At 65.5% G+C, this 57,127-nt stretch carries 53 protein-coding genes (2 of these 53 cut by a window edge); 20 read left to right on the top strand and 33 right to left on the bottom strand.

All coding sequences use genetic code 11. The features are described from left to right. On the bottom strand, window positions 1-2,725 hold the 5' portion of the coding sequence (locus LWC34_RS33785) for an RICIN domain-containing protein (protein ID WP_233729324.1). The gene continues 746 nt to the left of window position 1, outside the view; only the first 2,725 of its 3,471 coding nucleotides appear in the window; it begins with the start codon at window positions 2,723-2,725; its stop codon lies off the left edge, out of view. Between the two features lie 203 nt (window positions 2,726-2,928). Beyond that, window positions 2,929-4,206, bottom strand: coding sequence for a signal recognition particle-docking protein FtsY (gene ftsY / locus LWC34_RS33790; protein ID WP_233729325.1), 1,278 nt, complete (start codon window positions 4,204-4,206; stop codon window positions 2,929-2,931). A gap of 115 nt (window positions 4,207-4,321) precedes the next feature. Here ftsY and LWC34_RS33795 point away from each other — a divergent pair, with 115 nt between their 5' ends. The 3 genes from LWC34_RS33795 to LWC34_RS33805 all read left to right on the top strand — a co-directional run bounded on the left by LWC34_RS33795 (window position 4,322) and on the right by LWC34_RS33805 (window position 7,740). Next, the gene (locus LWC34_RS33795) at window positions 4,322-5,473 is read left to right on the top strand and encodes an anhydro-N-acetylmuramic acid kinase (protein WP_233729326.1); all 1,152 of its coding nucleotides are present in this window, start codon (window positions 4,322-4,324) and stop codon (window positions 5,471-5,473) included. Continuing rightward, window positions 5,460-7,034 (top strand): sodium:solute symporter, encoded by a 1,575-nt coding sequence (locus tag LWC34_RS33800; protein ID WP_233729327.1) that lies wholly within the window; start codon window positions 5,460-5,462, stop codon window positions 7,032-7,034. Before LWC34_RS33795 ends, LWC34_RS33800 begins: the two co-directional genes overlap by 14 nt. A gap of 67 nt (window positions 7,035-7,101) precedes the next feature. Continuing rightward, window positions 7,102-7,740, top strand: coding sequence for a TetR/AcrR family transcriptional regulator (locus LWC34_RS33805; protein WP_233729328.1), 639 nt, complete (start codon window positions 7,102-7,104; stop codon window positions 7,738-7,740). On the opposite strand, the gene LWC34_RS33810 is transcribed toward LWC34_RS33805, so the two are convergent. Beyond that, entirely contained in the window at window positions 7,724-8,416 is a 693-nt protein-coding gene (locus tag LWC34_RS33810; RefSeq protein ID WP_233729329.1) for a YceI family protein, read from the bottom strand. The genes LWC34_RS33805 and LWC34_RS33810 overlap by 17 nt on opposite strands. Window positions 8,417-8,555: 139 nt before the next feature. Between LWC34_RS33810 and LWC34_RS33815 the strand changes: the two genes are divergently transcribed. Next, entirely contained in the window at window positions 8,556-9,725 is a 1,170-nt protein-coding gene (locus LWC34_RS33815) for a YncE family protein (RefSeq protein WP_233729330.1), read from the top strand. A 52-nt stretch (window positions 9,726-9,777) separates the two neighbouring features. Continuing rightward, window positions 9,778-10,911: an RsbRD N-terminal domain-containing protein gene (locus tag LWC34_RS33820; RefSeq protein ID WP_233729331.1), complete on the top strand. Its 1,134-nt coding sequence runs from the start codon at window positions 9,778-9,780 to the stop codon at window positions 10,909-10,911. On the opposite strand, the gene LWC34_RS33825 is transcribed toward LWC34_RS33820, so the two are convergent. The 3 genes from LWC34_RS33825 to LWC34_RS33835 all read right to left on the bottom strand — a co-directional run bounded on the left by LWC34_RS33825 (window position 10,879) and on the right by LWC34_RS33835 (window position 13,882). Then, window positions 10,879-11,790 carry a GNAT family N-acetyltransferase gene (locus LWC34_RS33825; protein ID WP_233729332.1) on the bottom strand — a complete coding sequence of 304 codons (912 nt, stop codon included), beginning with the start codon at window positions 11,788-11,790 and terminating at the stop codon, window positions 10,879-10,881. The two genes, LWC34_RS33820 and LWC34_RS33825, sit on opposite strands and share 33 nt — an antisense overlap. Window positions 11,791-11,872: 82 nt before the next feature. Continuing rightward, the gene (locus LWC34_RS33830) at window positions 11,873-12,985 is read right to left on the bottom strand and encodes an alpha/beta hydrolase family protein (RefSeq protein WP_233729333.1); all 1,113 of its coding nucleotides are present in this window, start codon (window positions 12,983-12,985) and stop codon (window positions 11,873-11,875) included. 243 nt (window positions 12,986-13,228) lie between these two features. Beyond that, complete coding sequence (locus LWC34_RS33835) at window positions 13,229-13,882, bottom strand: hypothetical protein (RefSeq protein WP_233729334.1); 654 nt, start codon at window positions 13,880-13,882, stop codon at window positions 13,229-13,231. Window positions 13,883-14,007: 125 nt separating this feature from the next. On the opposite strand from LWC34_RS33835, the gene LWC34_RS33840 reads away from it, so the two are divergent. Continuing rightward, window positions 14,008-14,985 (top strand): aldo/keto reductase, encoded by a 978-nt coding sequence (locus LWC34_RS33840; protein WP_233729335.1) that lies wholly within the window; start codon window positions 14,008-14,010, stop codon window positions 14,983-14,985. Here LWC34_RS33840 and LWC34_RS33845 read toward each other — a convergent pair whose 3' ends face one another. Beyond that, window positions 14,986-15,981, bottom strand: a complete 996-nt coding sequence (locus tag LWC34_RS33845; RefSeq protein ID WP_233729336.1) for a patatin-like phospholipase family protein — start codon at window positions 15,979-15,981, stop codon at window positions 14,986-14,988. Window positions 15,982-16,035: 54 nt separating this feature from the next. Beyond that, complete coding sequence (locus tag LWC34_RS33850) at window positions 16,036-17,058, bottom strand: methyltransferase (protein ID WP_233729337.1); 1,023 nt, start codon at window positions 17,056-17,058, stop codon at window positions 16,036-16,038. A 75-nt stretch (window positions 17,059-17,133) separates the two neighbouring features. On the opposite strand from LWC34_RS33850, the gene LWC34_RS33855 reads away from it, so the two are divergent. Both LWC34_RS33855 and LWC34_RS33860 read left to right on the top strand, forming a co-directional pair. Further along, window positions 17,134-17,745, top strand: a complete 612-nt coding sequence (locus LWC34_RS33855; RefSeq protein ID WP_233729338.1) for a TetR/AcrR family transcriptional regulator — start codon at window positions 17,134-17,136, stop codon at window positions 17,743-17,745. Then, window positions 17,742-18,875 carry a serine hydrolase domain-containing protein gene (locus tag LWC34_RS33860; RefSeq protein WP_233729339.1) on the top strand — a complete coding sequence of 378 codons (1,134 nt, stop codon included), beginning with the start codon at window positions 17,742-17,744 and terminating at the stop codon, window positions 18,873-18,875. Before LWC34_RS33855 ends, LWC34_RS33860 begins: the two co-directional genes overlap by 4 nt. Here the strand turns inward: LWC34_RS33860 and LWC34_RS33865 are convergent. The 4 genes from LWC34_RS33865 to LWC34_RS33880 form a co-directional block, all read right to left on the bottom strand. After that, window positions 18,856-21,579, bottom strand: coding sequence for an AfsR/SARP family transcriptional regulator (locus LWC34_RS33865; RefSeq protein WP_233729340.1), 2,724 nt, complete (start codon window positions 21,577-21,579; stop codon window positions 18,856-18,858). The two genes, LWC34_RS33860 and LWC34_RS33865, sit on opposite strands and share 20 nt — an antisense overlap. A gap of 318 nt (window positions 21,580-21,897) precedes the next feature. Further along, window positions 21,898-25,479, bottom strand: a complete 3,582-nt coding sequence (smc, locus tag LWC34_RS33870; protein ID WP_233729341.1) for a chromosome segregation protein SMC — start codon at window positions 25,477-25,479, stop codon at window positions 21,898-21,900. Window positions 25,480-25,610: 131 nt separating this feature from the next. After that, window positions 25,611-26,267: an anti-sigma factor family protein gene (locus LWC34_RS33875; protein WP_233729342.1), complete on the bottom strand. Its 657-nt coding sequence runs from the start codon at window positions 26,265-26,267 to the stop codon at window positions 25,611-25,613. Continuing rightward, a complete protein-coding gene (locus LWC34_RS33880) occupies window positions 26,264-26,782 on the bottom strand; it encodes a sigma-70 family RNA polymerase sigma factor (protein WP_233729343.1) in 519 nt (172 codons plus the stop codon). Before LWC34_RS33880 ends, LWC34_RS33875 begins: the two co-directional genes overlap by 4 nt. 106 nt (window positions 26,783-26,888) lie before the next feature. Here LWC34_RS33880 and LWC34_RS57265 point away from each other — a divergent pair, with 106 nt between their 5' ends. Beyond that, the gene (locus tag LWC34_RS57265; RefSeq protein WP_284051783.1) at window positions 26,889-27,023 is read left to right on the top strand and encodes a hypothetical protein; all 135 of its coding nucleotides are present in this window, start codon (window positions 26,889-26,891) and stop codon (window positions 27,021-27,023) included. Window positions 27,024-27,099: 76 nt separating this feature from the next. On the opposite strand, the gene LWC34_RS33885 is transcribed toward LWC34_RS57265, so the two are convergent. Then, window positions 27,100-28,368 (bottom strand): IS110 family RNA-guided transposase, encoded by a 1,269-nt coding sequence (locus LWC34_RS33885; protein ID WP_233723845.1) that lies wholly within the window; start codon window positions 28,366-28,368, stop codon window positions 27,100-27,102. A 218-nt stretch (window positions 28,369-28,586) separates the two neighbouring features. Then, window positions 28,587-28,880, bottom strand: a complete 294-nt coding sequence (locus LWC34_RS33890; RefSeq protein ID WP_233729344.1) for an acylphosphatase — start codon at window positions 28,878-28,880, stop codon at window positions 28,587-28,589. 132 nt (window positions 28,881-29,012) lie between these two features. Here LWC34_RS33890 and LWC34_RS33895 point away from each other — a divergent pair, with 132 nt between their 5' ends. Then, window positions 29,013-29,531 (top strand): hypothetical protein, encoded by a 519-nt coding sequence (locus LWC34_RS33895; RefSeq protein ID WP_233729345.1) that lies wholly within the window; start codon window positions 29,013-29,015, stop codon window positions 29,529-29,531. A gap of 100 nt (window positions 29,532-29,631) precedes the next feature. Next, entirely contained in the window at window positions 29,632-30,387 is a 756-nt protein-coding gene (locus tag LWC34_RS33900; protein ID WP_233729346.1) for a CAP domain-containing protein, read from the top strand. A 196-nt stretch (window positions 30,388-30,583) separates the two neighbouring features. On the opposite strand, the gene LWC34_RS33905 is transcribed toward LWC34_RS33900, so the two are convergent. Beyond that, window positions 30,584-30,967, bottom strand: a complete 384-nt coding sequence (locus tag LWC34_RS33905) for a hypothetical protein (protein WP_308200180.1) — start codon at window positions 30,965-30,967, stop codon at window positions 30,584-30,586. Between the two features lie 208 nt (window positions 30,968-31,175). Between LWC34_RS33905 and LWC34_RS33910 the strand changes: the two genes are divergently transcribed. After that, window positions 31,176-31,943 (top strand): alpha/beta fold hydrolase, encoded by a 768-nt coding sequence (locus LWC34_RS33910; protein ID WP_233729347.1) that lies wholly within the window; start codon window positions 31,176-31,178, stop codon window positions 31,941-31,943. 43 nt (window positions 31,944-31,986) lie between these two features. Here LWC34_RS33910 and LWC34_RS33915 read toward each other — a convergent pair whose 3' ends face one another. The 7 genes from LWC34_RS33915 to LWC34_RS33945 all read right to left on the bottom strand — a co-directional run bounded on the left by LWC34_RS33915 (window position 31,987) and on the right by LWC34_RS33945 (window position 40,600). Continuing rightward, on the bottom strand, window positions 31,987-32,673 hold the full coding sequence (locus tag LWC34_RS33915) for a response regulator (protein ID WP_233729348.1): 687 nt from the start codon (window positions 32,671-32,673) through the stop codon (window positions 31,987-31,989). Further along, window positions 32,670-35,216, bottom strand: a complete 2,547-nt coding sequence (locus LWC34_RS33920; protein WP_233729349.1) for a DUF4118 domain-containing protein — start codon at window positions 35,214-35,216, stop codon at window positions 32,670-32,672. The genes LWC34_RS33915 and LWC34_RS33920 overlap by 4 nt, the downstream gene beginning before the upstream one ends. Window positions 35,217-35,242: 26 nt before the next feature. Continuing rightward, on the bottom strand, window positions 35,243-35,836 hold the full coding sequence (locus LWC34_RS33925; protein WP_235730438.1) for a potassium-transporting ATPase subunit C: 594 nt from the start codon (window positions 35,834-35,836) through the stop codon (window positions 35,243-35,245). A 5-nt stretch (window positions 35,837-35,841) separates the two neighbouring features. Then, entirely contained in the window at window positions 35,842-37,920 is a 2,079-nt protein-coding gene (gene kdpB, locus LWC34_RS33930; RefSeq protein WP_233729351.1) for a potassium-transporting ATPase subunit KdpB, read from the bottom strand. Next, window positions 37,917-39,575 carry a potassium-transporting ATPase subunit KdpA gene (kdpA, locus tag LWC34_RS33935; RefSeq protein ID WP_233729352.1) on the bottom strand — a complete coding sequence of 553 codons (1,659 nt, stop codon included), beginning with the start codon at window positions 39,573-39,575 and terminating at the stop codon, window positions 37,917-37,919. Before kdpA ends, kdpB begins: the two co-directional genes overlap by 4 nt. After that, a complete protein-coding gene (gene kdpF / locus LWC34_RS33940; protein ID WP_209640507.1) occupies window positions 39,575-39,676 on the bottom strand; it encodes a K(+)-transporting ATPase subunit F in 102 nt (33 codons plus the stop codon). Before kdpF ends, kdpA begins: the two co-directional genes overlap by 1 nt. A gap of 366 nt (window positions 39,677-40,042) precedes the next feature. After that, complete coding sequence (locus LWC34_RS33945) at window positions 40,043-40,600, bottom strand: TetR/AcrR family transcriptional regulator (RefSeq protein ID WP_233729353.1); 558 nt, start codon at window positions 40,598-40,600, stop codon at window positions 40,043-40,045. A gap of 84 nt (window positions 40,601-40,684) precedes the next feature. Here LWC34_RS33945 and LWC34_RS33950 point away from each other — a divergent pair, with 84 nt between their 5' ends. From LWC34_RS33950 to LWC34_RS33965, 4 genes are all read left to right on the top strand, one after another. After that, window positions 40,685-41,413, top strand: a complete 729-nt coding sequence (locus LWC34_RS33950; RefSeq protein ID WP_233729354.1) for an NmrA/HSCARG family protein — start codon at window positions 40,685-40,687, stop codon at window positions 41,411-41,413. Further along, window positions 41,413-42,267, top strand: coding sequence for an alcohol dehydrogenase catalytic domain-containing protein (locus LWC34_RS33955; protein WP_233729355.1), 855 nt, complete (start codon window positions 41,413-41,415; stop codon window positions 42,265-42,267). Before LWC34_RS33950 ends, LWC34_RS33955 begins: the two co-directional genes overlap by 1 nt. 86 nt (window positions 42,268-42,353) lie before the next feature. After that, the gene (gene asnB, locus LWC34_RS33960) at window positions 42,354-44,132 is read left to right on the top strand and encodes an asparagine synthase (glutamine-hydrolyzing) (protein WP_233729356.1); all 1,779 of its coding nucleotides are present in this window, start codon (window positions 42,354-42,356) and stop codon (window positions 44,130-44,132) included. Window positions 44,133-44,146: 14 nt separating this feature from the next. Then, entirely contained in the window at window positions 44,147-44,572 is a 426-nt protein-coding gene (locus LWC34_RS33965; protein WP_233729357.1) for a MarR family winged helix-turn-helix transcriptional regulator, read from the top strand. A 32-nt stretch (window positions 44,573-44,604) separates the two neighbouring features. Here LWC34_RS33965 and mutM read toward each other — a convergent pair whose 3' ends face one another. The 6 genes from mutM to LWC34_RS33995 all read right to left on the bottom strand — a co-directional run bounded on the left by mutM (window position 44,605) and on the right by LWC34_RS33995 (window position 48,351). Continuing rightward, on the bottom strand, window positions 44,605-45,459 hold the full coding sequence (mutM, locus tag LWC34_RS33970) for a bifunctional DNA-formamidopyrimidine glycosylase/DNA-(apurinic or apyrimidinic site) lyase (protein WP_233729358.1): 855 nt from the start codon (window positions 45,457-45,459) through the stop codon (window positions 44,605-44,607). Further along, on the bottom strand, window positions 45,452-46,201 hold the full coding sequence (gene rnc / locus LWC34_RS33975) for a ribonuclease III (RefSeq protein ID WP_372496681.1): 750 nt from the start codon (window positions 46,199-46,201) through the stop codon (window positions 45,452-45,454). The genes mutM and rnc overlap by 8 nt, the downstream gene beginning before the upstream one ends. A 26-nt stretch (window positions 46,202-46,227) precedes the next feature. Then, entirely contained in the window at window positions 46,228-46,410 is a 183-nt protein-coding gene (gene rpmF / locus LWC34_RS33980) for a 50S ribosomal protein L32 (protein ID WP_054294974.1), read from the bottom strand. A gap of 2 nt (window positions 46,411-46,412) precedes the next feature. Beyond that, window positions 46,413-47,003 (bottom strand): YceD family protein, encoded by a 591-nt coding sequence (locus LWC34_RS33985; protein WP_233729360.1) that lies wholly within the window; start codon window positions 47,001-47,003, stop codon window positions 46,413-46,415. Window positions 47,004-47,090: 87 nt separating this feature from the next. Next, on the bottom strand, window positions 47,091-47,855 hold the full coding sequence (locus LWC34_RS33990; protein WP_233729361.1) for a flotillin family protein: 765 nt from the start codon (window positions 47,853-47,855) through the stop codon (window positions 47,091-47,093). 88 nt (window positions 47,856-47,943) lie between these two features. Next, on the bottom strand, window positions 47,944-48,351 hold the full coding sequence (locus LWC34_RS33995; protein WP_233729362.1) for a guanyl-specific ribonuclease: 408 nt from the start codon (window positions 48,349-48,351) through the stop codon (window positions 47,944-47,946). 55 nt (window positions 48,352-48,406) lie between these two features. Between LWC34_RS33995 and LWC34_RS34000 the strand changes: the two genes are divergently transcribed. Beyond that, on the top strand, window positions 48,407-48,847 hold the full coding sequence (locus LWC34_RS34000; RefSeq protein ID WP_233730930.1) for a GNAT family N-acetyltransferase: 441 nt from the start codon (window positions 48,407-48,409) through the stop codon (window positions 48,845-48,847). Between the two features lie 600 nt (window positions 48,848-49,447). Here the strand turns inward: LWC34_RS34000 and coaD are convergent. From coaD to LWC34_RS34015, 3 genes are read right to left on the bottom strand one after another with little or no spacing between them, the layout of a single operon-like run. Continuing rightward, entirely contained in the window at window positions 49,448-49,942 is a 495-nt protein-coding gene (gene coaD / locus LWC34_RS34005) for a pantetheine-phosphate adenylyltransferase (RefSeq protein ID WP_233729363.1), read from the bottom strand. Between the two features lie 52 nt (window positions 49,943-49,994). Continuing rightward, the gene (gene rsmD, locus LWC34_RS34010; protein ID WP_233729364.1) at window positions 49,995-50,537 is read right to left on the bottom strand and encodes a 16S rRNA (guanine(966)-N(2))-methyltransferase RsmD; all 543 of its coding nucleotides are present in this window, start codon (window positions 50,535-50,537) and stop codon (window positions 49,995-49,997) included. Between the two features lie 12 nt (window positions 50,538-50,549). Then, on the bottom strand, window positions 50,550-51,272 hold the full coding sequence (locus LWC34_RS34015; protein ID WP_233729365.1) for an SDR family NAD(P)-dependent oxidoreductase: 723 nt from the start codon (window positions 51,270-51,272) through the stop codon (window positions 50,550-50,552). A 152-nt stretch (window positions 51,273-51,424) separates the two neighbouring features. On the opposite strand from LWC34_RS34015, the gene LWC34_RS34020 reads away from it, so the two are divergent. Together LWC34_RS34020 and LWC34_RS34025 are read left to right on the top strand one after the other, a co-directional pair. After that, window positions 51,425-53,515: a HelD family protein gene (locus LWC34_RS34020; RefSeq protein WP_233729366.1), complete on the top strand. Its 2,091-nt coding sequence runs from the start codon at window positions 51,425-51,427 to the stop codon at window positions 53,513-53,515. A gap of 182 nt (window positions 53,516-53,697) precedes the next feature. Continuing rightward, window positions 53,698-54,831, top strand: a complete 1,134-nt coding sequence (locus LWC34_RS34025; protein WP_233729367.1) for a Fic family protein — start codon at window positions 53,698-53,700, stop codon at window positions 54,829-54,831. Here LWC34_RS34025 and LWC34_RS34030 read toward each other — a convergent pair. After that, window positions 54,828-55,124, bottom strand: coding sequence for a DUF2087 domain-containing protein (locus LWC34_RS34030; RefSeq protein ID WP_233729368.1), 297 nt, complete (start codon window positions 55,122-55,124; stop codon window positions 54,828-54,830). The two genes, LWC34_RS34025 and LWC34_RS34030, sit on opposite strands and share 4 nt — an antisense overlap. Window positions 55,125-55,348: 224 nt before the next feature. On the opposite strand from LWC34_RS34030, the gene LWC34_RS34035 reads away from it, so the two are divergent. Then, entirely contained in the window at window positions 55,349-56,371 is a 1,023-nt protein-coding gene (locus tag LWC34_RS34035; protein WP_233729369.1) for a DUF4872 domain-containing protein, read from the top strand. 64 nt (window positions 56,372-56,435) lie between these two features. On the opposite strand, the gene LWC34_RS34040 is transcribed toward LWC34_RS34035, so the two are convergent. Beyond that, on the bottom strand, window positions 56,436-57,127 hold the 3' portion of the coding sequence (locus LWC34_RS34040) for an arginase family protein (protein WP_233729370.1). It continues 94 nt past the right edge of the window; only the last 692 of its 786 coding nucleotides appear in the window; the start codon falls outside the window, past its right edge; the stop codon is at window positions 56,436-56,438.

Genomic DNA, 57,127 nt, shown 5'->3' on the forward strand with positions numbered 1-57,127 from the left:
CGATCTCGTCCTTGCCCTCAGCGTCGCCATTGACGTTCGTCGTCACGAAGGTCGCCTTGGAGCGATCGAAAGCAGTGCTCTCCCACTGCGAAACCGGCGCCGCGAACGAAGAACCGTTCGACACATGCAGGAAAAGCTTGGTTTGCAGTGTTCCCGGCGCACCACGGAAACCGGCGATGTCATCATCGCCATCGCCGTCGAAGTCACCCGCGACCGGGGAAAGGTGGTTGATGTCCAACGCACCCTCCCATTGCTGCACGGGTGCCGCGAACACCCCGCCACCGGACCGGTGCAGCCACAGTTTCGTCTGCGCTCCCGGAAGCCCTTGGAACACAGCCAGATCGTCATCGCCGTCGGCATCGAAGTCGCCTGCGGTGATTCTCAAATGGGACAACCGGTAGTCTCCGGTCCACGCGGGTTCGCTTTCGGCGTCGAAACGGTTGCTGTCCGAGCGCAACAGGTACAGCCGGACCTTACGATCCGGGTCTTCCCGAAGCACCGCGATATCGCCACGGCCGTCACCGTCGAAGTCGCCATTCGCACTCTTGATCCGGTACAGCGGGAAACCGCCGCTGACATCCGTGTCCCAGCCAACATAACCGGACGAGAAACCAGTACCCGTCGACAGGAAGTTCCACGCCGCCGTCCGGCCATTGCCTTGGTCGAACAACATGGCGAAGTCGGCACGCCTGTCCCCGTTGGTATCCCCACGGATCGCCGCGCCGGGAACGGTACGAATCTGCGCAGTCAACGTCCAAGCTGGACTCAACGGACTGATGTTGCCCGCCTTGTCCACAGCCCGGACATACAGCGGCCGACTGGAATTGTCGTCCCACACAGTGATCGGGACCGTGGCTGAACCGGGCGCGTCGGCCGCGACCCACATGGTCGTTTTGTCCTGCTGGAAACCGTATCGGAAACCCGCGATGTCCGTATCCGTGCCGCTGAACTTCACGGTGCCGAGTTCACCGACGGACCGAACCGGTGTGTTGTCAGGGAAATCGGTGGACGTGATGGTCGGCGGAACCGGACGAGTCCGGTCGACCGTGAAGTAACAACTCGGCGAGTCCGGTCCAGCAATAAGAGCATCCATGATCCGGGCGCGATAATTGAACACCTTCGTCGGCTGATTGTCCGGCAGAACCCCAGCGGCCACAGGCGACCACGAGAACGCGCCACCAGACCTGAACAGCGGAGTGTCCGAAGCGTGCACGACGGTGTTGCCGTCGAGAATCTCCAGCCGCGCCTTGACATTGTCACCGTCCGGATCGGACGCGATCGAAGAGAACGTCGGCGAGGCCGTGTTCAACGCCACCGGCGCCGCGGCCGTGCCACACGGCGTCGGCGGGACGGTCGTGAAGTTCGTCGGCACGCTTGGCTTGTTGTTGAACTCGACCACAAGCCGGGCGGTGTTGAAGTAGAACTTCTTCCACTGCGCGTTCGAGCCCTCGTTGGGCGCACGCAGGCCGAACGTCAAAGTGCCGGTCTTGGCGTTGGCCGTGTTCTGCACCAACGTCTTCAACGCCGCCGAGCTGAACTCCATCGGCAGGTCCGGCTGGGTCGTGGTGCAGCCGCCGCCTTCGTTGGCGTTGCCGGACCGGCTGTCCAGTTTGGTCAGCCACCACTTCTTGTCGGTGCCGGACTCCGTGGTGGTGTTCCAGGTGATCTTGGTGCCCGCTTCGATCCCCTTGGTGTGGTACAGGTCCACCGGGGTCGCGGCGCACGCGCCCGAGTGGTCGAGGGTGATCGCGAACCACGTGTTCAGCACCTGCGCACCGGCGATCGGGGACGTGTTGACCTGGAAGAACGACCGGTGCAGGCCATGCGGCGACTTGAACGTCTGCAGGCCGACCCGTGCCGTGTCCCGGTCCAAGTCCCAGTACTCGGTGTTCGGCGAGTAGGAGTCCACGGAGACCCAGCGGTTCTGCGTCCCGCTGTACGACGGGTCGATGTACAGCGGGAAATTGGTGTGCGGCGACGTGAGCATCCCGGCATCGGGTACGACAGTCAGCTCGCCATTGCCAACCCGCAGGTCCATCGGGCGATGGTCGATCTCCGGCGCCACAGCGGACCGGGCGGCGGCTGGCGTCTCCCACATGGTCGGTGGACCCGACTCGAAGATGATGTTCCCGCTGTCGTCCACGGCTGTGGTCTTGCCGTTGTCGCCTGCTTTGACCGGCAGACCGGAGGCCTTGAACTTGATTTCCCGCAGTGCCGGGTTCGCCGCGGCCTCGGCGTTGTGCACGACCAAAACCTGCGAGAAACCGTCCACATCGGCCTTCACTTGCAGGTCAACACCCGGCAGCACCGCACGATAAGTAGCCGTGTCCCCGGCAAGCTCAGGTGAAGGCAACTCACCGGGCCACGAGAGCGCAAGCGTTTTCCCGTCTCGTTCCAAGGACGCCATTGGGCTGTTTCCGCCGCCGGACAGCCGGATCTTCATCGGCGCGACCTTGGGCCGCACCGAACCGTCGGGGTCGCGTACCAAAGTCGTGTCGACCGGCGCCCAGCCTTCCGGCGTACGAGCCCGGAACGGCCGGACGAACTGCTCAAGGGTCTTTGTCCCAGACGGGTTCTGGAACACCCTGGTGTTCTCGGAACCCAGCTCGGTCAATTCGACCGGCTGGTCAGGCACCTCGGACTGCGCCGAGGCCGGTGGCGCGACAGAGCCAAGAGCGCATGCCAGGGCGCACGCCAGCAGGCGTGCGGATCTTCGCGATGTCAAGCGATGTCCCCTTCAGACACGAAGGCGGGGACTCGCAGCGGCACCCCCCACGGAACCGTTGTAGCCCAGGCCAATCTTCCCCGCGCGCGAATCCTCGCAAATCTCCGGCACGAAGAACATGGCCGTTGCAACGACCGGCAGCCCTCGTGAGTGGTTAGCAGGGTTAGAACACGCCTAACCACTCACGAGTCCCACGCTGGGAGTTAGCCCAGGAGGGCGTCGACAAACGCGCCTGGCTCGAAGGGCGCGAGGTCGTCGGCGCCTTCACCGAGGCCGACCAGCTTCACCGGGACGCCGAGTTCACGCTGGACCTGGAAGACAATGCCGCCCTTGGCCGTGCCATCGAGCTTGGTGAGCACGATCCCGGTCACGTCCACGACCTCGGAGAACACCCGCGCCTGGGTCAGCCCGTTCTGGCCGGTGGTCGCGTCAAGGACAAGCAGCACCTCGTCGATCTTGGCCTGCTTCTCCACCACACGCTTGACCTTGCCGAGCTCGTCCATCAGGCCGGTCTTGGTGTGCAGACGCCCCGCGGTGTCCACGAGGACCGCGTCCACGCCAGCGTCGGTGCCACGCTTGACGGCATCGAAAGCCACAGCAGCGGGGTCGGCGCCTTCCTTGCCACGAACGACCTCAGCCCCAACCCGACTGGCCCACGTGGCGAGCTGCTCAGCGGCGGCCGCACGGAACGTGTCAGCAGCACCCAGCAGAACGGAACGGCCATCGGCGACTAGAACCCGGGCAAGCTTGCCGGTCGTGGTCGTCTTGCCGGTGCCGTTGACGCCCACGACCAGTACAACCGCAGGCTTGGACTCGTGTGGAAGCGCACGTACCGAGCGGTCCATCTCGGGGTGCAAGGCCTCGACGAGCACCGAACGTAGGACCGCGCGAGCCTCGTCGGCCGTACGGACGCCACGAGACGTCATTTCGCCGCGAAGCTTCGAGATGATCTCGGCGGTTGTGGCGGCGCCGAGGTCCGCGAGCAACAACGTGTCCTCGATGTCGGTCCACGAGTCCTCGTCCAGGTCACCCGCGCCCAGCAGGCCGAGCAGGCTCTGCCCGAAGGTCGACCGGGACCGCGCCAGCTTGCCGCGCAGCCGCTCAAGACGGCCCGAAGTCGGCTCGATCTTGTCGATTTCCTGCGGCTTCTCCTCGACTTCGAGGGAATCCGGCAGTGCGATGTCGACTATGTCCCGTTTCTCGGAATCCCGGGGCACTGAGGCGTCGTCGCCAACGCCCGGCTGGCCGTCGACCTCGGTGCGGTCCTCAACCGGGTGCACCGGGGGCTCGACAGTGGTCGTACCGCCCGATGACAGGCTGATCCCGCTACCCGCCTGATACTTCGCCCGGTCCTCGACCGACTTGCGCTCCGTGTCGGTCAAGTTCACCCGGCGGCGCTTGGCCAGCACCAGTCCGGTGACCACGGCGACGGCGATCAGGACCAGGACAACCGCGAGGATCACGATGAGTTCGGTGGACACCCCGCCATCCTCGCATCCATAGCTTCGACAAGCTTCAACGTTATTTAACTCGATTAGGTCAAGAGTTAACGACGAGTCTTGCCATATCCCGTTGTGTGGAATACACCACAGGTCTATGGACGCCAGCAGGGTCGTCGGCCTCATCTCTGGCACGTCGGTGGACGCCATCGACGCGGCCTTGGCCGACATGCGGCTGTCCGCGGACACTATCGAGCTGACCCCGGTAGGGCATCTCGAAGTCGCCTACCCAGCGGACCTGCGCGACGATCTGCTCAACGCCACTTCCTGCAATTCAGAGCGGATGTGCAGACTCGACACGCGAATAGGACAATCCTTCGCCAATGCAGCCGCGACTGCCATCCGCGAACTCGGCGCCGCCGACGTGATCGCGTCACTGGGACAAACCGTCTACCACTGGGTGGAGGACGGTATTTGCCGCGGAACGCTCCAACTGGGACAACCCGCGTGGATCGCCGAAAAGACCGGCCTGCCGGTGATCTCGGACCTACGCGCCCGTGACGTCGCCGCGGGCGGGCACGGCGCCCCGCTCGCCGGACTGTTCGACCGCCTCTGGCTGCAGAACGAAGTCGCGCTGAACATTGGTGGAATCGCCAACATCACGCTGCCCAACATCACATTGTCAGGAGCGATCGCGTATGACACCGGTCCTGGCAACGCGTTGCTCGACGCAGCCGCGGAAGTGCTGACAGGCCAACGATTCGACGAGGACGGCGCGCTCGCCAAGGCAGGCACGGTCCGCCAAGACCTGCTCGATGTCCTGCTGGCCGACGAGTACTACCGACTGCCCGCGCCGAAGTCGACCGGCAAGGAACACTTCAACATCGGCTATCTGAAAGCCGCACTGGCCAAGGTTGACGAGGTCACCGGACCGGACCTGATGGCCACGCTGGTCGAACTGACTGCCGTCACAATCGCCGACGCGTGTGCCGGGCATCGCGTAGTCGCCTCCGGCGGCGGGGTCCGCAACCCCGCGTTGATGGCCGCGCTGGCTCGCCGCTTGGACATCGTGACAAGTGATGGACTGGGGATTGCGAGTGACGCCAAGGAGGCCTATCTCACCGCCGTGCTCGGTTTCCTGACCTGGCACGGGATCCCTGCCGATCCGCGGACCGGCGCGGCAGGACCGCGACTGCTCGGCAGCATCACGCCGGGCCGCGATCCACTGCGCATGCCGGCGCCCGCGACAACCACCGTGAGGCGTTTGCGTGTCGTAGCACCACTGGGAGGGTCTCATGCGCGTCCTTGATCTGCTCATCATCGCGATCTTCTTAGTCGGCATGCCGTTGATCGGGGTGCTGATCGGCGGCAGGCAGAAATCGTCGGACGACTACTTCGTCGGTGAGTCCAAGATCCGGTGGTGGGTTGTCTGCCTGTCGGTGGTCTCCGCGGAGACGTCCACGCTGACGGTGTTGAGTGTGCCGACGGTTGCCTACCTCGCGGCACCCGGCGCGGGTGGGATGACTTTCCTGTCGCTGGCTCTTGGTTACGTGATCGGCCGCATTGTCGTGTCGTACGTGCTGCTGCCCAAGTACATCGCCGGTGATCTGGTGACGGCGTACGCCTTCCTCGGCAAGCGGTTCGGCGGCGGGATCCAGAGCACGGCGTCAATGACGTTCCTGTTCACGCGGCTGCTAGCGGACGGACTGCGCCTGTTCGCCACCGCCATCCCGATCAAGGTGGTGCTGGCCAGCCTCGGCCTGCCGGACGTGAACTACTGGTGGATCGTTGCCGCACTGGGCATCGCGATGGTCGTCTACAGCTACTTCGGCGGTGTGCGCGCGGTGGTCTGGGTCGACGCGATCCAGATGCTCTGGTACGTCCTCGGCGCGGCCGCGGTGATCATCGTGCTGGCAGGCAAGCTGCCAGACGGGTGGCTCGGCCGGGCAGCGGACGCGAACAAGTTCCAGATGTTCGACTTCTCCTCGGCGGTGTTGAGCAACCAGTACGCGTTGATCACCGCGGTGGTCGGTGGCGCGGTCCTGTCGATGTCGTCGCACGGTGCCGACCAGTTGATCGTGCAACGGCTGATGGCGACACGAGACGTCAAGGCAAGCCAGAAAGCGCTGATCGGCAGCGGAATCGTGGTGTTCCTGCAGTTCGCGCTGTTCCTGTTCATCGGAGTGATGCTGTGGGCGTTCTACAACGGCGCTTCGCCGACACAGGGGCTCGGGCTGAACAACAACGACGAACTGTTCGCCAGTTTCATCGTGAACGAACTGCCGACCGGTCTGTCCGGATTCGTCCTCGCCGGAATCCTCGCTGCCGCACTGAGTTCGTCGCTCGGCGCACTGGCGTCATCGACGGTGACGGATGTGTACCAGAAAGTAGTGCGGCGCAAGCTGACCGACGCCGAGCTGTTCCGTCAGGGTCGCATTTGGACAGTGATATGGGCTGCGGTGCTCGTGGTGGTCGCCGGGCTGTTCGCGACGTTCTTCCGGCGCGGCGAGCCGATCGTCGAGCAGGGTCTGTCCATCGCGGGATTCACCTCCGGCGCGCTGCTCGGCGCGTTCCTGCTCGGCCTGATCTTCCGTAAGGCAAGGCAATTGGACGCGATCGTGGCATTCGTGACCACGGTTGTCGTAGTGGCTCTTGTCATTCTCGGGCTGAAGTTCACCAAGGCAACGGGTGAGTTCCTCGCGATCGACTTCGGCAAGCCGACCGCGACCTCGGTCAGCCTGGCGTATCCGTGGTACCCGGTGCTCGGCGTGGTGATCACGCTGATTGTCGGCGGGCTGATGTCGTTGCGGCACCGGACACCCGCTACTCCGCCGGACACCGAACAACCAGCCGCGGTCAAAGCCGCGTAAAGGCGCAGCCCCTCCCAAGGGTGAAGGAGTCTATTGTGGGAGCACCTTTGGGAGGGGACGGCATCTCATGACCGGCACGCGTGCACCACGCAGGCACTACGGCGGCAGGTCCGATGCGCAACGGCGAGCCGAGCGCCACGAACGCCTGATGGAAGCCGGACTCGAACTGTTCGGATCCGACGGCTACGCGGCGACGTCGATCGAACGGCTCTGCGCGACGGCAAGCGTGTCCACCAGGAACTTCTACGAAGAGTTCCCAGGCAGGGAGGCACTGCTGGTCGCATTGCACGATCGAATCACCCAACGGGCAATGGAGAACGCCCTCAAAGCACTGGCCGGCTGCGAGGAAGATCCCCTGCGCGAACGCGTGGGGAAGATGGTGCGGGCGTACATCAACACCACCTCAAGCGATCCGAAGTGGACAAGACTGGCGTACGTCGAAGTAGTCGGCGTGTCGCCGAACGTCGAACAACATCGGCTGCAATGGCGGGAACGCATCATCGAGTTCCTGGTCAGCGAGGCCAATCGGGCCGTACACAGAGGTGAGGCCGCGGCCCGCGACTTCCACCTGACCGCGGTCGCGTTCATCGGCGCGGTCAACGAACTCGTGTACTACTGGTCGATGCACAACCGCAGCAGGCCATTGGACCAACTGTGCGACGAGGTCACCCGGTTGGCGGTGGCGGCGATCACGGCGCCTTCCTGAGGTTCAGCAATACCTCGATCACACCGTTGTCCTCGATGTCGATCCCCGGAATTCCGGGATCCGGGATGCGGTAGTCCGCGAACATCACCGGAATGCTCGTCTGCACCTGAATACTGTCGTTGCCGCGCACCACACTCAGGTCTGCCCGCACAGCTTTGCTGACACCGCGCAAGGTGAGCTGGCCGGTGGCTTTGACAGTCACCTTCTGCCCGGCGGCTGGTACGGCGCCGAAATCGACCGGCCCCTGCAGCGCGAAGGTCGACGTCGGGAACTGGGACACCGACATGATCTGGTCACGGAAGTTCGCATCCCTGCCGCTCTTGTCGGTCGCCACGGACCCCATGTCCACCGTGACCGTGCCGCTGGTGATCTGGGTACCGCCGAGCGCGACCGTGCCAGTCACCTTGCCCGTCCGGCCGACCGCTGTGGTGTCCTGGCCGAACAAGATCTCCTTCACCCGGTACCCCGCCTGCGAACCCTCCGACACAGCCCACGTCCCGTCGACCGGGACGGCCGCGCCGCCACCACCCTGCTGGCCCTCTCCCAGTGCCAGTTCCTGGGCAGGAGGCTCGGAGAGCACGTTGATGTAGAACCACGGGCCACCGACGAACGCCAGCAGTCCCAGCGCGATCGCGCCGATCAGCCACGCTTTCCAGTGCCGTTTGAATCTGCCCATGCCGGTACTACGCCGCCGCCTTCGATTGGGTTCATTGGCCGCCGCGGACAGTCGACGGCCGATCCGTTGGCGTGCCCGGCCTTGGCGCGGGGTCACGCCGGAAAACAGACTTGTTACCCCTCGTACGAGAGGAGTTCCGATGCGCTCAAAGCGGCTGACGGCTGCCGCCGTGGGTGTTCTCCTCGCCCTCACCGGCGTCGTTCCAGCGCAGGCCCAGCAGCTCAGGGACGTCGTGCTGATCGGCAACGCGCAGGCGGGCACCGTCAGCTTCCTCGACGGCCACACATTCCAGGTGATCGGCACCCTCGATGCCATCCCCGACCTCGAACAGCGGCTCGCCGCGATGAACCCGGTCGAACGGATCGGGTACGAGACGGTGAACCGCATCCAGGGATACAAGAAGTTCGTCGACGACATCGCGCTTTCCCCCGACGGCAAGACGTTGTACGTCTCGCGCGGCAACCTCGCCGACGTGGTCGCCTACGACGTGGCGAGCAGGCGCCAGCTTTGGCGTACCAAGGTGGAAGGCTTCAAGGCCGACCACGCGGCGATCTCGCCGGACGGCACCCAGTTCATCGTCTCCGCGCTGAGTGTCGAGAAGGCGCACGTCTACGACACGAGGACCGGCGCGATCGTCAAAACCTTCGCTACCGGCGCCTATCCGCACGGCAACGACTACGCGCCGGACAACAAGACGCTGTACAACTCCAGTATCGGCAACGTGTCGCTGAGCAAGGCCTTCAACTGGGCCAAAGGCAAGCGCCAGCTGACCGCGGTCGACCCGGCGACCTGGACGGTCAAGCGCACGTACCAGTTCGAGTACGGCATCCGGCCCGCGCTGTTCATGCCGGACAACAAGACGATGTACGCGCAGCTCTCTTATCTCAACGGTCTGGTCGAGTACGACCTGCAGGCCGGGCGGATCGTACGGACCGTCCAGTTGCCGTTCAGCGAGAAGGCCGCGGCGATGGACGTCAACGACTACCCGCAGAACTCCGCGCACCACGGGATGGCGTATTCCGGTGACCGGATATGCGCCGCGGGCACGATCGACGACTACACCGTCCTGCTCGACCGGCCGGGCCTGGGCGCGAAGGGATACGTGCACTATCCGACCGACAGCCTGCCGTACTGGACGCTGACGAGTGTCGACGGAAAGCACTGTCTGGTGTCACTGAGTAAGCGCAACGCCATCTCAGTCATCGATTACGCAACGGCGAAAGAGGTCGCGTCGATCCCTGTCGGGCACTTCCCGCAGCGTGAGCGGCTCGGCGTGCTCAGCGAGGCAGCGGTCGCGTCATTTGGCTGATCAGTCCTCCTCGCAATACCTTCACCGATGAAGGTTTTGCGAGGAGGCAAAGATGCCTGCTGGTCGGACGAGACTTCGTCGGCTGCTGGAACAGATGCGTGCCGAGCCCGACACCGTCGAAGGCGTGACCTCGGCGGCGAGGGCCAAGTCGGCGTTGGTTGCCGCGCTGCCACAACAGGACGTCCAGCGACATATCGCTGCCTTGATGGCCGCGGTGTCCTCGGCGTACATCGACGGTGTCGAGCTCGGCGACAGCATCCACGTGGCCGACCGGCTCGCTGAGGACCGCGCGCTGCAGGGCATCCCGCTGGCCTCGCTGCTGGAGGGATTCCAGGCGGGCAGGCATTACGTGATGACCCAGATCTTCGAGCGGACGGCGAAGTCGGACATCGAGCCGGCTGAGGTCTTCGCGTGTCTGATCGAGCTGGACGCGCTGGCCAACGAGATGCAGAACCGGCTTGTCCAGGTTTATCGGGAGACGGAACTGAGCCTGACCCGCACGACGCACGCAGTCCGGCTGCAGGCGTTGCGTAGCTTGCTCCACCACGGACCGACGGGCAATGTCGCCGCGGTCGGCCTTGATCCGCGTAAGAGGTACCACTGCATCATCGCGGACGTCAGCGCGCCCCGTGAGGCACGCGCGTTCGAGGCGTCGCTGACGACCGCGGATGGCTTGTGCGGCATGGTCGATGGGTATCTGTGCGCGGTCAGCGGGCGGTTGCCGGAGCGGCAGTTCGAGATCCTGCTCGTGGCCGCACCCGCTGTGCCCGCCGCGGATCTGGCCGGCGCGTACCGCCTGTGTCAGACGGCTCTGGCCTCAGCGCGCCGGCGTCGGCTCCGCGGCTTGCAGCACCTGACGTCGCTTGCGTTGCCGCTCAGCGTGGACACCCACCCGGCGTTGGGGCGGATGCTCGCGACGGAACATCTCGTCGGTCTTGACCCGGAAGACGAGTTCCATCAGCTGCTCGCCAAGACGGCGTTGACTTATCTAGAACATGGCGGCCGTACCGATCTCGTGGCAGGCGCGCTGCACGTGCACCCGAACACGGTCAAGCACCGACTTCGCCGGATGGCGGAGCTGACATCGTTCGACCCGACGCCGAACGGCAACGGCTCGCTCGCGCACTCGTTGCGGTGGTGGTGGGCATTGCAGTCATGGCTTACGCCGATAGGAGACAAGCACTAGGTCAACGTTGAACCCGAGCCCGGCGAACATCGCCCCTGACGCGTGGTTTTCCACACTGACCACGGCAGTGGCCTGTGATCGGGCGCCGTTCTGGGCATCCAGCTCGCCCAGCAGGCCCTTGACCACGCGCCTGCCGACGCCGACACATCGCATGTCGGGTTCCACGGCCACGTAGTCGACCAGGTGCTCGACTTCCATCGTGTAGCCGGATGCGAACCCGGCCAGCTTGCCGTCGGCCTGCCGGAGCGCGACCACGACGTGTTTGTCTAGGTCCAGCAGCTGCTGCGAGGTACTCGCGGTGTTCGGGAATGCCCGGTCGAACAGGTCAGCGAACTGGGCGTTCATGCTGCCATCCGACGGCAGCCGTTCCACGTGCTCGCGGTCCTGCGTCATCATGGCCCGCAGGTCGGCCCCTTGCAAAGTGAATATCCGGGTCGGTGTCTCACGTTCGAAGCCGTGCCGTTTGGCGAACTCCGCGAGCTCACGGTTCTCGGTGTGGGCGTAGAGATTCAGGTCGCCGATGCCCTGCAGGTGTGGCAGCCGCAAAGCGGCTTCGTAGAGCATGTCGGCGGTCTTCTGCCAGGCCGGCGGAGTCGCTGGGTGGCCGGTTGGCAGGTCGATGTGCGGCCCGTACAGCCATGCCCTGCCCACTTCGGGGTTGACGTCGGTGCTGAGCACGCCACAGATCGCCCCGCTCGACCTGACGGCCAGCAGGGCACCTTCATGCCACTCGGGTTGGACGGCAGCCAGCTCGTCGGCGATTTCAGCCTCGGTATCGCCGTAGAAGCCAATGCCGTGCGCGGGGTCGGCCTGCAGGCGCGTGATGAGCTCCAGCACGGCCGGCAGATCGGCCCGCGTAGCCGGACGGATCTTAGTCATGACCGAAATCCTGAACGCTCGAACGACTGTGCGCATCTGGTTTAACGCGGATCAGCGAACACCCGTTCAAGCGCCCGGCATTTTACCTGATGAACCTGACATCCGGGTGTTGCGGCAACGGCTGCTGCCGACCCTTGAGGTGCCGGTCGAAGAAGGCGGTGACGTAGACCCGCTGGGCGTCGATCGCCCGCGCCGGATCCACGGTGCCGAGGAAGCCGCTGTGATCGCCGCCGAGCCTTGGCAGCAGCCACTGCGCGTCGGTGAACGTGTAATGCCTGCCCTCGGGCATGTTCAGATCGAGCAACGGGCCGGTGGAGGCCTGCCAGAACTTCTGCCAGTCCGGTTCGGACAGATGGGTGCGCGGCTTGCCGTACAGCGGCGGCAGATTCGGCGCCGAGCCCGCGCCCATGAACATGAACGGCCGGTCAACGCCCTGCTCAGGCCGGTTGTAGCCGAACGAGAACCAGCCGTCCATGTTGATGCCAGCGTCAACCCTGCGATCCACCTGCATCACCCGCGCCGCGGTGATCCCGCCGCCGGAGTGGCCGAACATGCCAACCTTGGCCAGGTCAAGCATTGTGAGGTTGTGGAGGTTGTCCAGCACGAACCGGACGTCGTTCTCCCGTGCGTCCATCATCCGCTGCTTGGCCTTCTCGATCTCGGCCGGATCCTCACCGGGGAGGGCGAAAGCCTTGTCGGTCTTGACTTCCCCGCCAGGGAACGCGATCGCGGTCTCGTAGGTGTGGTCGACCGTGACGACGGCGTACCCACGGCTGGCCAGCTCCTCGGCCAGGATCGTGCCCATCGTGCGGGAATTCCCGACTCCTGGGGAGTACAGCACCACCGGGAACCGTCCCGGCAAGGCCGGGGCATTGACATAGGAATGCGTCCGGATGCTGCCCCAGTCCGTCCGTACGCCGATGGGTGGCTCGGTCTCGTAGTGCTTGGCCAGCGCGGGAGCGACATACGGCGCTTTCCGGCCCAGCGGCAAGGCCGGATACCACACACTGGCCATCACTTGCCGGGTTTCGTTGGGAAACCAGGGATCGGCGCGACCGTGCTGCACCAGATGCAACTCGGTCACACCAACCTGGTTGCGCCCAGCGGGTTTGGGCAGTTCCAGGGTCGCCGCCTGTGCAGGAACATTGCCACCCAACACAAGCAGAGCCGCCACAGCAAGAATGATCTTTCGCATGTGGACAGCCTGCCGAAAAACCAACCCGCCCACATCAGGCCACAGGCTGTCAACCCACAGGATGACCCAACGCCGTGTCCACCGTTCCAGCACACCGTGTCCACCACTCCGGAACACCGTGTCCACCGTTGCGACACACCGAGATGCACATTCCGGCACACTGAAATGCGCGGCAGGTGCCGCTGTGGATATTTCAGTGTGCCGGAACGGTGGACACGGTGTGTCGCAACGGTGGACACGACGTCAGGCGGATGCCTTGATCTCGGGATCCGGTGTGCCTTCGAGACGTTCCACGGCCTGGATGCGGCCCCACGCCCGCACACGCCGTGCCAGTTCGAAGATCGCCATGTCCCGGTCGGACCGGGTCCGGCCGAGCGCGACAACCGCGTACAACGCGAGATCTTCCAGGGATCCCAGTAACAGCAACAGTTCCCGGTCACGCTCGTCGCCGGTCAGGCCGATCAGCACGATCCCGGTCGCGACTGCGTCCCGCCGGGTGCCGTACTCGGCCAGCCACCGGCCGACTTCCCTGACCCGGTCCCGGTCAAGGCAGGCAAGCCGCTCGCTGAGCGGATCAGCGATCGGCAACGTGTCATGGTCGGCTATCAGGTCGTGAAGTCGTTGTATCGCAACGAGATCTGGCGGGTCTTCGATGATTCCACGGATGGCGTCGGCGATCTTGATCGCTGCCGCGGTTCCGTCGTTCACCGCGAAATGGTGCGTCCGGACACCATCGCTCACCGATCCGGACATCATTGGCGGCGGAGATTCCTCGTCTGGTAGCGGGTATCCGCCATCCGGCCACGGGCCAGGTCCGTGCGCGGCCGCCAAAGCCAGCGCGTGTGCGAAGAAAGTATGCCCGTTGTCGACTGCTCCTGGCAGTCGCCACTGGCTCATCGGGTGGGGCGGAAGCCGCCCTTCGCGTCGATCACGGCTCAAGAATGCCTCAAACGACCGCGGCAGCGCAAGAACCGGCGCGTAGAATCGAAAACGAACTGGGGTCGACACAAACGGGGATGTGGATGATCGACAAGCGCCCGCTCGGCCGGAGCGGCATCGAGGTCAGCGCGCTCGGATTCGGCTGCTGGGCAATCGGCGGGCCGTGGAGCCTGCCCGACGGCAGCCCGCTCGGCTGGGGCGAAGTGGACGACGAAGAGTCCATCGCGGCGATCCGCCGAGCCGTCGAACTCGGCGTGACTTTCTTTGACACAGCGGACATCTACGGCACCGGCCGCAGTGAACGAGTCCTCGGCCGCGCGCTCGCAGGCAAGCGCGACGAGGTCGTACTCGCGTCCAAATGGGGCAATGTCCTCGACGAGCAGAACAAATGGCTCGTCGGCGAGGACGATTCGGTCGGCTACATGCGGTCCGCATTGGACGCTTCGCTCAAGCGACTCGGCACTGACTACCTGGACCTGTACCAGCTCCACCTTGGACCGTCTGACGAGCAGGCAATCCTCCTGCGCGACGCGTGCGAGGACCTGGTCAAGGAAGGCAAAATCCGCGGATACGCCTGGAGCACAGACACGCCAGCCCAAGCAGAACTGTTCGCACAGGGCGCGTCGTGCGCGGCCGTGCAACACGAGCTGAGCGTGCTCCACCAAGCACCGGAGATGATCGCGGTCGCCGAGAAATACGGAGTCGCGAGCATCAACCGGACACCACTGGCAATGGGACTTCTCGGTGGCCGGGACAACGCGGCAACGAAACACACGGGAACGGATCTGCGTGCCACACCACCGTCATGGCTACGGTTCTATGTGGACGGTAGGCCATCGCCAGAGTGGTTCGAGCGCGTGAACGCGATCCGCGAAACCCTCACCGCCGACGGACGCACGCTTGGCCAAGGCGCCCTTGGCTGGATCTGGGCGCGCAGCAAGCAAACCGTGCCAATTCCCGGTTTCCGGACGGTCAAGCAAGCCGAGGAGAACGCGGGCGCTTTGCAGCACGGCCCGTTGTCGGCGGACCAGATGACCGAGATCGACCGGCTGCTGTCCTGATCACTGGTAGGCGGTCAACCTAGGCAGGACGTACACGTCCTTGTCCTCCAACGCGAGGTGCAACGCCCGGTAGGCCGATCGCGCGCCTTGCAGCAGCACACCGAAGTTGGACTCGTGCCGTTTCACCTCGGGCGTCCCTGGCATGGGCGCCACGTCGAGCACGGCCGGGTCCGCTTCGGGATGCAACCGGCTGGCCGCGAGGTAGGGCTTGTCCTCGTCGATGAACTGGCCCAACGCCTCCATGTATCCCGATCCGAGCCCGGGTGCGAGCCGGTTGAGGTATCGCGCGACCACCCTGTTGGTCAAGGAGTTCTGACGATGGATGGCCGTCATCGGCCTGGTACTCAACGACAAGATGTGCGTACACCCATCCTCGCGCGCCATCCGGAACGGATGTCGTAGCAGCACAGACCCATCCACCGCGCGCCTGCCCCGGAACGGCGTGGTTCCCTTGGTGGCCAAAGGTAACCACGCGGTCGCCCGTAACGTCTCCTTGAGGTCCGCGGGTGAATGGAATTCCGACACATCGACCGTCTTCATCGCGTCGACATCGGTGACCATGATGTGCAGGCGCTGCGGTGATGTGATCACCTTCTGATACGCCAACGGTTTCCTGCCGATGAAGACATCCTCGAAGAGATAGTCGAGGTTCATCGGCGCACGTCCCCGCAACACCCTCCCGAAGTCGACGAACTCCCGCCCAGTCGAATCGTCGTAGTAGATGGACAGCGAGACCCACGTATCCCGCAGAATGAAGTAGGTGCCGTTCATGGCGCCGGACGAACTCGTGTACACCTCGTCGAACGCGTCGGAATAGCCGAGTTCCTCAAGCGCGACAAGCATCGCGCCGGAGACTATGCCGCGCAGGCCACCGCCCTCGATGGCGAGACCGACTTTGTACGGATCCTCCCGCTTGCCCGGCAGTGAGCGGTTTGCCCGCCTGGCGTGGAGAATCTCCCGAAGCGGATGCCCAGCACTCCAGATCCGATCAGCCACCTACCAAGAGTAAGCACATCGAGCGCGGCTCTGCGACCAGCAAATGGCCCAGCGTCAGCCGTTGGGTGTGGCCACAAGCACGCTGAACCCGATCTCCGGCGGCAGTGCGATGGTCTCGATCAGCTCGAATCCATTGTCGGCGAACAGCTTCGCGAACTCGGCACGCGTACGTTCCCGGCCGCCGAGGTTGACGAGCATGTTCATGTCGCTGAGGTACAGACCGGGCGAAGTGCCCGGTTCGACCAGGTCGGGCAGGACCGGCTCGATGACCACGAGCACGCCGTCCGCTGGAACGGCTGCACGGCAGTGCTGCAGAATTCGCCCGGCTTGTTCGTCGTTCCAGTCGTGGATCACGCTTTTGAGCACGTAACAGTCGACTCCGGCGGGTGCGGTCTCGAAGAAGTCGCCGACGACGATCGAGCATCGGCCCTGCATCGGGGCGAGAGTCGCGACTGCCTGCGCTGAGCCTTCGGCGGTGTCGAACAGGATTCCGCGCGGTTGCGGATGTGCGTTCAGGATCGCGGCCAGCAGGGTTCCGTCGCCGCCACCAATGTCCGCGATTGTCCGGAATCGTCCGAAGTCGAAGTGATCCGGTACGAAGGCAGCGACCGCACGCGTGGCCTGGCTCATCGACGCGTTGAACAACGCGGACATCTCGGGCCGGTCGGCGAGGTGGCCGAAGAACGGCTTGCCGAACACCGCGTCGAACGCGGGCTTTCCCGTGCGCACGCTGGTGTCCAGGTCTGCCCAGGCGTGCAGCATGATCGGGTCGGTGAACATCCGGACCAACGCGTGCGCCGACTCCGGGTGATCGGTCCTGAGGAACGATCCCGCCTCGGTCAGCCCGAACTGACCCGCCGACTCCTCTACGCACAACCCGAGTGCCGCCAACGCCCGCAACAAGCGAACCATCCGCTCGGCGGGCACGCCGTAAGCCTCGGCCACGGTTTCCGTCGAGCACACGCGGTCGCCGATCACGTCGGCCAAGCCCAGTTTCGTGGCGGCGCCGACGACGTACGTGGCCATCGCTCCCATGGACACCTGGCGGAGTAATTGGCGTGCAGCTTGGTCAGCCATCACAACTCCCACAGTCGTTGAATAAGGCTAGCCTCGCCTAACCTACCGAATTGACAGCCGTACTAGATTTAGGTTGTGCAACCTAATCGTGGGTCGGGTGACCTAACTTTCACCGAGGCCGCGCGGCGCAAGCAGATCGTCACCGCCGCACTCGAAACCATCGCCGAACTGGGCTACACCAGGGCTTCCTTCGCGCAGATCGCGAAACGAGCCGGCCTGAGCAGCCCAGGTTTGATCTCGTACCACTTCGCCAACAAGGACGAGTTGATCGGCCAAGTGGTCGCGCACGTGTACGCCACCGGAAGCGCGATAGTCCGCCCTCGCTCGGATCAAAGCGACACAGCCGCCGAGGCGTTGCGAGGGTTCGTGGCGGGCAGCATCGACTTCTACGCCACACACCGCACCCACATGCTCGCGTTGACGCAGATCCTGAACGGCCATCCGGAGGCGCGCACGCGCTGGTTCGACCAGCCCAACTCCGCTGAGCTGGACGGGATCGAAGAGGTGCTTGTCCGCGGCCAGCAAGCTGGCGAGTTCCGCGACTTCCCGGCCCGTGAGATCGCAGTGATCATCCGGGACTGGCTGTCTGGCGCGTTGCTGCGCATGTTCGTCACGCCCGATCTCGATGTGGCCGCGTACACCCGTGAACTGGTCGCACTCTGCGAACACGCTGTGAGGTCCCATTGATCAACGGACACACCGCGCCAGGATTCGAGGCGGTCCGCGCCGCGTTCGAGGCGAACTTCGCCGCTGGTGCCGAAGTGGGTGCCGCGGTCAGCGTCTACCTGCACGGCAAGCCGGTCGTCGACTTATGGGGCGGAATGGCCTACCCCGGCACGAACCGGTTGTGGGAGCGGGACACGCTCCAGGTCATCTTCTCCACGACCAAAGCCGCGACAGCCACCTGCCTGCTGCTGCTCGCGGAGCGCGGCGAGGTGGATCTGGACGCGCCGGTGGCCGACTACTGGCCGGAGTTCGCGGCCGCAGGCAAGGATCGGCTGATGGTCCGCTGGCTGTTGACCCACCAAGCCGGATTGGCCGCCTTGGACAAACCGATCGCACGCGCCGACGCGCTGGCATGGCATCCGATGGTCAAGGCACTCGCCGCGCAACGCCCGCTCTGGGAACCCGGGACCGATCACGGTTATCACGCGCTGACGTTCGGCTGGCTCGTCGGCGAAGTCGTGCGGCGGGTTTCCGGACGCAGTCTCGGCGGCTTCTTCCGTGACGAGATCGCCGGGCCACTTGACCTGGATTTCCATATCGGCCTGCCACACGACGACCTTGACCGGGTCAGCAGGCTCGTCATGCAGCCGCCGACCTTCGGCGAGCTGCCCGAGGAGATGCGGGAGTTGGCGGCCGCGTTCATGGATTCGACTTCGTTGACACGACGGGCATACGGCTGCGTCGAGCCTGCGTTCGACCACAACTCGCCAGCCGATCAGGTCGCCGAAATCCCTGCGACCAATGGTATTTGCACCGCACGGGCACTGGCCGGGTTCTACGCCGGACTGATCGGCAACCAGATCCTGCGGCCGGAAACAATCAAGATGGCCACGATCCCGCAGACCAGCGGGCCCGATCTGGTGACCAGGCGGCCTTTCCATGTCGGTCTCGGCTTCGGCCTGCCCACGCCGACGGCGGCCTGGTACTCGCCAACGGCGTTCGGCTTCTCCGGTCTCGGCGGATCGATCGGATACGCCGACCCGGAAACCGGGATCGCCTTCGGTTACGTGATGAACCACGTCAGGAGCGGGCCCGACGCGGATGAGCCGGCGGCCAGGTTGAGTAAAGCGGTTAACCCAGCTGGGCCCTGATCGTGTCGGCTTGCGGGTCGCCAAGCTCATCGAAGATCTTCATGGCTTCCTGCCAGCGCAGCCGAGCCTGCTCGGGGTCGCCGTCGGCGTTGAGCGTCTGCGCGAGGTTGGCGAGCATCCTCGCGCTGGTCCGCTGATCCCCCAGCGCTTTGCTGACCGCGAGCGCCTCTTCGTAACTGCGCGCGGCCTGTTTGTAGTTGCCGGCGTCGTGGTGGATGTCGCCGAGGGTGCCGTACGTGAACTGCAGGCCGGACTCGGACTTGTCGCCGATTTCCTGCTGGATTTTCAACGCCTGTTCCAGGTGCTTGATCGCGCTGTCCGGCCGGTCGAGCCGTCGGTACGTGTCGCCGAGGTTGTTCAGTGCGATGCCTTCGCCTTGCCGGTCACCGGTTTGCGGGAACAGTACGAGCGCACGGTGGAAGCAGTCGGCTGCCGTGGTGAGCCGGTCGAGGTAGACGTAGACGACCCCAAGGTTGTTGAGGTTCCAGGCTTGCCCTTTCAGGTCGTCGACTTCCTCGAGGATCGTCTGCGCGTGCTGGTGTGCGTCGATGGCGTTGGTGAACTGCTGCAAATCGCTGTACGCCACGCCAAGCCCGCACCAGATGATGCCTTCGCCATGCCGCTCGTCGCTGGCTTTGGCCGCCTTCAAGGCGATCTGGTACACGTCGATCCAGTCGTCCCAGTGGCTGCGCCGGTAGTAGAAGCTCAGCAGCACCCAAGCCAGCCGCCACGCGACCTCCGGCAGGCCGTTCTCCGCCGCGACTTGGACGACAACACGCAACGTCGCGCGCTCGGACTCGTACCAGGCCAGCGCCTCTTTGTGATCAGCGAACTGCGGCAGCACGGTGTCGCGAGGCAGGGGCGGAAAACCGAAAGCCCGGGTCCGCAGCGGGTCGAACGCCATCCGCGCCGCCTCGGTCGCGTGCAGATACCAGGTGTAGAGCGGATGCGCCGACTGCCCTGCGGCGAGTTCGCGGGCGTAGGGCTTGACCAGGTCGTGGAACCGATATCGGCGCGGGGTGTTCTGCTGCACCAGGTGCTCGTCGAGCATGGCTTCGAGGTGGAAGTCCGCGTCGTCCGGATGGATACCGGCAAGGGCCGCGGCCGACTCGGCAGTGAAGTCGTCACCAGGATGCAGTCCCAGCAACCGGAACATCCGTTGCTGCTCCGCGGGCAGCGCCTGGTACGACATCGTGAACAGGGCTTGGATCTCACGCGTTCCCGGCGCGAGCTGGTCCAGCCGTCGCTCCTCGCGTTCCAGCCGGGCGGCAAGGTCCGAGACTGTCCACATCGGACGCTTCCGGAGCCGTCTCGCCGCGAGCGACAGCGCGATCGGCAAGTGCCCGCACAGCGCCGACGTCCGGGCGGCGGCCTGTGGCTCGGCCTCGATCCGGTCGTCGCCCGCGATCAACGACAGCAGGTTGATCGCTTCGGGCTGCGGCAGCACGTCAAGCGGAAGCCCACGCGCGCCGACCAGCCCGGCCAGGTTACGACGGCTCGTGATGAGCACAAGGCTGCCTTGGGTACCTGGCAGCAGCGGCCGGATCTGCTCCTCGGACGCGGCGTTGTCCAGCAGGATCAGCGCGCGTTTCTCGGCGAGCCGGGAACGGAAGAGGGCGGCGCGCGACTCCAGTTCCTGCGGAATCAGCGGACCGGCGATGCCGAGCAGCCGCAGGAAGTGTTCGAGGACCGCGCTCGGCGGGATCGGCGGCCGCTCGGCGTCGAATCCACGCAGGTCAGCCCACAACTGGATCTGGTCGAAACGGCCGGCGTCGACCAGCTGATGGGCGAAGTGCACGGCGAGGCGCGTCTTGCCGACGCCTGGCATGCCGTGGATCGTCGCGATCGCCAGCGCCGTCCGCGACGACGGCTCGGCCATCGCGTGCAGGGTGCGCAACTCGGCGTGCCTGCCGATGAACTCGGCGATGTCCATCGGCAGCTGCCGCCAGGCGCTGATCTCCTCGTCGGGCTCATCGGCCTGCTCACCCGCGAGGATCTCCTGCTGCACGCGCCGCAGCCGCGCCCCAGGCTCGATCCCCAGCTCGTCGATCAGGTGCTGGCGGGCCGACGCGAACGCGTCCAACGCCTCCGCCTGACGCCCAGCGCGATGCAACGCGAGCATCAACTGCGCCCACAGCTCTTCCCTGAGCGGGTACTCGACGATCAGCGCACGAAGGTCCCCCACGGCCGTATCCGGCTTGCCCAGCTCGATCAGCGCGTGCGCGTACCGCTCGGCAATGGTCAGCCGCTGGTCTTCCAGCCGCGCGATGTCCGCCCGGAGTACCGGGCCCGGCAACAATCCCGACAGCGGCTGGCCACGCCACAGGCACAACGCCCGTTCGAAATGCTCGACGGCCGACGTGAAGTCGCCTTCCTGCCACGCCTTGTCGCCATCGTCGGCGAATCGCCGGAAGTCGTCCAGATCCAGCTCACCGGGCTGAATCGAGACAAGGTAGCCACCGGGACGCGTGACGAGACGATCCCCGCCGAGCACACGCCTGAGCCCCGCGACATAGGTACGCAGGTTCGATTCCGGGGCGACTGGCGGCTTCTCCCACACGGCCTGTGCCAGGTAGCTGACGCTCGCGACCGAGTTCGGGCGCATCAACAGGGCAGCAAGGACCGTGCGCTGCCGCTGGCCGCCCAACATGACGTTCTCGCCGTCATGGCGTACTTCGAGCGACCCCAGGAGTCGAAACTCCACGTCAATCCCCTCGTCGCTCACCCTGCGCTCTCCAGTGTCCATCGTGGCGTAACCGACGCGGCAGACCAAGCTCCGCGTGGCGGATTCCACGTCGATCTGTGCGCGATCTGTGCGCACCGCCTGCCACATTCTCGCGCTCACCAGTGTGCGGGCACCTGTGCGGGTTCTGTGCACATAAAGCACGAGAGTGGACATAACGCGGAAGAACGTTGACCGCGCATCACAGACTGGGGGTTGCCCCGGTGCGGCACAGCCGTACCGGGGCACCGTGAACACAGGGGGTTGACGTGGCCGCATTCGACCGCGAGTGGTGAAGCTTCAGTCCTTCTTGGTCAGGCGCTGGGAGATCACCTGGGTGACGCCGTCGCCACGCATGCTCACGCCGTAGAGGGCGTCCGCGATCTCCATCGTCGGCTTCTGGTGCGTGATGATGATCAGCTGTGAAGTCGCCTTGAGCTCCTCCATCAACCCGATCAGCCTGCGCATGTTCGTGTCGTCAAGCGCGGCCTCGACCTCGTCCATCACGTAGAAGGGCGACGGGCGGGCGCGGAAGATGGCCACCAGCATGGCCACCGCCACCAGGGACTTCTCGCCACCGGACAGCAACGACAGGCGCTTGATCTTCTTGCCGGGCGGGCGGGCTTCGACATCGACACCCGTCGTCAGCATGTCGTCGGGGTCGGTCAGCACCATTCGCCCTTCCCCGCCGGGGAACAGGGTGTTGAACACGATCTCGAACTCGCGCGCGACGTCCTCGTATGCCGACGCGAAGACCTCGAGGATCTTGTCGTCGACCTCCTTGACCACCGTCAGCAGGTCACGCCGGGTCGCCTTGAGGTCTTCCAGCTGCGTTGACAGGAACTTGTAGCGCTCTTCCAGCGCCGCGAACTCCTCGAGCGCCAGCGGGTTGACCTTGCCGAGCAGTGCGAGGTCGCGCTCGGCCTTCTTCGCCCTGCGCTGCTGGGTGTCCCGGTCGTATGGCGTCGACGGCGGACGGACGACGTCCTCGCCGCGCTCCTTGGCTGCCTCGTATTCGGCGAGCTCGTTGGCCGGTGGCGGGATTTGCCGGTCTGGGCCGTACTCCATCACCAGGTCGTCGAGGCCCATCCCGAAATCTTCGGCGATCTTGGTTTCCAGCTGCTCGATGCGCAGCCGCTGCTCGGCGCGCAGGACTTCGTCGCGGTGGACGGCGTCGGTCAGCTTTTCCAGTTCCGTGGACAGTTCACGCACGCGGCCGCGGATGTCGAGCAGCGCCGCCTCGCGTTGAGTGCGGCGGGACGCGACCTCGTCGCGTGTGGCGGCTGCGCGTTGCAACGACAGGTCGATGCGCTCGATCGCGAGCTCGCCGCCCTCGACCACCGCGTCAGCGACGCGCTTGCCGCGCTCCCGCGCCTGGCGCGCGCGTTCGTGGCGCTCGCGAGCTTCGCGCTCCTGACGAGCTGCGCGGCGCAGGCCTTCAGCCTTTCCCGCGACCGCGCGGGCACGTTCTTCCGCTGTCCGCAGGGCCAGGCGGGAGTCCATCTCGGTCTGCCGGGCGGTGTTCAGCTGGGCCACGGCTTCGTCGCGCACTCGCGAGTCCGGCTCGTCGTCCATCGGCTGTTCCTGGGCGCCGAGCAGGCGTTCTTCCAGCTCAGCCAGCTTGGCGAGCTGGTCTTCCCTGGTCTGCTCGACCTTGGCACGCTGGCCACGGACCCGCTCGACCTCGGCCTGTGCCGTCTTCGCGGCCTGGCGCATGCGGGAGATCCGCTCACCGGACCGCGCCTTACGGACCTTGATCTCGCTCAGCGCTTCCTTGGCCGCGTTGACCTCGGCCCGCCTGGCGTCCTCTTCAGCGCGCGCACCCGCAAGCGCCCCAACGGTTTCCGCCAGAGTGTGCTCGACGGCGGTCAGCTTGTCGTTGGCCTCGTCGACAGCCGCCTGGACCTCGATCACGCTCTCGCTGCGGCCCGAGCCACCGACGGCCCAGTCCGCGCCAAGCAGATCGCCATCCGTTGTGACCGCGCGCAAAGAAGGGTGTGCGGCGACGATTTGGCGGGCCACGTGCAGATCCGAGACGACCACGACACGGTCGAGTGCGCGTTCCATGGACGGGCGCAAAGGCTCCGGGCAGCGCACCAAGTCGACAGCCCACCGCGCGCCGCCAGGAAGGTACGGCCACGCCGAACGATCCACAGTGGACGGACCGCCACCGATGACGATCCCGGCACGCCCAGCATCGTTGTCCCGCAACAAGGACAGCGCCGTCAGAGCGTCATCCCCGCCAGCAACTGCAACAGCATCAGCAATGGGACCAAGCGCCGCAGCCAAAGCGACCTCGGCGCCGGGCTCGACGGTCAGCAGTGCGGCGATCGAGCCGAGCAAGCCGGGCAACCTGTGTCCGGCGGCCAGCAGCGCGCCCGCGCCGTCCTTACGGCTCAGGCCAAGGGAAAGCGCGTCCACGCGGGCACGCCACGACGCGATCTCCCGCTCGGCCGCACGCTCAGCGGCGACCAGTTCGCTGACCCGGGCCTTGGCATGCTCGGACGCGGCAACCGCTTGCTCGTGACGCTGCACCAACGACTCGTCGTCGGATTCCTCGACGCCGGTCTCCAACTCGGTCTCGGCCAGTTCGACCGCGGCCGCTTCGGCGCGCTCCTCGGCTTCGGCCAAAGTCGTGGACAACCGCTCGATTTCCTCGGCGGTCGCACTGTTCTTACTACGCAGCGCTTCGACCTGTCCGCCGAGCCGCGCCAGGCCTTCCCGCCGGTCAGCGATCGCACGAACCGCGGCGATGTGCGCCTTCTCGGCCGTCGCGACCGCGTTTTCCAGCTCGGACCGCCGTGCCAACGCTTCGGACAGGGCCTCGCGGGCGACTTCGACGCCTTCGGCGAGCTCGACCTCCAGCTCGGCGGCCTCCTCGGCCTCGGCTTCGAGCATTTCGGGGTCTTTGCCCTGGTTCTGCCGTTCGCCCGCGTCCGACAGGTGCCGCGCGCGTTCGGCAGCCAACCGGACCGTGCCACGCAACCGCTCAGCCAGCGCTGACAGCCGGTACCAGGCGTCCTGTGCCGCGTTCAGCGCCGGAGCGTCCTCGGCAAGGCTGGCTTCGATCTCGTTCTGCTCGGCTTGCGCGAACTGCAGCGCACGCTCTGTCTCACCACGCTTGGTGCGTACGGTGGCCTCGTCAGCCTCGTCCTTGGCGAGTTCGTGCCGCGCACTGACCAGGTCGTCCGCGATCAGCCGCAGCCGCGCGTCCCGCAGATCCATCTGCACGACCTGGGCGCGCCTTGCGATCTCGGCCTGCTTGCCGAGCGGCTTGAGCTGACGCCGTAGCTCCGCGGTCAGGTCGGTCAGGCGGGTCAGGTTGGCCTGCATCGCGTCGAGCTTCCGCAGCGCCTTTTCCTTGCGCTTGCGGTGCTTGAGCACACCGGCAGCTTCTTCGATGAAGGCGCGGCGGCCTTCCGGCTTCGACTCGAGGATCGCGCCGAGCTGGCCCTGGCCGACGATGACGTGCATCTCGCGGCCGATACCGGAGTCCGACAGCAGTTCCTGCACGTCCATCAGGCGGCAGCTGCTGCCGTTGATCTCGTACTCGCTGGCGCCGTCACGGAAGATCCGGCGGGTGATCGAGACCTCGGCGTAGTCGATCGGCAGTGCCCCGTCGGCGTTGTCGATGGTCAGCGTCACCTCGGCGCGGCCGAGCGGCTGACGGCCGCCCGCGCCGGCGAAGATGACGTCCTCCATCTTGCCGCCACGCAGCGATTTCGCGCCCTGCTCACCCATCACCCAGCTCAGCGCGTCGAGCACGTTCGACTTGCCGGACCCGTTGGGCCCGACCACACAGGTGATCCCTGGTTCGAAGCGCAGCGTCGTCGCTGAGGCGAAGGACTTGAAGCCCTTCAGCGTCAGGCTCTTGAGGTGCACGAAACGGTCGACCTCTCGCTGGGAACTGGCACGTCTATCCGCCCGAGGGTACCCGGGCACGCTGCGCGAACCGCGCAGGCAGGCTCCCCGCGTCGGGGGATAGCCCGCGCTGGCTGGGCCGATGACGGAAATTACGGCGAGTGCATACCGACGAGGACGCCACCACCGGCGACGACCTCGACCCTGTCGATGTCCTTGAGCTTGATCGAACTGCTGCCGGGGATCGAGTTGACCTCACGGTAGTAGCCAGCCGTCCACTTGCCCGCGACTTCCTGGCTGCCGTCCCGGCCGTAAACGACCAGGTGACAGATCTTCCGGCCAGCGGGAACGTCCTGCATCGACACCTTGACCTCGGTGCCCCACGCGCGCGTGGTCAGATCGACCTTCCCGTGCACGCCGGTCGTCGGGTCGACGGCACTCCACGTCACCTGGCTGGCATCGGAGCCGCCCACTGGCCGGAGCACGAAGATGCCGCCGATCGCGAGCAGCACGACGGCAGCCGCCGCGGCCAGCGTCACACCGCTCCTTCGCCACCAGCTCACCCGAGGCTCAGGCTCGGGTACCGGTTCGACCACCTCGACGGGCAAAGGCTCGGCATCGAGCAGCTGGACGGCCTCGAAGTCCTCAGGTGTGACGCGCTGAAGTAGGCCGGGGATCGGGGCCAGCCGGAACATCTCGGCCGTGCAGATCGGGCACGTTTCGAGATGACGTTCGAAGGCCGGCCGGTCGGCCGGGTCAAGCGCGCCAAGCAAGTAGGCGCCGAGCGAGACGGTGTGGCGGCAAGTCACAGCCCGGTCACCCCCCGTTCCTCCAGTGCGTCGCGCAACGCGCGCAGCGCGTAAAACGACCGCGATTTGACCGTGCCCGGCGGGATGCCGAGCACTGATGCCGCCTCGGCGACCGTGCGCCTGCGGAAGAACAGCTCGCCGATCACCGCGCGATGGTCCTTGCTCAGCGCGCGCATGGCCTCGGCGATCTGCCAGCTCTGCAGTACCCGGTCGAAGGCGTCATCGGCGTGTGGGAGGTCCTGCGTCGGCATCGGCACCTCGGTGACCCGTGCACCAGCTCGACGGTAGCCGGAAACGATCAAGTTGCGGGTGACCGTGTACAGCCACGGCCCCGCCTGATCGACACTCAACGTGTCGGCGTTGCGCCATGCGCGCAACAACGTCTCCTGGACCACGTCTTCCGCCCGCTGCACATCGCCACCGACCGATCGCAGCGCATATGCGAGCAACGGACGGCGGTACTTGTCGTAGAGCTCGCGAATCAGGGCGTCTCGCTGCTCAGGGGTGCTCCCCACGGCGTCTATTACGCCGTGTCACATCGGAGGGTTCAAGCCAGTTGGGTGAACCTTCGCCCGGTGTCGAACGTGAAAGGAGCGAACCCAACGAAAGGACCGGCTTTCCATGAGCTACAGCATCGCCGCCCGCGCAGTGGGCGCGCTTATCGGCGTGCTGGCGACGATCGTGTTCGCCGCGTGCACCCCGAACGACGGCCCGGCATCGAATGATCAGGGCACCTCGCAGTCCGGCGGTTACTGATCCGAAAATCGATGGTGAGTGGGCAGGCCGAAGGCACCCGGCGTAGCGCAGCGGAGCCGGGTTGGTAGTTGGGTTGTCAGGCCGCGGGTTCGAGGGTGACGCGATAGCCCAGAGCGGCCAGTTGGCTGATGTGGTTGCGGACCTTGCGTTGAGTGTTGGTGTGCTGGACGAAGTAGTCGGCGCCGAGGTCACGGAACCGGGCGTTGGGGTCGGATAACAGGTGCCACATGATCACGAGAATGGAACGGCCGACCGCGACGATGGCCTTCTTGGCGCCACTGCGGCGAGCGATGCGCCGGTAGCGTTCGCCGAGAAAAGTGTTGGTCCTGCTGGCGGACACTGCGGCCTCGCCCAGGATTCGGGCCAGGTAAGGGTTGCCGTGCCCGGTGGCAGCTTTGCCTTTCTTCTTGCCGGCCGACTCCGACACCCCGGGAGCGAACTTGGCCCAGGAACACAGGTGGCCCGGAGTTGGGAAGCGTGCCATGTCCAGCCCGATCTCGGCGATGGCTACCTGGGCGGCGGTGCGCCCGACGCCGGTGATCTCATCAAGCTGGTCGACCGCTGTGGCGAAAGGGGCGATCAACTCCTCGATCGCGGCATCCACTCGGGCGACGTCAGCGATCCCGGCATCCACCCGGGCCAGCATGGTCGACAACAGGAACGCGTGATGATCGGTGAAAAACCCGGTGAACGCCTCTTCCAGCCTGCCGATCTTGCGCCGCATCGAGGTGCGGGCCAGCTGCGCGAGTACCTTCGGGTCCCGCTGCCCGGCGACCAGCGCGGCCAGCATGGCCCGGCCGGACACCCCGAAGATGTCCGAGACCACCACCGAGAGCTTGATCTGGGCATCTTCCAGGAGCTTTTCCACCCGCTGCTTCTCCGCGGTGCAGACCTCGACCAGGTCACGCCGATACCGGGTCAGATCCCGTAGCCGGCGGATCGGTGACGGCGGGACAAAACTGGGCCGGATCATCTGCCGTTCGGCGACCTTGCACAACCACACCGCGTCCAATCGATCCGTCTTCGGCCGGCCGGGCAGATGCTTGACATCGCGGGCGTTGACCAGCCAGGTCTCGAACCCGTGCGCCTCCAACAGGTAGAACACCGGCTTCCAATAGTCCGATGTGGACTCCATGACCACCCGGGTCACGCCCAGCCCGGCCAGCCGATCAGCCAGCACCAGCAACGACCGGGTCATCGTCGAGTACGGCCGGACCTCCTGCAGCCGCTTACCCGGACGCGCCTCATCGGGCACCCGGACACAACACATCACCTCGGCCTTACCGATATCCAACGCGGCCACCCGCGCGATGATCTCCTCGTTGTCCTGTGTCTGCTCCAACATCGGCCTCTCCCCGAGCGTCCGGCGGGGCGGCTACCCGCGGGAGCCCAGGCAACAACGAATCTGATCCGCGTGCTCGAAGCAACAATCAAGGGCCCACCAAGGGCTCCCAGCGTCCGACTAACGCACGGCCTTCACAGACCATAGAGACAACGACGTCAGCGGGCAGCCAACACCGATTTTCACCCCTCAACGGGCGTCCTCACCAGAGGACAGACTGACTAACGCTCAACAAAGCTGTTGAGCCCGCCGCGAGCTTCCGACCACCGCTCCACGATCGTGTCCACACGACCGGGTGAACTTCCGCCGCGCAGCAATACGAGCAGTCGCTCGCACTCTGCCTTGGCTCCCTCGGCGACCACTTCCACCCGGCCGTCCTGAGTGTTGCGAGCGAAGCCCACTAGGCCGAGTTCGAGCGCGCGGGAACGCGTCCACCAGCGAAAACCTACTCCTTGTACGTACCCGTGCACCCAAGCGGTCAGTCGCACCGTAGGCTGATCGGCGGTTGAAGGCATGCCCCGAATGATCGCAGTCGCATCGGACGGGTGTCGTTCGGTAGTGGTACGTTGCCGAGCCGTGATCGCCTGATCCGGTCCAGTTGGGCCGGGTAAGGATTTCCACAGTGCTTGCGAGGAGGAGCCCCCCGCATGGCTGAAACATCCGACGGGACCGAGATCCAGCCACCGGCTGAGGACAAGCGGTCCGGCGTCAAACGTTCGTACGCGCTGCTCGCGGCCGCGGGTGTCGGCGTGGCGACCGCGTGCGCGGCGCTGGCCAGCTTCGCGGTGGCAGGAGGCGGCGAGGCACAGCCTGGCAAGGACCAGAACACCAACCTCTCGCGGACCAACAGGCCGACCGGGACCGTGACCCAGTCGTCCGAGTCGAGCGAGACGGCGCCATCGAGCTCTGAGACGTCCGCTGGCGCGCCAACGGACGGCAACTCGCCTTCGCACCAGCCGGACAAGCAGCACAACACTCAGCCGCCGAACCAGACGGGTCAGCCGACCCCGCCTCCGCCGACGCCGACCCCGCCGGGGCCCACCGTCACTCCGCCGCCGAACCCGACGACGCCGACGACCCCGACAACTCCGCCGCCGTCGAGCACCACAACGCCCCCGAGCAGCACAACCACACCGCCGACGGATCCGCCAGCCCCACGCGGCTGAAATTCGGCCATTCGCCGGAAAACACGTTGAGCTGCCGATACCACTGAAATACAGCCGAAAGGGCTGTGGAGATCACCCGTTAGTGGTACGTTGCGCGACCGTGAGTGAAACGCGACCCCGACGCGCCACGATCATGGTAGGCCTCACCGCGCTCGTCGCAGGAGCGGCAATTGCCGGTGGGGCGACCATTTTCTCCTCCCAGGCTGACGGGAAATCCCCCGAAGTTCCGCTGGCCGTGGGATATGAAGGCGCCAACAACGCCAGACAGGTGGAACCAACCCCGCCCTTTGGTGAATCGGCGAAGGCATTGTCCGGCGAACCCGGCACCCCCACCGGCTCGACGTCCCCGACGACGTCGTCGAGCGCGACAAGCAGTTCGACCCCGCCTTCGTCCACCAGCCCGACACAGACCAGCAGCTCGACACCCCCGAAGCCGTCTCCCACGCGTCAGCCTGATCCCCCGCAGCCTGACGCGCCGAGCCCAGGACTGGCAGGCGAAGTCGTAGCACTGGTCAACCAGGCCCGTAGCGAGTTCGTACCGCAGTGCGGCGCGCTGACCGTCGACGAGAGGTTGACCCGGTCGGCTCAGAAGCACAGCAGCGACATGTCCGAACAGAACTACTTCGACCACACCTCAGAGGACGGTCGGACGTTCGACCAGCGAATCAGGGCTGAGGGTTATCCGCGGCCCGGCGGCGAGAACATCGCGATGGGCCAGCGGACCGCGAAGGCCGTGATGGACACGTGGATGAAGTCGCAAGGACATCGCGAGAACATCCTCAGGTGCGGGTTCAAGACGATCGGTGTCGGTGTGGACACGAACGGCTTCTACTGGACCCAGAACTTCGGCTTCTAATTTCCCTCGTGAGTGGTTAGCAGGGTTAGAACATGACTAACCACTCACGAGTCCACGCTGGGAAGCACACCCAGCTGAATAGCGTTCAATTCCCGAAGGTAAATACGTGAGGGCCGAGTTCCCCGCGTTAGGTGACCTTCACGGCAAAACAACAAAGCCGCCGAGTCCGGCAGACTCGGCGGCTTGCCGGAAATGATCATTCTTTCCCGGTGAAACCCCAGGCTTCCAATGCGGTGGCGACGAACTCGCCGCCCATCGTGTTGGCTTGATCGGCACGACCAAGCCTGCGGGCAGGACGGTCGTCGTCGTCTTCGACCAACTCGCCGTCGAGAACCGGAACCATCTCGATGACCTGGTTTTTCTCCGCATTGGGATGGCGCCAGCCGTCACCACAGCCATTGGGGCATGGGTGCTCTAGTTCGCGCAGCACCCCGTCGGGGCATGGCTGCTGCCACCGCAACACGCCCGCGCCCCGGCACATCGGGCACTCACTTGGGTACCTGGCCGACACCGCCACAGGCACGACAATAGTCCCTGCGATTGGGTGCCATTCCGGACCCGAGACAGACTGGGCACTCATTCACACTGCTCACCTTCTTCGTCGTCGCTGGCGAACAGGCCCTCCACATATGAAAGAATCTCGGAATGGTCTGGTCCATAGCAACAAAAACCGCCCGATCGTGTGATCACCCGTGACCGGGACGTTATCCCGGGCCGACCGATGAGTTTCCGTCGCGACGGCGGTCTACCTCTCAAGAACACCGCGAACCAAAGAGAGGAACACCGTTATGGGCACGGCAGTATCCGCGGACGGCACCAAGATCGCTTTTGAGCACGAGGGCACAGGTCCTGCCGTGATTCTGGTGGACGCGGCCGGCGGTTACCGCGATTTCAACTCGCTGCGCCCGCTTGCCGACCTGATCGCGGCGAAAGGCTTCACGACCTACACCTACGACCGCCGAGGCCGTGGCCTGAGTTCGGACACGCAGCCTTACGCAGTCGAACGGGAAATCGAAGATCTGGCCGCCGTGATCACCGCGGCAGGCGGACAAGCTTCGGTTTACGGCTGGTCCTCGGGTGCTTTACTCGTGATGCGAGCGGCGGCCGTTGGACTGCCGATCACCCGGCTCGCCGTGTTCGAGCCACCACATGGCGGCTCGGATGAGCACGACGACGAAGTCCGAGTTCAGCTCGAAACCCTTGTCGAGCAAGGGAAAAGGGGCGCGGCGGTTGATCTTTTCCACCAGGTGATCGGTGTGCCGGAAGAGATCATGGCCCAGATGGACCCGATCAAGCCGATGCTGGAGAAGATCGCGCACACCTACCCGTACGACTGGACGATCGCCGGAACCACAACCGACAAACACATCGCCGCGGTCCCGGTGCCGACGTTGGTGCTCGACAGCACGGCCACAGGCAAGGAAATGAACGAAGGCGTGGAAGCCGTGGCCCGGTTGATCCCGCAAGCGACCCACAAACGCCTGGACGGCGAGTGGCATGGCCTCCCAGACGAGGTGCTCGCCGCCGAGCTGGCCTCCTTCTACAAGACCTCGTGAGTGGTTAGCAGGGTTAGAACACGGCTAACCACTCACGAGGTTTTCAGTTCACCTCAAAGCGGTAACCCATCCCTGGTTCGGTCAACAGGTGCTTCGGCTGGGACGGCTGCGGCTCGAGCTTGCGCCGCAGCTGAGCCAGGTACACCCGCAGGTAGTGGGTCTCCGCCGCATAGGCGGGTCCCCACACCTCCTGCAACAGCTGCTTCTGCGCGACCAACCGGCCCTTGTTGCGGACCAGGACTTCGAGCACGCCCCACTCCGTCGGGGTCAGGTGCACCTCGGCGCCTTGCTTGAGCACCTTCTTCGCGGCGAGGTCCACGATGAACGAGCCCGTGTCCACCACAGCCTGTTCGTCGCCGGGACCGGCCACTGTGGAGCGCCGGACGGCCGCCCGCAACCGCGCCAGAAGTTCGTCCATGCCAAAGGGTTTCGTCACGTAGTCGTCCGCGCCCGCGTCCAGCGCCTCGACCTTGTCGCCGGAGTCGGTCCTTGCCGACAGCACGATGATCGGCACGGTCGTCCAGCCACGCAGCCCGGCGATCACCTCGGTGCCGTCGATGTCCGGCAGGCCGAGGTCGAGCACCACGACGTCCGGTTTGCCCTCGGCCGCCGCGCGCAGCGCCGCCGCGCCGTCGTGCGCGGTGATCACCTGGTACCCGCGCGCCGACAGGTTGATCCGCAGCGCGCGGACGATCTGCGGCTCGTCGTCGACCACCAGTACCTTCGTCATGCCTTGGCCTCCGGAAGTGAGATCACGACGGTCAGCCCGCCGCCAGGCGTGTCCTCGGCTCTGATCGTGCCACCCATCGCCTCGGTGAAGCCCTTCGCCACGGACAATCCCAGCCCGACACCGGTCCCCCGGTCGTTGAGCCGTTGGAACGGCTGGAAAACCGTCGGAGCCGTCCCTTTCGGCAGGCCAGGCCCGTGGTCCACCACCCATAGCTCGACGTGGTCACCGTAAGCACTGGCGCGCAACGCGACCGCTGGCTCGTCCGCGCTGACCTTGCCGTCGCCGTCCACATCGACGTTGCGGCGAGGCGTCAGCGTTCCGTGCCGCACGGCGTTGTCCACGACGTTTGCGATCACCCGTTCCAGCAGGCCAACGTCTGCGCGGACCAACGGCAGCCGGTCGTCCACGTCGACCGCGATCGTGGCACGTCCGTCCAAACCGGACAACGCACGCGCGACGACCTCGTAGTACCCCACTGCCTTGATACGCGGCTCGACTGCGCCGGTAGCCAGCCGAGATGAGTCAAGGAGGTTGTCCACGAGGCCAGCGAGCCGATCGGCGGACTCCTCCACAGTCTCCAGCAGCTCGGCCGTGTCTTGCTCGGACAGCGCCAGATCAGACGCGCGCAGGCTGCCAACCGCGGCCTTGATCGAGGTCAACGGCGTCCGCAAGTCGTGCCCAACGGCCGAAAGCAACGCGGTCCGCAGTTCCGTGGTTTCCGCGCGGCGCTGCGCCTGGTCCGCTTGAGCCGCCATTCGCTGCTGGCGCAACGCGAGCAACGCCTGCCCGGCAGCAGCCTCGAGAACCCGACGGTCGTGCGCAGGCAATGCCTTGCCACGCAACGCCAAATGCACGTCGTTCGTGACCGGAATGTCCACATCGGCCTCGTCGGGCTCGTCACACGGACTCTCGCCAACGCAGGCGACGCGGTTCCACTCGCCGTCGGTTTTCTCCAGCAGTGCCACCGAATGCAGGCCGAAGTTCTCCCTGACCTTGTCCAGCAACCGGTTCAGCGGCTCGTCATGCGTCAGCACGGTCCGCGAATACGACGCCAGCAACGCCGCCTCGGTACGTGCCCGCGCCGCCAGCTCGGCTCGACGAGCCGCACGGTCGACCACGACCGCGACCATGATCGCGACAACGACCATCGCCACGAGAGTCACGACGTTCTGCTGGGCGTTCACGGTCAGCGTGAAGAACGGCTCGGTGAAGAAGAAATTCAGCAACGCGGCGCTGAGAATCGAGGCGAACAAAGCGGGTCCGAGACCACCGACCAACGCGACCACGATCGTCGCGAGGAAGTAGTCGATCACGTTCGTCGACAGGATCAGGTCATCCCGCAGCCAAACCCCGACCAGCGTGGCCAATGCGGGCAACACCACCGACAACGACCAGCCAATGATCCGGCGGCGCCGGGAAATCGGGCTGCGGGCCAGCTTCGCACGCAACCGCCCGCCGGATTCCTCGTGCGTGACCATGTGCACGTCGATCGGCCCTGACCGCTGCACCACAGCGGCGCCGATGCCTTCGTCGAACACCCTTTGCAGCCGCGACCTGCGCGAAGTGCCCACCACGAGCTGCGTCGCGTTGACACCACGGGCGAAGTCGAGCATCGCCGTCGGCACGTCGTCGCCGACGACCGTGTGGAAGGTCGCGCCGACGTCCTCGGTCAGCTTGCGGAGCTTGCCGAACGCGCCAGGGCTGACCCCGGCGAGGCCGTCGCCACGCAGGATGTGCAGAACCATCAGCTCGGCGCCCGCTCTGGCCGCGATCCGGCTGCCGCGCCGGATCAACGTCTCACTCTCCTTGCCCCCCGTGATCGCCACGACCACCCGCTCCCTGGCCTCCCAGGTGTCGGTGATCGCCTTTTCCGCCCGGTACCGCCGTAGCGCCACATCCACCTGGTCCGCCACCCACAGCAAAGCAAGCTCGCGCAACGCGGTCAGGTTGCCGGGCCGGAAGTAGTTGGCCAGCGCGGCGTCGATCTTGTGTGCCGGGTAGACGTTGCCGTGCGCGAGCCTTCTGCGCAGCGCCTCCGGTGTGATGTCGATCAGTTCGATCTGTTCGGCACGGCGGACAACCCCGTCCGGCACGGTCTCCTGCTGGCGGGCGCCGGTGATCCGTTCGACGACGTCGTTGAGGCTTTCCAGGTGTTGCACGTTCACCGTGGACAGCACGTCGATCCCGGCTTCCAGCAGCTCCTCGACGTCCTGCCAGCGCTTGGCGTTGCGGCAGCCGGGGACGTTGGTGTGCGCGAGCTCGTCGACGACCGCGACTTCCGGCTTGCGGGCAAGCACGGCGTCGATGTCCAGCTCGTCGAACTGCTTGCCCCGGTGCTCGATGTGCTTGCGTGGCATCACTTCGAGATCGGTGAGCAGTTCGGCAGTCTTGCTCCGCCCATGCGTCTCCACCAGGCCGACGACCACGTCGGTGCCGCGCTCCCGGCGCCGGTGGGCCTCGCCGAGCATGGCGAAGGTCTTACCGACACCGGGAGCAGCGCCTAGATAGATCCGCAGCTCGCCGCGACGACGCTTGTAGTCCACGTCGCCAGTGTGCGCTCTCGGGCCGCTCACCCGCGCTTCATAGCCGCAACGGCCAGGTTGAGCTTGAGCACATTCACGCCGGGATCACCGATGCCCTGCGTGGTGTTCTCGCTGATCAGCGCCTGCACCTGGCCAAGAGACTGGCCGTTTTCCCTGGCCACGCGTGCCGCCTGCAGTTGGGCGTACGCCGGGCTGATCTGCGGGTCGAGACCGGACCCCGACGCGGTCACGGCGTCCGCCGGAACCTGCGAGGGGTCCACGCCTTCGCGCTTGGCGATGGCGTCTTTGCGTTCCTGCACGACCTTGATGTAGTCCTCGTTGGCCGCGCCCTTGTTCGAGCCGAGTGAACTGCTCGGATCGGCTGGGCCAAGTGGGTCCTTGGCCAGGGCGGAGGGCCTCGTGTGGAAGTACGGGTCGTGGTTGGGGTCCTGGGCCACCGGGTCGATCCCGATCAGCTCGGAGCCGACGTTCTGGCCGTTCTGGCTGATGATCGATCCCTCGGCGTTCGACTCGAGCCCGGGAATCCGGGACACGGCCCAGACCGCGAGCGGGTAGAGGATGCCGAGAATGACCGTCAGGACGATCAGGATCCTGAGCCCGGCCCATGCTTGCTTCACCATCGTCGTCACATTCCCGGGATGAGTCGGACCAGCAGGTCGATCAGCCAGATGCCGATGAACGGCGTGACGATCCCGCCGAGGCCGTAGACCAGCAGGTTTCGCCGGAGCAGCGACCGCGCGCTGGACGGCCGGTACCGCACGCCGCGCAGGGCGAGCGGGATCAAGGCCACGATGATCAGCGCGTTGAAGATCACCGCGGACAGGATCGCCGAGTTCGGTGAGTGCAGCCGCATGATGTTCAGCTCGCCGAGTTGTGGGTAGATCCCGGCGAACATGGCAGGCAGGATCGCGAAGTATTTCGCCAGGTCGTTGGCGATGGAGAACGTGGTCAGCGCGCCCCGGGTGATCAGCAGCTGCTTGCCGATCTCGACGATCTCGATCAGCTTGGTGGGGTTGGAGTCCAGGTCGACCATGTTGCCGGCCTCTTTGGCGGCCATGGTGCCGGTGTTCATCGCCACGCCGACGTCGGCCTGTGCCAGGGCCGGGGCGTCGTTGGTGCCGTCGCCGGTCATCGCGACCAGCCGGCCGCCCTCCTGTTCCTTGCGGATCAGGGCCATCTTGTCTTCCGGCTTGGCCTCGGCGAGGTAGTCGTCCACCCCGGCCTCGTCGGCGATCGCCTTGGCGGTCAACGGGTTGTCGCCGGTGATCATGACCGTCTTGATGCCCATGGTGCGCAGCTCGTCGAACCGTTCCCGCATTCCGGGTTTGACCACGTCCGACAGCCGGATCACGCCACGGACCGTGTTGCCATCGGCTACCACCAGCGGCGTACCGCCCTCGGCGCTGATCTTGTCCACAATGGTGTGGACCTCGTCCGGGACCACGCCACCTTGCTCGCTGACCCAGGCCTGCACCGCACTGGCCGCGCCCTTGCGCACGATCCGGCCGTGCAGGTCGATCCCGGACATCCGGGTCTGCGCGGTGAACGGAACGAACTCCCCCGCCTTCTCCGCGCCAGTGGACTCCACCGCCAGCCCGTACTCCCGAGCGCAGAGATCCACGATGCTGCGGCCTTCCGGCGTCCCGTCCGCGAGGCTGGACAGCCGGGCCACGACGGCCACATCTTCCACTGTGGAGGTTCCGACCGGGATCAGCTCGGTCGCCTGGCGGTTTCCGTACGTGATCGTGCCGGTCTTGTCCAGCAACAGCGTGCTGACGTCACCCGCGGCCTCAACCGCCCGACCCGAGGTCGCCAGCACGTTGCGCTGCACCAACCGGTCCATGCCCGCGATGCCGATCGCCGAGAGCAGCGCGCCGATCGTGGTCGGGATCAGGCACACCAGCAAGGCAGTGAGGACGATGACCGATTGCAGGCTGCCCGCGAACCCGGCCATCGGCTGCAGGGCCACGACCGCGAGCAGGAAGATGATCGTGAGCGTCGACAGCAGGATGGTCAGCGCGATCTCGTTCGGCGTCTTCTGCCGTTCGGCGCCTTCGACGAGGGCGATCATTCGGTCCACAAAGGACTCGCCTGGCTTTGTGGAGATCTTCACGACGATCCGGTCGGACAGAACCGTGGTGCCACCCGTGACGGCGGAACGGTCACCACCCGATTCCCGGATGACCGGCGCGGACTCACCCGTGATCGCGGATTCGTCCACGGTCGCGATGCCCTCGATGACGTCGCCGTCACCCGGGATCACTTCCCCTGCCTCGACGACGACCAAGTCGCCGATCTTCAGTTCGGTGCCAGGAACCCTTTCCTCGACATTGTCGGCGATGAGCCTGCGCGCGACAGTGTCCTTTTTGGTCCGTCGCAGGGTTTCGGCCTGCGCCTTGCCCCGGCCTTCGGCAACGGCCTCGGCAAGGTTGGCGAACAGGACCGTGAACCACAGCCAGATGGCCGTGCCGATGGTGAACACGCCAGGGTCGCCGATCGCGAACACCGTGGCGAGCAAGGAACCCACCCACACCACGAACATGACCGGGTTACGGGCCTGGTGACGCGGGTTGAGCTTGCGCAACGCGTCCGGGAGGCTCTCGACGAGCTGCTTGGGATTGAAGATCCCGGCACCCACCCGGCCCGCGTTCTCCACGTGATGCCGGGTCTCCTCCTTCGGGGTGCGCGTCATGGTCGTGCTCATATCAATGCCTCTGCGATTGGGCCCAACGCCAGGGCCGGGATGAACGTGAGCGCCGCGACGAGAATGACCGTGCCGACGAGCATGGTCGCGAACAGCGGGCTGGTGGTGGGCAACGTGCCCGCGGTCTCCGGCACTTTGCGTTGCGCCGCAAGCGAACCCGCCAGGCACAGCACAGCGACGATCGGAATGAACCGGCCAAGCGCCATGCACACGCCGAGCGTGGACTGGAACCAGTCGCTGGTCACGGTGATGCCCGCGAACGCACTGCCGTTGTTGTTGCTCGCCGATGTGTAGGCGTAGAGGACTTCGGAGAACCCGTGTGCCCCAGGGTTGTTCAACGCGCCCGAGGTGCCCGGGATCAGCAGGGCCGCGCCCGTACCGAGAAGGACGCACGTGGGCATGGCGAGAATCGCGATGGCCGCGCACGTGACCTCACGCTTGCCGAGCTTCTTACCCAGGTATTCAGGGGTTCGGCCGACCATCAGCCCAGCGAGGAACATCGCGATGATCGCCACAACCAAGATGCTGTAGAGGCCGGTGCCGACACCGCCCGGGCTGAGCTCGCCGAACATCATGTTGAGCAACGTCCCGCCGCCGCCGAGGCCGCTGAAGCTGTCGTGCATCGCGTTGACCGCGCCGGTCGATGTCGACGTGGTGGCGTTGGCGAACAGCGCGGAACCTGGGATGCCGAAGCGGACTTCCTTGCCTTCCATGCCACTGCCCGCGAGCAGCGCCAACGGGCCGTTCGGGTGCGCTTCGGCCCACCAGATGACCGTGAGCATTCCGCCCCAGAGCACGCCCATCACGGACAGCAGGACCGCGCCTTGGCGCTTGTTGCCGACCATGACACCGAAGGTCCGGGTGAGACAGACCGGGATCACCATGATCAGGAAGATCTCGATCAGGTTCGTCCACGAGCTCGGGTTCTCGAACGGGTGCGCGGAGTTGGTGTTGAAGATGCCGCCGCCGTTCGTCCCGAGTTCCTTGATGGCTTCCTGGGAAGCGGCCGGAGCAAGAGCGATCGTGCTCGATGAGCCATCCACATTGGTCACCGCGATCCCAGACTTCAGGCTCTGCACGACACCAAGGGCAATGAGTGCGATCGCGAAGACGAAGGAGATCGGCAGCAGAATCCGGACCGTGCCGCGCGTCAGGTCAACCCAGAAGTTGCCGAGCCGATCCGTCTTGGCCCGGATGAACCCGCGCACCAACGCGATCGCCACCACAAGCCCCACCGCCGCCGACACGAAGTTCTGCACAGTCAGGCCGAGCATCTGAACCGCGTGGCCCATGGTGGTCTCGGGTACGTAGGACTGCCAGTTCGTGTTGGCGACAAAGCTGATCGCCGTGTTGAACGCGACACCAGGGTCGACCGTGCGACCGAAGTTGAAGGGCAGCAACGGTTGCAGCCGCTGGATCAAGTACAGCAGGACAACCGAGACGAACGAGAACGCCAGCACACCGGACGCGTAAGTCTTCCAGTGCTGTTCCGACCGTGGCTCCACCCGCGCGACCCGGTAGATCGCCCGCTCGATTTTGAGGTCCTTCTCGCTGGTGAACACGCGGGCCATGTAGTCGCCCAGCGGCTTGTACACCAGCGCCAAGGCCAGCAGAAGAAGGCCGACCTGCGCTAGGCCGGCCCATGTCGACGACATCAGAACTTCTCCGGTCGAATCAGCGCGACGAACAGATAGACGAGGAGGGCGAGAGCCAGCACGGCTGCGACGATGTTGGCGAGATCCCCAGTCCCGCTCACAACCGCTCCAGCCCACGCAAGACCAGTGCCAGCACGGCGAAAACGCCGATCAGCAGCACCGCATAGGCCAAGTCGGCCATGTGCGCTCCCATCTCAAGCGACTCGGGACACCCCGATGGTGACCCGGCTGGGATGAGCGTGCATCGGCGAACCGCCCGATCAGGGATCACCTGATGGGGTCTTTATGCGGGTGACCACCGCATTTACGCGATCCTGAGGTCTCCGGTCACGCACAGTCCGCCGACTAGGCCATTCGAGGGGCGCAGCGGTCAGTGGCGCATAACACAGAGCAAACCCCGGTAGAGAGGTCGCGAAGCCGAAAGAAAGAGGAAAGAAAGACGTTTTTGTCGAATGATTGAGGGCGGCTTACCGCGGCACCGTCAGGCCGTACATTGCCGTGGAGAGCAACTTGCTCATCAGCTCCGACGATCCACCTGGTTGCTGAGCCACCCACGCCAGACCCAGCGCAAGCGCGATCACCTCGTAAACCGTGAGGTCGCCACGAATCCGGCCGGTTTCCTGCGCCCCTTGCAGCAATTTCCCGCCTGATGCCCGCATCGCGGCACATGACGCGTGCAGCGATGAGTCCTCATCGGACAGTGCGGCCATGATGGATTCCGGCAGCCCCTGATACGTCCGTGCCCCGGTCGCCAACTCGTCCAGCCAGGTCAGCAGCGCCGCATCTGGCTCCGACGACTCAAGCAAGCGCTCGGCCCGTTCTCGCAGGACTTCGAAGCCACTGTCCAATATGGCCTCCAGCAAGGCCTCCCTTGTTGGGAAATGCCGGTACAGCGTGCCGATGCCAACCCCGGCTCGACGTGCGATGTCACGCAGCGAAGCCTCCGTTCCATGTTCTGCCACAGCCTCCCGGGCCGCGGCCAGCAGCAGTTCACGGTTGCGTTGCGCGTCAGCCCGTTCAGGCATGTCACACCTTCCGAAGTTGACAAGCGGAGCACTGCTCCGGAACTATCGGAGCAGTGCTCCGCTTACTGTATCAAGGGGGAAGGTGTGACGATCCTGGTTACCGGCGCGACCGGGCGGCAAGGCGGCGCGACCGCCCGTCGCCTGCTCGCCGAAGGCAAGAACGTACACGCGCTGGTTCGCGACCGCGACAGCAAAGCTGCCCTTGACCTGGCCAAAGCGGGCGCCGAGCTAGCAGTCGGCGATATGGACGATCGCGGCAGCCTCGACGCGGCCATCGAGGGCGCGAGTGGGGTGTTCAGCATTCAGCCCGCGCCCGGCGACCCAACCAAAGAACTCCAGCGGGGCATCAACGTCGCCGACGCCGCACGAGCCGCAAAAGTTGATCACCTGGTCTACGCGTCGGTGGCCAGCGCTGATCTGGCGACCGGCGTGCCGCACTGGGAAAGCAAATGGCAGATCGAGCAACACATCCGGCGCATCGGCATACCCGCGACCATCCTGCGCCCGGTGGCGTTCATGGACACGTTCGCCAGCCTCGATTTTCCCTGGCCGGACGATCAATTGATCCAACTGGTCGCGGTGGACGACATCGGTGCGCTGGCCACAGCGGCTTTCGACGGGCAGTTCATCGGCGAGGTGATCGAACTGGCCGGTGACGAGTTGACGCCCAGCCAGATCAAGACGGCGATGGACGGCCAGAAACGACCAGAAGTGCTCACACAGCAACGCTTTGCCGGATGGAACGCGGACATCCCCGTCCTACGAAAAAGATTCCCATGGCTCAAGGACTTCAAAACATGGCTGGAGGCGTGATGCGCTCAGTTGTTGTCACCGGTGTCGGCACGGTCGAGGTACGGGACGTGCCCGAACCGCACGCCCAAGCGGGCGAGATCCGGATCAAGGTCGCCGGGGCCGGTCCCAACTACGCCGACCTGCGCATCATCGGCGGCGGGAACATCGGCAACGGGATCGGCCTCGAACTGGCCGGAATCGTCGACGAGATCGGCCCCGGAGTCGAGAACGCGCAACTGGGCACAGCGGTCGCGACCATCCACATCCCTTGGGGCAAGCCAGGATCAGCTTCCGAATACGTGGTCGTCCCCGCCACCCACGCCGCGAAGATCCCAGACGGCCTTGACATCCTGGACGCCGCCACAGTGACCCTGAATTCCCTGACCGCGGCGCAGCTTCTCGCCGGAGCCAGCACAGGAAGCCTGCTGGTGACCGGCGCAGCCGGAGGAGTAGGTGGCTACGGCGTCGCCCTCGCCGCCCGCGCAGGCTGGGAAGTCACAGCCCTGGCCCGCGCCACAGACACGGAGTTCCTACGAAGGGCCGGGGCCGCCCGCGTGATCACAGCCCTAGAGGACGGCTTCGACGCGGTGCTCGACACCGCGCTACTCAACGAGGCAGCCGTCAAGGCCGTCCGCGACGGCGGCACCTATCTGGGCGTCTACCCAGGCGCGGAGCCGCCGTCGGAACGCGGGATCGTCGTGACGTCCACAATGGTCGAACCCGATGGCGTAGCCGCACAGGAAATGCTTGCCCTGACGGCGAAAGGCGTCCTTGAGGCACGGCGCGCCGGAACCGTGCCATTCGAGGAAACAAAGGTGGCGTACGAGGCGCTCGTTATGGGCGGACAACGTGGCCGATGGGTCCTTACTGCCTGATTGTCCAGAACGTCACGCTTGCATAACACACTTGTATTAGCTCACTATCTAGTTGTACGGAACGTACCCAGGAGGTGACAAATACGATGTGTGGGATTACCGGTTGGGTCTCCTATCGACGCAACCTCACGCATGAGCAGGCGATTGTCGACGCGATGACGCAGACCATGTCCTGTCGCGGTCCGGATGCGGCAGGGACGTGGTCTGAGCCGAATGTCGCCCTCGGTCACCGCCGTCTCGCTGTCATCGATCTGCCCGGTGGCGCGCAGCCGATGCGCGTCTCCACCCCCGACGGCGATGTGGTGATGGTCTACAGCGGTGAGGCGTACAACTTCACCGAACTCCGCAACGAGCTCAATGACCAGGAGTTCTTCTCCGACAGCGACACCGAGGTCGTCCTGCGCGGCTACCTGCGGTGGGGTCCCGCGGTCGCCGATCGGCTGAACGGGATGTACGCGTTCGCGATCTGGGACGGGCGCACGCAGGAACTCGTGATGATCCGCGATCGGATGGGCATCAAGCCGTTCTACTTCTACCCCACCCCCGACGGCGTGCTGTTCGGCTCCGAGCCCAAGGCGATCTTCGCGAACCCGCTGGCCAAGCGCGTGATCGACGTCGACGGGTTCCGCGAGCTGTTCGGCTTCATCAAGACGCCAGGCCACGCGACCTGGCAGGGCATGCGGGAAGTCGAGCCAGGCACGATCGTCACCGTTTCCAAGGACGGCATCAAGACCCGCACGTACTGGCGGCTGGAAGCCAAGCCGCACCGGGATTCCGTTGAGGACACCGTGCTGCACGTGCGGGAACTGCTCGACGACATCGTGCGCAGGCAGCTGGTCGCGGACGTGCCGCGCTGCGTGCTGCTGTCCGGCGGGCTGGACTCCAGCGCGATCACCACGATCGCGGCCAACCAGCTCGACGAGCCAGTGCGGTCCTTCTCGGTCGATTTCGTCGGCCAGACCGAGAACTTCCAGCCAGACGAGCTACGCGCCACGCCCGACACGCCATACGTGCACGACGTCGCCGACTACGTGCACACCGACCACACCGACATCGTGCTCAACCACAGCGAGCTGTCCGACCCCGAACTGCGCCGCAAGGTCATCACCGCGCGGGACATCCCGGTCGGCCTCGGCGACATGGACGCGTCACTTTACTTGCTGTTCAAGGCAATCCGCGGGAAGTCGACAGTCGCGTTGTCCGGGGAGTCGGCTGACGAGATCTTCGGTGGGTATCGGCAGTTCCACGACCCGGTGATCCAGCAGACCGACTTCTTCCCCTGGTTGATGCTGGCCCGCACCATGCACCACGAGTCGTCCCTTACCCCGGAGCTGGAGAAAGCTCTCGACCTGCGGACGTTCCTGACCGACTCCTACTCCTCGGCAGTGGCCGAAGTGGACAGGGTCGACGGCGAGGACGAGTTCACCCACCGGATGCGGGTGATGTCGTACCTGCACCTGACCAGGTTCGTCCGGATCCTGTTGGACCGCAAGGACCGCATGTCCATGGCCGTCGGGCTTGAGGTGCGCGTGCCGTTCTGCGACCACCGGCTGGTCGAGTACGTCTACAACGCGCCATGGTCGATGAAGACCTACGACGGCAGGGAGAAGAGCCTACTGCGCGGCGCGGCCAAGGACGTCCTGCCACAGTCCGTTGTGGAACGGGTGAAGAGCCCGTATCCGTCCACACAGGACCCGTTGTACCTGGCGGACATCGAACGGCAGGCCAACGCGCTGCCCGCCGATCACCCGGTGTTCTCGTTGATAGACCGCAAAGCCCTGCCCGGCGGGCATCGCTACACATTGGAGCGGACGTTGTCCTTGGCGACCTGGCTGGACATATATCAGCCCGAAGTGGTGTTCTAACTTGTGTGAACAACGTGACCACCGACCAACAGGCCTTCGCCATGGTGGTCGCGCTGCACAGGTTGATGAGGTCGCTGCGGCGCGTAGTGCGTAACGAGGCGCTGCAACCCACGCAGATCATCGTGCTGACGCAACTGGTCGGCAACGGGCCGATGCGCGTCGGCGAACTCGCGGCCGGAGTGCCGTGCTCGCAGCCGACCGCCACAGTGGCTGTCGCCAGCCTCGAATCCGCCGGTTACGTCCGCCGGGAACATGACCCCGCGGACGGCCGGGCGATTCGTGTGGTGATCACCGACAAAGGCCGGGAGCTCCTGCTGTCCTTGGCGCACGGCGAAGCGCGCGAGCTCGCCGACCGCATCAACCAACTCGACCCAGCCGATCAGGCCCAACTCGCCAACACCATCCCCCTGCTGAACAAACTCGCAGCTCAGCCCTCGTGAGTGGTTAGCAGGGTTAGAACACGCATAACCACTCACGAGGGTTTTGGCTGGCAGCGGGGGCAGGAGAACGACGACCGGTTCATGAACGACTCACGCTTGATCGGCCGGCCGCATCGGTTGCACGGCTTGCCTTCCTGGCCGTAGACGTTCAGCGATCGGTCGAAGTACCCGGACTGGCCGTTGACGTTGACGTACAACGCGTCGAACGAGGTCCCGCCGACGGCCAGTGCCTCGTTCATCACCTCGGCCGCGGCGTCCAACAGCGCGGCGGCTTTGGGCGCGCTCATCCGGTCTGTTGGTTTGGCCCAGTGCACCTTGACCCGCCACAGGGCTTCGTCGGCGTAGATGTTGCCGATGCCCGACACCAGGGTCTGGTCAAGCAGGGCTCGTTTGACGTCGGTGTGCTTGCGGCGCATGGCTTTGACGACCGCGGACTGGTCGAACGCCGGGTCCATCGGGTCACGGGCGATGTGCGCGACCGGTTCCGGCAGCCGGTCACCGTCCACTTCGACCACTTCGGACAGCGCGAGGCCGCCGAAGGTGCGCTGGTCGACGAACCGCAGCTCCGGGCCGTCGTCGTCGAAGCTCAACCGGACCCGCAAGTGCTTCTCGTCGGGGGAACCGACCGGGCGGACGAGCATCTGCCCGCTCATCCCCAGGTGCGCGATCATCGCGTCACCACCGGACAGCTCGACCCACAGATATTTGCCGCGCCGCCGGGCGGCATCGATGCGCTGCCCGGCCAAGCGTGACTCGAAATCGCGCGCACCAGGAACATGCCTGCGGATGGCGCGCGGGTGCAGCACCTCTGCTTTCGCGATCACCCGGTTCGCGGCGTGGTCCGCCAGACCTCGGCGGACGACTTCGACCTCGGGGAGTTCAGGCACCGGTGCCGTTCTCGGTCTGCGGCAGGTGGATCTCGGAAAGCTCGCGGTACGCCGCCTCGGCGGCCTTCTGCTCAGCTTCCTTCTTCGTCCGCCCGTCACCGCTGCCGTAGCTCTGACCAGCGACAACAACCGTCGCCTTGAACTCCTTGCGGTGATCCGGCCCTTCCTCCTCGACCCGGTACTCCGGTACGCCGAGACCAGCCGACGCACACAGCTCCTGCAGGCTCGTCTTCCAGTCGAGACCCGCACCGCGCCGGGGCGCCTCGTCGAGCAGTTGGTCGAACAGCTTGTGCACGACCTTGCGCGCGACGTCGATGCCTTCCTGCAGGTAGACCGCGCCGATCACCGCTTCGAGCGTGTCGGCGAGGATGCTGGCCTTGTCCCGGCCGCCGGTGAGCTCCTCACCACGGCCGAGCAACAGGTGCGCACCAAGACCTCCCGCGCCGAGACCGCGGGCCACCCGCGCGAGCGCGTGCATGTTCACCACGCTCGCCCGCAACCGGGCCAGCTGGCCCTCCGGCAACTCGCTGTGTGTCCGGTACAGGTGATCGGTGATCACCATGCCCAGTACCGAGTCGCCGAGGAACTCCAGCCGCTCGTTGGGTGGCAGGCCGCCGTTCTCGTACGCGTACGAGCGATGGGTCAGGGCGAGCTGCAACAAATCGGAGTCCAACTGGACGCCGAGCGCGTCCATCAGCGAAGTGGGATCTCCTGCGCCGTTCCGGCCGCCCCTACCTCCCATTGCCCTCTGTGCCTCCGCCTTTTCGATCAAGCAGGCTGCGTGACCTGGCGGCCGTTGTACTGGCCGCAGTTCGGGCAGGCGACGTGCTGGGGCTTGGGCTGACGGCAAGCGCGGTTGCTGCACGGCTCAAGTGGAATCGCAGTGGTCTTCCACTGTGCGCGGCGCGAGCGCGTGTTCGAGCGCGACATCTTCCGCTTGGGAACGGCCACGGCTACTTCTCCTCAGGTCGGTCACTGGAATCCCCGAGCCGGTCTTGCAACGCGGCCCAGCGGGGATCGATTTTCTCATGCCCGTGGCCGGGGCCGAGATCGGCCCACTTGCCGCCACAGCCGGGACACAATCCGGCGCAGTCGGGCGTACACAACGGGACCTGCGGCAGCGCGAGCACAACGGCGTCGCGTACCACGGGCTCCAGGTCGATCCGGTCGTCGACGAGGCGCGGGACCTCGTCTTCGTCCGTGGTCTCCTCGGTGGCGCTGTGCGGGTACGCGAACAGCTCCGTCAGCTCCACCTCGACATGATCCGACAGCGGGTCGAGGCACCGAGCGCACGAACCCTCGACGGGCGCGGACGCGGTGCCGGAGACCAGCACACCCTCGACCACCGATTCGAGCAGCACGTCCACGTCGACAACGGCACCCGTCGGGACCGCGATGACGTCTTCGATGCCGAGCGGCGACTCGAGAGTCACTTCCCGGCGGACGGCACGGCTGCTGCCCGGGCGGCGGCCGAGCTCACGGGTGTCGATCACCCACGGGCTTGCGGCGGCGTTCCGGGTGGTGGCCTGCCGGTTTTCGGACATGTCAGAACTCGAGAAGGTAGTTGGTCGGGAAAGGTCAACCCGACAAGCGTACGTGACCGGGCTGTCGGGCGCGAAATCGGGGCATTGTCAACTGTCGTAGTCAAACGGCGCGGCGCCGTTCGTCTGCCCGAGCACCGGCTGGACGTGCGGATTCGGTGTGTGAATACCCGTCGCCTGGGTCGCGCGCAAATGCGTGCGGCCTTTGCCGACGGTCCGCAGCGTGTGCGCGAGCAGGTCCTCGAACTCGGCCAGCTTTCCGTCCACATAGGCGTCACACTCGGCGCGCTGCCGGTCGGCCTCGGCGGCGGTGGCCTCGAGGATCCGGTTCGACTCGACGTGCGACGCCGCGACGACCTCGGTCTGCGACACCAGCCGGGCCTGCTCGTGCCTGCCGTCCTCGACCGAGTGTTCGTAGGACTCACGGCCTGCCTGCAGCATCCGCTCGGCCTCGGCGTGCGCGCGGCCGACGAGCTCTTCGTACTCGGCGTGGCCCTTTTCGATCTCCTGGTCGGCGCGCTGCTCGGCGTCGCTGATCATTCGGTCGGCGCGTGCTTGCGCTTCGGCCAGGATGCGCTCGGCCTCGGCCTGCGCGTTGGCCAGCGTGCTTTCGGCGTCCGAGGTGGCCTTGCTGACCTTGGTCGCGGCCTCGTGCTCGGCCTTGCCGACGATTTCGTCCCGCTTGTCGAGCACGTCCTGCGCGTCGTCGAGCTCGCCGGGAATGGCGTCCCTGATCTCGTCGAGCAGTTCGAGGGAGTCGCCTCGCGGCACGATGCAGTTGGAGGTCATCGGGACGCCCCTGGCCTCCTCGATGATCGTGACGAGCTCGTCGAGAGCCTCGAACACCCGGTACACCCTGTTGTCTCCCTCGTAAGACGCGTTTTTTACTCCACCCCAGTCTGCCGGTTTCCCGGCGAGCTGGGGTGGAGGACGCAGGGGTGTGTCAGGCGCGGATGTCGACCAGACGGAAGCTGGCGTAGTGATCGGCGGTGTAGAAGTACTCACCGGCGGAGCCAGTGACGATCCGCCGCGCACCGCGGGTGGAGCTGCCAGGGGTCCTGACGGTGTACTCGCGGTAATAGCCGGTCGAGCAGAGCGGAAGCAGCCGTTCCCGGTTCTGGAAAACGGTGCCGTCCTGCGGGAACGGGTACGGCCCGCCCCGCTGGATGAGCCGGACGGTGTCGGTGGCCTGGGGAGGCAGGGCGGAGAGGTTGACCCGGGTGAACCCGGAGGTGTCGCCGCACGCGGCCTGGATGGCCGCCTGGCTCGCACCCGCAGGGGCGGCGACCCCGACGAGACCGATCACGAGCGCGAACAGGACCTTCACTACACGTAATGTGATGTTGGTCATTCACGAAACGTAACCCGGTCGAGTGACACCCGGATGAATCATGAACGGCATGCCCATGGAAATCAGGCGAGCTGAGGCAGCGGACGTACCCGCGATCGTGGCGATGATCGCCAACGACCAATTGGGGGCATCGAGAGAAAGCCCAGGCGATCCGCGGTACCTGGCGGCATTCGACGAAATCTCGGCCGATCCGAACCAATACCTGGCGGTGGTTGTCCTCGACGGTGTGGTGGCCGGAACTCTCCAGCTGACCTTCACCCCAGGGCTGTCCCGGCTAGGGATGAAGCGAGCGACCATCGAAGCCGTCCGAGTGCACGCAGACCACAGGGGTTCCGGCCTTGGACAGCGTTTCATCGAATGGGCCATCTCGGAAGCCAGAGCGCGGGGCTGCGGGCTGGTGCAGCTGACCACGGACGCCAGCCGGGTGGACGCGCACAGGTTCTACGAGCGACTCGGGTTCGAACCAAGCCACGTGGGGATGAAACTCAAGCTCTAGTGCGCGGCATACCTACCACGCGCTTGCTGTGCTGTGCCCAACCCCCGGAGCGAAGCGACGGGTTACGGCGCGACAGCGCGTGTGTCCACCATTCCTTGTGGTGAGTTGAACCCGCGAGCGGCGCACGGCGGGTACCAGCGGGGCTGGAAGCGAGTCGAGCAGTGTGACTCACCGTGAAGGAATGGTGGACACACGCCGGCTCGCGGGCGAAGGAAGACGCCCTGAAATGCAGAGACCCAGTCTTTTCAGGCCTTACCTTGCTGACAGGCCTGTCTCCTGGCTTGCCTGGCATTCACGACCTGGCTGGGTTGGATGAACTACCGCGTGTCCGCCCCACCGGCACGGCGAGTCAAACTGCTCGACTCGCCTTCGCTGTGGCTCGCTTGCCGCCGTGCGCCGCTCGCGCGTTCAACACACCATGCCGGAGCGGCAGACACGCGCGGGCACCCGGTCACCGACTTCCAGCTAGTTCGCTCCGCTCACAGCTATACGTCGCTTGCTACCCGGGCGCTGCGGGCACCCGTCACTGACTCCCCGCCAGCTCGCTGCGCCCACGGCGATACGTCATTGTGCTACCGAGTGCATGCCGCACATTCAACGTTATTCCCCGGGTGCCCGCTGTACATTCAACCTTTTGATCAGGTGTTCATTCACCTGCGCCGGCAAAAGATGGGCTACGTCGCCGCCGTATTTCGCTACTTCCTTCACCAGCGAACTGGACAGGAAGCTGTACGCGGGGCTGGTTGGCATGAACAGCGTGTCGACACCGGACAGCTGCTGGTTCATCTGCGCCATCTGCAGCTCGTAGTCGAAGTCGCTGACCGCGCGCATTCCTTTCACGATCGCTTTGATCCCGTACTTCTCGCAGTACTGGACCAGTAAACCGTGCCAGGAGTCGACCCTTACGTTCGTGAGGTGACTCGTCACGTCGGAGAGCATCTCGGTGCGTTCGTCGACCGTGAACAACGTCTGCTTCGACTTGTTGATCATCACGGCGATCACGACCTCGTCGAAGACCTTGGCGGCCCGTTCGATGATGTCGAGGTGCCCGTTGGTGACAGGGTCATAGGAGCCTGGGTAGACCGCCCTCCGCATAGGCCGAAAGGTAGCAGCCGATCGGGCTCACCCACTGTTCCCGTGGCGCCGGTCACTCCTCCGGGTACTCGGCCCAATGCAGCACGGTGTCGCCGTACTTCTTCGTCCGCAACGACTCCAGCGGCGCGGGCCACGCAGGGGCAACCGCGCGCACGGACTGTTCGAGTACGACCAGCGCACCAGGCGCGGCCCAGCGGGAGAGGGCCGTCACCTCGGCGGCAACGTCCATGTCGTACGGCGGATCGGCCACGATCAGGTCGAACGGCGAGGCGTCGCCGGACAGGAAGGTCAGCACCTTCGCCTGCACGACCGAAGTCCCGGGCAGGCCGACCGCAGCGATATTGGCCTTGAGCACGTTGACCGCGGTGCGGTCCGATTCGACGAAGGTGACGCTCGAAGCCCCGCGTGACAACGCTTCAAGCCCCAGCGCGCCCGATCCCGCGTACAGGTCAAGAACCTTGAGGCTGGAGAGATCCAGCATCGACTCGACGGCGCTGAACAGCGCCTCACGCACCCGGTCTGACGTGGGACGGGTGCCCCGGGGTGGTACGGCCAACCGGCGGCCGCCAGCCGTACCTGCCACTATCCGAGTCACCGGGTGATGATCTCACCGGCCGTTGTGGCCGCCTCCGTTGACGTGCAGCACCTGCCCGGTGACATGGGCGGCGCCGGGTGAGGCGAGGTAGGACACGGCTTTCGCGACATCCTCAGGCAGCCCTGCGCGGCCCGACGGGATCTCGCCGATCAGGAAGTCCCTGCGTTCCTCGGTCAGCGTGTTGTTGAAGAACTCGGTCGACACGGTCATCCCCGGCGCCACCACGTTCGCGGTCGCCCGGCCGGCGAGTTTCTTGGCCAGCTCCACATTCCACGGCACGATCGCGGCCTTGGCCGGGCCGTACGAACCGCTGCCGCGGAAGCCCGCGATCGAGCTGATGCTGATGATCCGGCCGTTCTCGGCCAACCTCGGCAGTAAGGCCTCGGTGACCAGGACCGTGGAGATCACGTTGGACTCGTAGTCGGCCATCCAGAGCTTCTTCAGCGCGGCCAGGTCGCCCGGTTTGGCCGCGAGTCCCTGGCGTGCCATGTTCGCGCCCGCGTTGTTGACGAGGATGTCGATGGTCTGGGGCAGTTGGTCGAGTGCCGCTTGGACCGCTTCGGGGTCCGCCGCGTCGAACGCCACGTGTTTCGCACCGATCTCGGCCGCGCTCGCGGCGAGCACATCCGGCCGCCTGCCGGTGATCACCACCTCGACACCGTCGCTGACCAGCTGTGATGCGATGGCACGGCCGATTCCCGTGCCACCACCTGTGACGAGTGCAGTCAATGTCATAGGGGCATAATCTTGGGTCGGCCACGCAGTTGGTCAAGCTTTCACGTATGTGGAACGTGATCTGGACCAACATCCACTGGACAAGTGGTTTGTCAACCGCTGAGAGAGCGTAATGTGGCTCTTCCGTCCCAAAGGAGAACCGGGGGTCGTGGGTGTCGCAGGCCGCAGTCCGACAAGCTGAGATCGCGATCGAGCAGAAGCACGTAGACGTTGTCTACGCACGCCTTGCCGAGATGCGCGTCGAAGCTGCAGAGATGCGTGATCGCGGTGACCGGCTCGCGCACGGCGCCGGTACCGAAGCCGTGTTCGAGCAAGCGTCCATGCTCTACGAGCGAGACGTGATGGTCCGGCACGCCAACCGGATCCTGCAGACGCTCGACTCGGAGCACGAAGGCCTGGTGTTCGGCCGTCTCGACGACAACGGCGGCGAGACGCTGTACGTCGGCAGGCTCGGCATCCGAGACGCGGAGTTCGAGAACCTGGTGACCGACTGGCGCGCACCAGCGGCCGCGGCGTTCTACCAGGCAACGGCCGAGCAGCCGATGGGTGTTGTGCGCCGCAGGGTGATCCGCTCGACCGGCCAGCAAGTGATCGAGATCGACGACGACCTGCTGATGCCCGACGAGCAGCCGGACACCATGCAGGTGGTCGGCGAAGGCGCCCTGATGGCGTCGCTCAACCGCGCGCGTAGCGACCAGATGCGCGACATCGTGGCGACGATCCAGAAGGAGCAGGACGAGGCGATCCGCGCGCCATGGCGTGGCGTCACAGAGATCACCGGCGGCCCAGGGACGGGCAAGACCGCGGTCGCGCTGCACCGCGTGGCATACCTGCTTTACCGCGACCGCAAGCGGATGGGCAGCGCGGGCGTTCTCGTGCTCGGGCCGTCGGCCGCATTCACCTCGTACATCTCGCGTGTCCTGCCATCGATGGGTGAGGACAGCGTCGAACTGCGGTCGTTGGGCAACCTGCTGGACGGCATCGAAGCCACACGTATCGACCCCGCGCAGATCGCGGCGATCAAGGGCTCGCTGCGCATGCGGCGCGTGCTGAAGAAGGCGTTGCGCGACACGCCACCGGACGCGCCGACGGAGTTCCGCATCACGTACCGCGGCGAGGTCCTCAAACTCAACGAGCAAGAATTGGCGAAAGTCCGCCGCCAGGTGCACAGTCTCGGCCGTCTGCCCAACCGGTCCCGCGTGGACGCCGCCGAAGCGTTGCTGGAAGCGTTGTGGCACAAGGCAGAGTCGTACGAGGGCTACAACGTCAAGAAGAAGGATCTGCTGATCGACCTCGGCGAGCGGATCGACTTCCACCGTTTCGTAGTGGTCTTCTGGCCGGTACTCACAGCGATCGACGTCCTCCGTTCGCTCGGCGACCGCGCCCGCCTGGCTCGTGCGGCCGGGTCGACGTTGTCAGCGCGCGAAGTCGACCAACTGGCGGCCTCGTGGCGACATGACGACTGGTCGGTGGCTGACGTGGCGTTGCTCGATGAGCTACGGACGCTTATCGGCCCGCCGCCCAAGCGCCGTAACCGCCGTGTGTTGCTCGAGGAACAACCGGACCCGTCGGGCCGTCGCCGTCCCGAGAACTATGAGGATTACTCGCACATCGTGGTCGACGAGTCGCAGGACCTCTCGCCCATGCAATGGCGAATGATCGCGCGACGAGGGCAATACGCGAGCTGGACCCTGGTCGGCGACCCGGTGCAGAGCACGTGGCCGGACGTGGCGGAGGCGCAGCAGGCGCGGGATATCGCGCTGGGCAAGCGAACCACCCGCCGCCGCTTCACGTTGCGCACGAACTACCGGAACTCAGCGGAAATCTTCAACCTCGCCGCCCGCGTGGTCCGTGACGTCGCCTCTTCCGATGAACTCCCGCGTGCCGTCCGTGACACAGGGATCTCGCCTGTGGTCGAGACCGTGGTGCCGGGGTCCTTGCCTGGCGCGGTCCGTGATGCCACACGGGAACTGCTGGAGCAGGTCGACGGAACCGTTGGCGTGATCGCGTCGATGACGAGCATCGACAAGGTCCGGTCCTGGATGTCCGAAGTGGACGACGACAGGGTGAAGATCGTCGACGCGATCGAGGCGAAGGGCCTTGAGTACGACGCCGTCGTCCTGGTCGAGCCGACCGAGATGGTGACGGAGTCGATGACCGGGCCCCGAGCCCTCTACGTCGCCCTGACCCGCGCCACCCAACGCCTGACCGTCCTCACAACCGAAGAAACCTGGCCCGCCTAACCCACCCCACCTCCGCCGTGTCCACCATTCCGGAACACCGTGTCCACCGTTCCTTGCGACCGTGTCCACCGTTCCGGAACACCGTGTCCACCGTTCCGACACAGTGAAATGCACTTTCCGGCACCTCGATTCCGACGATGAGCTCTGTTGCATCGACGCTACGAGGCTCGTAGCGTCGATGCATGCTCTTCGCGGTACCTGACCTCGACGCCAAAGACCAGCAGGTCCTTGGCGAGATCGAGCGTTTCCGGGAAGAACTGCGCCACCAGGTCGCCGAGCCTCGACGGTGGGAAGGCCAGCTCCGACGCAGCCTGGTCGCCGGAGCGATCCAAGGGTCGAACTCGATCGAAGGCATCGTGGTGACCATTCAGGACGCTCAGGCATTGGTCGATGGCGAGGAAATGTCCGCATCGGTCGACGACGCCGACCGTGCCGCGGTCACCGGCTACTGCGAGGCCTTGACGTGGGTGCAGCAGTCCGCCCACATGAATGGCTTCGTGTTCCACGAAATGTTGTTGAGCGCCTTGCATTTCATGATGCTCAAGCACGACTTGTCCGCGTGGCCTGGCCGCTACCGACCGGGCGCCATCTACGTCTCTGGCGGCGATCCGCTGAACCCGGTCTACGCGGGTCCGCAACCGGAGCAGATCGCGCAACTGATGGCTGAGTTGATGGATTGGCTCAATACCGGGGATCTTGACGCGCCGGTATTGGTCCGAGCGGCGATCGCGCATCTCAACCTGGTGAGCATTCATCCTTGGCGAGACGGCAACGGTCGAATGTCCCGGTGTCTGCACAGGTTGGTCCTCGCCAGGGACAAGGTGCTCGCTCCCGAGTTCGCTTCGATCGAGGAATGGCTTGGCGAAGCCACGAACACCTACGCCTATTACGAGGCGCTCCGGCAGACCAGAACCTCATGGCAGCCGGAACGCAACACCCATACGTGGGTTCGGTTCTGCCTACGCGCACACCATATGCAGGCTCAACTCGTCCAGCGCAGGCTGGAGCGTGCCGCCAAGACCTGGCACGAGCTGGCTGAGATCGTTTCGGCCACAGGCTTGGACGAGCGTGTCGTGTCTGCTTTGTATGCCGCCGCACTCGGCCAGGTGCGGCGAACCACGTACCAGCACGATGAGAATCTGACCAGGGATCAAGCGGTTCGTGACCTGCAAACGTTGCGTCGGCTCGGCCTGATCGAGCCGCTCGGCCACGGCAAGACACAGCGCTACACGGCAGCAGGCGCTGCCCGCCAGCGGGCTCAGGAGATCGTCCGGCAGTTGGGCCGGACGCCGTTGCGCGACCCTTACTCGGACTAGGCGACCCAGCCGCCGGTTCGCCAGTAGTGGCCGTGCTCGCGGCTGAGCAGGTCCTCGTCGACCAGGTATCGGCGCAGGGTCACGTAGTCGGTTTCGCCGCCGTCGCACCAGGCACGCAGGACAACGTCGATTTCCTTCTCAGGGAACCGGCGTCCGGGTTCGAAGCTTGCTGCGATGTGTTCGAGCAGGATGCGTCTGCGGCCGCGTTTTGCTGGGAAACGGACCAGGTGGCCGTTCCGGATGAAGGTCTGCAGCACTTTCTCGGCGTGCGGGTCGGCGTAACCGAAGTCCATACAGCATTGATAACGCCCTGGCCGCGAGCCCGCCAACCGATATAGCCTTTCGGGCGGGCTCGCTCGCGGGCCTGACCTCCTGACCGGTCGCCCACGCCGCCCGGCTGAGCGGAGGCAAAGGTGGCCGTTGTCATCGCGAGTGGTCGAGCATGTCGCGACGAGAAATAGGACGGCACCCGGGTGCTGGCGTGGGGTACGGCTCCGAAGGCTGTCCTGGGAGTGCGATGACCGACCACAAGAAGCTCAAGCGCCTCGTCCGCGACCGGATGGCGGCGACCGGCGAGTCCTACACCACCGCCCGCTGGCACATCACAAGCAAGACCAAGCCACAGCACCGGGTGTCCAAACTGCTCGCAACCGCCCTTGATGACGAGTACAGCGAGGCCATGATCACCGGGCTGGCCGGTGGAATCGGGTTCATGTACGCCGTCTTCGAGTACAAAGGCATGCATCCGCTGATGACCATCATGGCTCAGCATCACCCAGATCCATGGGTGCCCGCGGTCCTCAACCGGCTCAACGTGTCCTTTGTAGAGCAGCACAGCGGGAAGGCTGAGGCCGGGATCGCCAAGCTGCGTAAAGCAACACGGCCGGTCTTTGCCGAAGTGGACAGAAGTGCGCTGCCGTGGCACGAGCCCTCACCATGGGCAGGCTACGACCCGTACACCGTGCTGGTCGTCGAAATCTCGGAAACAGTGTCACTGATCGATGTGGACAGACATGAGTTGTCCATCGAGGACTTTTCCAAGGCATGGTCGGCTTACCGGAAGGGAAAGCATCACGCGATCGTGATGGGCACGGCCGGGAAGCCAGATCTGGACAAGGCCGTTTCGGACGCCATCCAGACCACTGTGGACCATATGACTGGTCCGGTCCTCGGCAACAACTTCGACGTCAACTTCGGCTTCTCAGGGATGTCCAAACTGGCCGATCAGCTGAGGGATACGCGAACGAAGGCCGGGTGGACCAAGCGGTTCGGCGACACCGACCACGGCACCAAGCGCCTCTATGAGTGTCTGGAGGAGCAGAACACCGCGCCCGGCGCCACTCGCCCGCTGTACGCCGACTTTCTCGACGAGGTCGGCAGGGCGGAGGCCGCGAAGCTGTTCAAGCAGTCCGGCGCGGCATGGTCCCGGCTGGCCAAGAAGGCCAAGATGTCGAAGGATTATCCGGCGATGGCCGAGATTGTCGACGAGTGCCTGGATCTGGAGAGTCGAGCGGTAGAGCTCCTGCGACAGCCTCGGTAGGCGACTCAAGCGGTTGCGCAGGTCCCGCAGGCCGTCAACAGCCTCGGCGAGCGGGGCGAGCCCTTCAGACTCCAGCGCCACGCCTTAGCGCTCCTACAACTGCCTCGACAAGAGGCGCGAGTTTGCGGATCTCCTTCTCATCCGCGGTCGCGCATTCGGTGATCCCGGCGCCGATTACTGGCACCGGGATCCCGTTGATCGCGGCCGCAACCTCGGCAATGCTCAACCCGGCCGGCTCCGGATACGTCGCGCCGCCGAACTCCGCCGGGTCCAGTACGTCCAAGTCGACATGGAGATAGATCTGCTCGCCGGGTATGGAATCCGCGGAGACCAGCCCGCGGTCGATCGCGGCCTGCTCACCCTCGTCAATCGACCGTGCGCCAATCAAAACAGCGTTGCCGGGCCGCAATGCCGGGCTTGCCACGAACTCTGCGTCACCTTCACCGAACAGCACACGCAACGCCATGCCGTGAAACGCGCCTGATGGCGAGGTCTCAACCGTATTCAAGTCCGGGTGCGCATCGAACCAGGCCACACCAAGGCTTTCGCCGAAGCGGAACCGCGCCACAGCGATCGGCACAACGTCCGTGCCGCAGTCGCCACCTATCGTCAGTACCGATCCGCCCGGCGCTTCCAAGGCCGCCAACTGGGCCGTCCGGTTCACGATCAGCGCCGCGCGGTTCGCAACTCCGTCAATCACGGGCGAGTCCTCTGTGGACACCGGTACGACCACCGGCTGCACACCGGCGATTTCCC

This window comes from Kibdelosporangium philippinense (genome assembly GCF_021390435.2).
GTDB classification, from domain to species: Bacteria; Actinomycetota; Actinomycetes; order Mycobacteriales; family Pseudonocardiaceae; genus Kibdelosporangium; species Kibdelosporangium philippinense.

What these genes read in the sequence shown, in the direction of transcription:
- LWC34_RS33885 (WP_233723845.1), bottom strand. Translation starts at nt 28,368, where the DNA reads ATGTTGGAGCAGACACAGGACAACGAGGAGATCATCGCGCGGGTGGCC.
- kdpB (WP_233729351.1), bottom strand. Translation starts at nt 37,920, where the DNA reads ATGAGCACGACCATGACGCGCACCCCGAAGGAGGAGACCCGGCATCAC.
- LWC34_RS33805 (WP_233729328.1), top strand. Translation starts at nt 7,102, where the DNA reads ATGACCGGCACGCGTGCACCACGCAGGCACTACGGCGGCAGGTCCGAT.
- LWC34_RS33945 (WP_233729353.1), bottom strand. Translation starts at nt 40,600, where the DNA reads ATGCCTGAACGGGCTGACGCGCAACGCAACCGTGAACTGCTGCTGGCC.
- LWC34_RS33835 (WP_233729334.1), bottom strand. Translation starts at nt 13,882, where the DNA reads ATGAGCCAGTGGCGACTGCCAGGAGCAGTCGACAACGGGCATACTTTC.
- LWC34_RS33890 (WP_233729344.1), bottom strand. Translation starts at nt 28,880, where the DNA reads ATGCCTTCAACCGCCGATCAGCCTACGGTGCGACTGACCGCTTGGGTG.
- LWC34_RS33955 (WP_233729355.1), top strand. Translation starts at nt 41,413, where the DNA reads ATGCGCTCAGTTGTTGTCACCGGTGTCGGCACGGTCGAGGTACGGGAC.
- LWC34_RS34025 (WP_233729367.1), top strand. Translation starts at nt 53,698, where the DNA reads ATGCTCTTCGCGGTACCTGACCTCGACGCCAAAGACCAGCAGGTCCTT.
- coaD (WP_233729363.1), bottom strand. Translation starts at nt 49,942, where the DNA reads ATGCGGAGGGCGGTCTACCCAGGCTCCTATGACCCTGTCACCAACGGG.
- LWC34_RS34035 (WP_233729369.1), top strand. Translation starts at nt 55,349, where the DNA reads ATGACCGACCACAAGAAGCTCAAGCGCCTCGTCCGCGACCGGATGGCG.
- LWC34_RS33915 (WP_233729348.1), bottom strand. Translation starts at nt 32,673, where the DNA reads ATGACGAAGGTACTGGTGGTCGACGACGAGCCGCAGATCGTCCGCGCG.
- LWC34_RS33825 (WP_233729332.1), bottom strand. Translation starts at nt 11,790, where the DNA reads ATGACTAAGATCCGTCCGGCTACGCGGGCCGATCTGCCGGCCGTGCTG.
- LWC34_RS33925 (WP_235730438.1), bottom strand. Translation starts at nt 35,836, where the DNA reads ATGGTGAAGCAAGCATGGGCCGGGCTCAGGATCCTGATCGTCCTGACG.
- LWC34_RS34015 (WP_233729365.1), bottom strand. Translation starts at nt 51,272, where the DNA reads ATGACATTGACTGCACTCGTCACAGGTGGTGGCACGGGAATCGGCCGT.
- LWC34_RS33840 (WP_233729335.1), top strand. Translation starts at nt 14,008, where the DNA reads ATGATCGACAAGCGCCCGCTCGGCCGGAGCGGCATCGAGGTCAGCGCG.
- LWC34_RS57265 (WP_284051783.1), top strand. Translation starts at nt 26,889, where the DNA reads ATGAGCTACAGCATCGCCGCCCGCGCAGTGGGCGCGCTTATCGGCGTG.
- LWC34_RS34030 (WP_233729368.1), bottom strand. Translation starts at nt 55,124, where the DNA reads ATGGACTTCGGTTACGCCGACCCGCACGCCGAGAAAGTGCTGCAGACC.
- LWC34_RS33985 (WP_233729360.1), bottom strand. Translation starts at nt 47,003, where the DNA reads ATGTCCGAAAACCGGCAGGCCACCACCCGGAACGCCGCCGCAAGCCCG.
- LWC34_RS33815 (WP_233729330.1), top strand. Translation starts at nt 8,556, where the DNA reads ATGCGCTCAAAGCGGCTGACGGCTGCCGCCGTGGGTGTTCTCCTCGCC.
- LWC34_RS33830 (WP_233729333.1), bottom strand. Translation starts at nt 12,985, where the DNA reads ATGCGAAAGATCATTCTTGCTGTGGCGGCTCTGCTTGTGTTGGGTGGC.
- LWC34_RS33800 (WP_233729327.1), top strand. Translation starts at nt 5,460, where the DNA reads ATGCGCGTCCTTGATCTGCTCATCATCGCGATCTTCTTAGTCGGCATG.
- LWC34_RS33910 (WP_233729347.1), top strand. Translation starts at nt 31,176, where the DNA reads ATGGGCACGGCAGTATCCGCGGACGGCACCAAGATCGCTTTTGAGCAC.
- LWC34_RS33895 (WP_233729345.1), top strand. Translation starts at nt 29,013, where the DNA reads ATGGCTGAAACATCCGACGGGACCGAGATCCAGCCACCGGCTGAGGAC.
- LWC34_RS33820 (WP_233729331.1), top strand. Translation starts at nt 9,778, where the DNA reads ATGCCTGCTGGTCGGACGAGACTTCGTCGGCTGCTGGAACAGATGCGT.
- LWC34_RS33905 (WP_308200180.1), bottom strand. Translation starts at nt 30,967, where the DNA reads ATGAGTGCCCAGTCTGTCTCGGGTCCGGAATGGCACCCAATCGCAGGG.
- LWC34_RS34000 (WP_233730930.1), top strand. Translation starts at nt 48,407, where the DNA reads ATGGAAATCAGGCGAGCTGAGGCAGCGGACGTACCCGCGATCGTGGCG.
- LWC34_RS33795 (WP_233729326.1), top strand. Translation starts at nt 4,322, where the DNA reads ATGGACGCCAGCAGGGTCGTCGGCCTCATCTCTGGCACGTCGGTGGAC.
- LWC34_RS33810 (WP_233729329.1), bottom strand. Translation starts at nt 8,416, where the DNA reads ATGGGCAGATTCAAACGGCACTGGAAAGCGTGGCTGATCGGCGCGATC.
- asnB (WP_233729356.1), top strand. Translation starts at nt 42,354, where the DNA reads ATGTGTGGGATTACCGGTTGGGTCTCCTATCGACGCAACCTCACGCAT.
- LWC34_RS33995 (WP_233729362.1), bottom strand. Translation starts at nt 48,351, where the DNA reads ATGACCAACATCACATTACGTGTAGTGAAGGTCCTGTTCGCGCTCGTG.
- rnc (WP_372496681.1), bottom strand. Translation starts at nt 46,201, where the DNA reads ATGGGAGGTAGGGGCGGCCGGAACGGCGCAGGAGATCCCACTTCGCTG.
- kdpA (WP_233729352.1), bottom strand. Translation starts at nt 39,575, where the DNA reads ATGTCGTCGACATGGGCCGGCCTAGCGCAGGTCGGCCTTCTTCTGCTG.
- LWC34_RS33850 (WP_233729337.1), bottom strand. Translation starts at nt 17,058, where the DNA reads ATGGCTGACCAAGCTGCACGCCAATTACTCCGCCAGGTGTCCATGGGA.